Origin of the sequence: Thioclava sp. L04-15 (genome assembly GCF_002020275.1) — a bacterium.
GTDB classification, from domain to species: domain Bacteria; phylum Pseudomonadota; class Alphaproteobacteria; order Rhodobacterales; family Rhodobacteraceae; genus Thioclava; species Thioclava marina.
In genome coordinates this window covers 1-57,671 of the sequence record NZ_MPZW01000012.1, presented here as the reverse complement: position 1 = coordinate 57,671, position 57,671 = coordinate 1, and the positions used below count along the sequence as shown (strand labels likewise).

Below are 57,671 nucleotides of genomic sequence, written 5' to 3'. Positions count from 1 at the left end.
CATCGCACCGGCTCTGAAGACGCCAGTCATTATTTCTCGCGGATGTATAACACCGGGCGGATGTGGCGCGATCGGAAGGCGCCCGAAACGGCGGACGCCAATCTCGCGAAGGCTGTGCGCAATGCCTTCATCGCAGATCACTGCAAGGCTGTCTGGGTGACGCTGCCCGACAGCGCACCGATCGCGGCGCTGGAGAGGGAGGTTCTCGAGATTGCGCCGAAGGAAGCGATCGCATGGAACCAGCGCGGCATGACCACTTACGAGGAGCCCGCCGCTCTTGTTGACATGACAATTCGGCGCTTGGGCCTCGATGCAAGGTCCTGCGCCGCGCTGGAACGGCAGCGGGAATTGTTCGAGGCAGGCGCCAAGCGGCCTGCAGCGAAGACGTCGCGTCCGCAGAGCCGCAGCGTGCCGAAGTTCCCGGCCGGGCCGTTTCGTTTCTTCGCCCTCGACGTTGAGACGGCGAACCATGATCGCGCGAGCATCTGTCAGATTGGCGTGGCCTGCGTGCGTGCCGATGACACGATCGAGACTTGGGTAACCCATGTCGACCCGCAGACTACGACATGGCGTTTCACCGATTTGCACGGGATCAGCGCTCGGACCGTCTTGGGAGCCCCGCTTTTCCGGGAAATCCTTCCCATCTTGGCCGAAGCATTGGCGGGGGCGACGGTCTATCAGCACTCAGGGTTCGATCGTAGCGCCGTTGCCGCGGCCTGCTCGAATGCCTGCCTCGAATTGCCGAATTGGCATTGGCGGGACAGCGTTCAGGTAGCCCGCGCTGCCTGGCCCGAACTGCGTGGGAACGGCGGCCATGGCCTGGGAAATCTCAAGCAGCATCTCGGACTGAATTTCGAGCATCATGACGCAGGCGAAGACGCGCGTGCCGCGGCAGAGGTTGTTCTGCTTGCGGAGGGTCGCCAGGCGAAGCGGTCGGGGTCACCCGCACAGATCAAATCTGTGCAGGATTTCGAAGACGACTTCGATCTTTTCGAAGATAGCGATGACGATACTACAGCGATGGTGGCACCACCCCAGCTCCACGGTTCACATGACGCGATCATCGCGCCCGATCCCTCCAAGACTCTGGTAATCGGACACAGCGTGCTCACTCAGGGCAACCTCACTCACAACCACATCTATCTCAGGTCGTTCTTTGACGCGTTCCCACAGGACGCCATCGGCGGGTCGAGCAAGGCCCTTGCGGCTAAACGCGAGATCTTGGTCGACTGGGGGAGCCATGCGCCGATCTCAACCGATCTGGACGGGCAGAAGAAGTTCTTCCGCGCGCGCGGCTGGATTCGGGAGTTCTTCGCGAAGAACGATGCAAAGCCCGGCGACGTGGTGCTCGTCGAAGAGGTCGCCCCCTATCGGTATCGCGTTTCAGTCAGGCGCTGATCCGGAGCATTCGCCGATATCCGGAAACTTGAACGGGACCGGCATACTGCCGATCCCGGCCGCCCCCAAGCGAGACACACAACTTCAATTCAAACCGAATTTTGTCACCGCTCGATTGACACCACGTCCATATGTTATTAACATATTGAGATGAAAGCACAAAATCCTACCGCCCCAGCCATCTCTCCTTTTGCAGAGCATAGCTTCCGTGCAACGCGCTGAGTTTAAAGCGTTTTGGGCGCGCAGTCTGATTTTGCGACGTTTGCTCGAAGCCAACGGTTGAAAGCCTTGGCGCGTTGCCTGTCGAGGGGCACCCCTCTCAGGCCGATGCCGCAAGACAAGGCGTCCCCCGAAGCGCATCGGCTCGGGGCGGGATTGTCCGGGCAGTCAGCCGATCAGAACGTGTGGGACAGGCCGAGACTGACGACGGGCTGAAGATTCGTGTCGAACTTGTGGGGCGCGTTCGGGTTCGGGGTGGCGCTCCAGTCCCCATCCCGTTGCTTGGCGGATTCGAAGCGGCCTAGGCTCACCAGACCGACATTGCCCAGCACCTTGAGGTGCTCGCTCAGCTTGTAGCCGAGACCGGCGCTCACCTTATGGGCAGACTACCTCTGTGCGGTGGGCCGAACTTCTGCATAGGTCCCTTCCGTGGCGCGGGCGAACTTGGTGCGCGACACGCTGACCGCCGCGCCGAGTTGCCGGTTCCAGTTGGGTGCGAAATCCTGCAAGTAGTTCACGCCGACAAAGAGCATATCCGACGAGAATTTGCCCGAGAAAGGCGTTGCACTTGCAAAGCTGTAGGTGCCGGAAAAATCGGTTCCCCAGTCGGTGTCGCCATAATCATATTCGCATAGCTCACCTCGACCGGAAGGTTCGGGTCGAGCTGATAGCCGACGGCGATCTCGAAATTTCTCTTTGTGCCGGTATCGAGTCCTCCCAGCGCGCCATGGGGCGCCGCGGGAGGATTGGCACGCACTTAGTTTGATATGCTGGAGATCGTTGAAGTCCTCTTTGTTTCGACCTGCCGCCAAGGACGAAAAGGAAAAGGGCGACCGCATCGCTGCGATCGCCCCTTTTGCTGCATGTCGCTGCCAGCTCAGACGAGGCGGCTTTGCTCCAGCGCGGCCTTGATGAAGCCCGCGAACAGAGGGTGCGGCGCGAAGGGTTTGGATTTCAGTTCGGGGTGGAACTGCACACCGATGAACCACGGATGTCCATTGTGCTCGACGATCTCGGGCAGGCGGCCGTCGGGGGACATCCCCGAGAAGGTCAGGCCGCAGCTCTCCAGCGGTTCGCGATACTTGATATCGACCTCGTAGCGGTGGCGGTGGCGCTCCTCGATATCGGTCGAGCCGTAGACCTCGGCGACCTTCGAGCCCTCCTTGAGCGCGGCCGAATAGGCGCCCAGGCGCATCGTGCCGCCCTTGTCGTCGGTCACCTTGCGCTCGACGCGGTGATTGCCCTGCACCCATTCCTTGAGGTGGTAGACGACGGGGGTGAAGCGTTTCTTGCCCGCCTCGTGATCGAACTCTTCCGAACCTGCATCCTTGACGCCGGCGAGGTTGCGCGCGGCCTCGATCACCGCCATCTGCATCCCGAGACAGATCCCCAGATAGGGCACGCCCTTCTCGCGCGCAAACTGCGCCGCGCGGATCTTGCCTTCGGTGCCGCGCTCGCCGAAGCCGCCGGGCACGAGGATCGCGTGATAATTCTCCAGATAGGGCGCGGGGTCTTCATGCTCGAAGATCTCGGCGTCGATCCATTCCGCCTTCACCCGGACGCGGTTCGCCATACCACCATGGGTCAGCGCCTCGGCGATCGACTTGTAGGCATCTTCAAGCTGGACATATTTGCCCACGATCGCGACGCGCACTTCGCCCTCGGCATTGTCGAGGCGGTCCATCACGTCTTCCCAGCGGCTCATGTCGGGCTTCGGCGCGGGCGAGATACCGAAGGCGTCCAGCACCGCCTGATCGAGACCGACGCGGTGATAGGCCAGCGGGGCCTCGTAGATCGACTTCAGGTCATAGGCCGGGATCACGGCATCGGGGCGCACGTTACAGAACAGCGCGATCTTGGCGCGTTCCTTGTCCGGGATCGGCTGCTCGGAGCGGCAGACCAGCACGTCGGGCTGAAGGCCGATCGAGCGCAGCTCCTTGACCGAGTGCTGCGTGGGCTTGGTCTTCAACTCGCCCGAGGCCGCCAGATAGGGCAGCAGCGTAAGGTGCATGAAGATCACCTGGCCGCGCGGACGATCCTGCGCAAATTGGCGGATCGCTTCGAAGAAAGGCAGCCCCTCGATATCGCCGACGGTGCCGCCGATCTCACACAGCATGAAATCGACCTCGTCGTCGCCGACCGAGATCCAGTCCTTGATCTCGTTGGTGACGTGCGGGATCACCTGGATCGTCTTGCCAAGGTATTCACCGCGACGCTCCTTCTCGAGCACGTTGGTGTAGATCCGCCCCGAGGAGATCGAGTCGGTCTTGCGCGCGGACACGCCGGTGAAACGTTCGTAATGACCCAGGTCGAGATCGGTCTCGGCCCCGTCATCGGTGACGAACACTTCGCCATGCTCGAACGGCGACATCGTGCCGGGATCGACATTCAGGTAAGGGTCGAGCTTGCGCAGCCTGACCGAGAAGCCGCGCGCTTGCAGCAATGCCCCCAGGGCGGCCGATGCCAAGCCCTTTCCGAGCGACGAGACGACGCCGCCGGTAATGAAGACATAACGTGCCATGAAGACCCCCGTGATCTGCGAAATTCGAAAGGTTTCCCTGACCGAGGAGGGTCAGGATCACGGGATTTAATGCTTACACGATTCGCGGCCCGCCCGCAACCGGACCGCAAGCTATTGGGTTAAGAAAGCGGAGAGCCTCAATCGCTTGTGGCTCGCCCAGTGTGCTGGATCAGTTGGACGCGGGCGGCGTCACCGGGCCGGCAGGCGTCTCGGTGGTGGTTTCGCCCGAAGTGCCGCCGGTCGAGGCCTCCGACCCGCTCGGCGCAGGCGGCATCACCACATCAAGCGCCGGCGGGGTCGCCGGGGCGTCGTTTGCGGGCGTCGCGGGCGCAGTTGCTGCCGGCGCGCTCTGCTCGGTGGTGGCGCTGTCGACGACCGACTCGTTGCGCGCCTTCTGCGCGGCCAGAACGGTCAGCGTCACCGAGGTCGCGAAGAAACCGGCGGCGAGGATCCAGGTCACGCGGGTCAGCGCGTTGGCGGCCTGGCGACCGGTCATCAACCCGCCCACACCGCTCGAGCTGCTCGAAGATCCCATGCCGAGACCACCCCCTTCGGAGCGTTGCAGCAGCACCACGCCAATCAGCAGCAGTGCGAGGATCAGATGGATCGAGAGAACGACGTTTTCCATGAACGGGTCCGGGGCCTTCTTTCTTGCGACGCGCCTATCTAGGCGGATGAGGCAAAAGGCGCAAGGCCGGTCTGCCCGTTTTTCGGATTTCGCGGGGTCAAATCCGCGCAGTTCCCGTTTCCGGAGCCCCCGCCCCCTTCCTCTTGGTCCAAATATCCCCGCCGGAGGCTCCCGCAGGCGACACCCGCGCACCGACCGGGCAAGACGCGCCCGACGCCTCCACAGAAATGCGGGCTTTCGCCCCGCGCGCCGAGCCGCTATACCTCGCGCGGTTTCATACCTGCCAAGGAGAGAGCAATGGCCAATGTCGTCGTCGTCGGCGCCCAATGGGGTGACGAGGGGAAAGGCAAGATCGTGGACTGGCTGTCCGAACGCGCGGACGTGATCGCGCGTTTTCAGGGCGGACATAACGCGGGCCATACGCTGGTGATCGACGGCAAGGTCTACAAGCTCAACGCGCTGCCTTCGGGCGTGGTGCGCGGCGGCAAGCTCTCGGTGATCGGCAACGGTGTCGTGCTCGACCCGTTCCACCTTCTCAAGGAGATCGAGAAGATCCGCGAACAAGGCGTCGAGATCACGCCCGAGACGCTGATGATCGCGGAGAACACGCCGCTGATCCTGCCGATTCACGGTGAGCTCGACCGCGCCCGCGAGGAAGCGGCCTCGAAGGGCACCAAGATCGGCACGACCGGCCGCGGCATCGGTCCGGCCTATGAGGACAAGGTGGGCCGCCGTTCGGTGCGCGTGGCCGATCTGGCCGACGAGGCGACGCTGATCGCACGCGTCGACCGCGCGCTCCAGCACCACGATCCGCTGCGCAAGGGTCTCGGCATCGAGCCGATCGACCGCGACGCGCTGATCGCGCAGCTCAAGGAAATCGCCCCCGAGATCCTGAAATACGCGGCTCCCGTCTGGAAAGTGCTCAACGAGAAGCGCAAGCAGGGCAAACGGATCCTTTTCGAGGGCGCGCAGGGCTCGCTTCTCGATATCGATTTCGGCACCTATCCCTTCGTCACGTCCTCGAACGTGGTCGCGGGTCAGGCGGCGGCGGGCACCGGCATGGGGCCGGGCGCGATCGATTTCGTCCTCGGCATCGTCAAAGCCTACACGACGCGCGTCGGCGAAGGCCCCTTCCCGAGCGAACTCGACGACGCCGACGGCGAGCGCCTCGGCACGCGCGGTCATGAATTCGGCACCGTCACCGGCCGCAAGCGCCGTTGCGGCTGGTTCGACGCGGCTCTGGTGCGCCAGACCTGCGCGATCTCGGGCGTGAACGGCATTGCGCTGACCAAGCTCGACGTGCTCGACGGGTTCGAGACGATCAAGATCTGCGTGGGCTACGACCTCGACGGCAAGCGTCTCGATTACCTGCCTACAGCGGCAGAAGAGCAAAGCCGCTGCGTTCCGGTCTATGAAGAGATCGAAGGCTGGAGCGAATCCACGGAGGGCGCGCGCAGCTGGGCCGATCTTCCGGCCGCGGCGATCAAATATGTGCGCCGGGTCGAAGAACTGATCGACTGCCCCGTTGCGATGCTTTCGACCTCGCCGGAGCGTGACGACACGATCCTCGTGACCGATCCCTTCGCGGACTGATCCGATGGCGCTGAGCTACAAGGCCCGCCGCCGACTGTCGGTTCTGGCCCTCGTCGTGGGCCTGCCCGCCTATATCGTCATTGCCGTCACGGTGGTGAACTGGGCGGGCGCGCGCTGGGGCCGGCTGCCGATCTGGGCCGAGTTCTGCGTCTATGTCGGTCTCGGGATTTTGTGGATCCTCCCGCTCAAGCCGATCTTCACCGGGGTCGGCAAGGAAGATCCCGACGCGCCGAAAGAGTGAGGGCGGGGCTCCTGCCCTAACCTGCCTTCGGGTCGCGTCATCTCGTGACCCAGTTGGCCTGACCTCTGCCGCAACGGCTTGACCGGCCTCGGGCGCAAGCGAGCCACGCATCTCTTGAACGAAAACGGGCGGCCCCTCGGGACCGCCCGCTTTCAATCTCATTCTCCGCGTTTACTGGTTCGACGCGATCTTCGCCTCATCCCAGTAGCGCGATGCCGCGGTGATGGCGTATTGACCGCGCTTCACCTTGGTGATCTTGCCCTGGCGCAGCAGGCGACCGAAGACGCGCATCCGCTCTTCGCGCGGCACTTCCGCGGTTTCCTCGAAGGATGCGAGCTTGCGCATGATCTGCGGCGGCGAGAAATGTGGACGCCCCTCGACAGCAGCCGTATAGGCGGCGGCGGCCTCGAGCAGGTCCGACAGGCCCTGCGTGCCGAGGCTTTCGGCGAATTCGGTAAAGCTCGTGGCCTGCTGCGGATCCATCGGCGCGACTTCGGCCTCTTCGGCGGCGGCGATCTGCGCGGCCGAGATGCGGCGCGGGCGGATCACATGGGTCTTGCCGACGGGGGCTTCCTCTTCGCTCGGAGCTTCCGAAACGGGCTCGGAATCGATGCGCTGTTCGGAGACCAGAACGAGCGGCGCGGGGCGCATCGGCTCGGGGCGGCGCGAATGCGTCTCCCCCGAGTTCACCGGGCGGCGCGGGCGCACGGCCTGGGTGAGATCGGCGCGGTAAGGCTCGCTCGCATCGGATTCGGGCGCGCCGCCCGAGGCCGTATCCTGCCCCTTGGCCAGGCGATCTGCGACGGTCGCGGCCACGGCGGCCTTGAGATGGGCGATCGCGGAGAAACGACGACGGGTCTCGACGCCCTTGGCCTGCTTGTCAGCTTCGGCGAGAAGGCGCGACATCTCGGCCTCGCGGTCATCTTCCGAAACCGGCGCGAGCGGCAGAGGCGTGGTTTCGCGCGCGGCGATCGCGGGCTCTTGCTGTGCAGCGTCTTCCTCTGCGAGTTTTTCCGCTGCGGCCTCGATCTCTTCGGAAAGCTCTGCGGCATCTTCCTCGTGATCGAACGTAACTTCGTCTTCCTCCGGCTCGGATGCGAGCGCCTCTCCCAGGATCAGAACGTCCGGGCGCGAGGGGATTTCGTCGGGCTCCTCCGAGAGCATTTCGGGCTCTTGCTCGGCCTCGGCATGTTCTTCTTCCGCGACGACCGGCTCTTGCGCTTCGCTCGCTTCGTCCGCGACCAGCGCCTCTTCCGGTTCGACGATGTCTTCGGCCTCGATCACATCGCCGATCCCGGCGAGCGTTTCCTCGACTTCCTCGACTTCCTCGACTTCGGCGGCGACTTCTGCGACGGGCGCCTCTTCCTCGGCGGCCTCGTCCACGATCTCGACTTCGGCCTCGATTTCGGCCTCAGCGGGCACTTGAACAACAGGTTCCGCGATCGGCTCGAAGCTCAGGCCGGAAAGGTCGATCTCGGGCATGTCAGCCGCAATTTCGGCATCCTCGACGGCAGGCGCCTCGGCGGTGTCATCCTCTTCGAGCGCGGCCAGCTCGCGCATCAGATCTTCTTCGTCCTCGGGCGAGAGGCTGCCAGGCATGCCCATGACCGGCGCTTTGTCCTGCGCTTCCTCTTCGGCCCCCAGCTCGGCGGCAAGACGCGCGGCGAGATCGTCCTCTTCCTCGTCCTGCTCCGCCACGACCGCTTCGGCCGTTTCCGCAATGGCGGCCTCGGTCACGGCGACCGCCTCGCGGCGACGCACCTTGATCACGCGCGCACGCAGCGGCGGGGTCTCGGCCGCGGCTTCTTCCCCAGGAGCTTCGGCGATCTCTTCTGGTTCGATCGCGATCTCATCAATCGTTGTGGAAATCTCTTCTGGTTCGATCGCGTCTTCGGAAAGCTGTTCGGGCTCCTCGGCGGCGAGGTCCTCTTCCGAAGAGGCGTCATCCACGACAGCTTCTTCGTCAAAAGGCGCTTCGGAAAGCGCGCTGACGGCTTCAGCGGCCTCTTCGATCGCCGGAGCCTCTTGAATAACCTGCGCTTCTTCGACCTCGGGCGCCTCTTCGGCCATCTCGAGCGCCGGCACGGCCTCATCCTCGGAGACTTCTTCCTCGGACAGCTCTTCGACCATAGCCTTCAGTGCAGCAATGCGTTTCTGACGTTTGGCAGCGCGACGGGCACGGCGAAGCGCCTGGCGCTTCTCAGCCTCGGGATCGGCGGCCTCGGCGGCTTCAGCCGTTTCTTCATCCACTTCCTCGTGGTCTTCGGCCACAGCCTCAACCGTCGTCTCGCCGGTTTCAGCTTGAGCGATCTCTTCCGCGATCACGTCTTCTTCGGCTTCAACCGAGACGGCAGGCGCTTCGATCGCCGCTTCAGCCTCGGGGGTTTCCACCGAACCGGAAAGCTCTTCCGCTTCATCCGCGGCAATCTCATCGATGCTCAGCGGGCCCGAGATATCGAGCTCATAGCCGAAATCCTCGGATTCCGCAGGCGTCTGCGCGTCGAACTGACCCAGCAGGGCCTCGGGCTCCATCACGGGGGCGGGTTCGTCTTCTTCGGCGAAGCTCTCGCTCTGGGCGGCACGGGCACGGGCCACCGCCTCGCGGATGCGTTGCAGCTTGGCGGCCACGGAATCGGAGGCGGGCTCGCCCGCAGCCGGGGCGACCTCGGGCGCGGGTTCCGGCGTGACTTCGGCGGCAACCGATTGCGGCGCGGGCTCCTCCGCGACGGGTTCGGGCGCGGGCGCTTCGGTCACAAGAGGTTCCTCGACGGGCGCGGCAGGCGCTTCCGCAGCCTCGGCCTGAGCGCCGAGCAGCGTGTCCTGGGCGCGCAGGACAACACCGTTTTCCTGGATCTTCGCCTCGACACGGCGCTGGATCTCGCGCTCGGCGATGCGGTGGAGCATCTCTGCGTCGGGCTGCGGAGGTTCGGCCCCAAAATAACGGTCGTCGGCAGCCAGATCGCGGAAATATTCCGCAATCGCCTTCATCGTGTTGAACGGCTCGTCGAACCCTTCCAGGGTGCACGAAAAGGTGCCGTAGGATACGGTCAGGATCTTGTTCGCACCAACCATGGACCACTCGCTTTCATTTGGACCTCTTTGAACGCACTTTCCGGGCCAACTGGTTCTTTCGCGTGAACGAATAATGGCAATTGAAAGGTATTTTATCGGTCTCGATTGCGTTTCTTTGCCATATTCGTCATCAATCATGGCATGTTCACCGGGATTGTCCATTCATCCACCGGGGTCACGCTCTTGGGCGCCGGGGCAATCAAGCACAGCGATGTTGACGAAGCGTTGACAATCGCGCCGTGCCTCGTCGCGGCCGATGGCGGCGGCGATCGCGCCCTTGCGATGGGGCTGGAACCCGAGGCGGTGATCGGCGATCTCGATTCGCTCTCGCAGGGCGCACGTGAGCGACTCGGGGCGCGGGTCCATCACATCGCCGAGCAGGACAGCACCGATTTCGCCAAATCCCTTCAGCTGATCGAGGCTCCGTTCGTTCTGGCGCTAGGGTTCACCGGGTTGCGGCTCGACCACACATTGGCGGCGATGACCGACCTGATCCGCAGTGCGCATCGCGTGGTAATGCTGGCCGAGGAAGAGGTGATCTTCCGTTGCCCGCCGCGGCTCTCGCTCGATCTGGCAGAGGACACGCGCGTGTCATTGTTTCCATTTGGCGAGGTAAAGGCGCGCTCCAAGGGGCTCTATTGGCCGCTCGACGGGATCGACTTCACGCCGTCGGAGCGGGTTGGAACGTCGAACCGGGCGACCGGAGCGGTCGATATCGCCCTCGAAGGCCCGGCGCTGGTCATGCTTCCGCGCGAAACGTTGGGTGCGGCGCTCACCGGTCTGGGGATCGGCTGACCGACAGGTTCAACCCGTCTCGACCCGCAGCGCCCCTTCCAGCCAGGGAGCATCGGCCAGCGCGGGCTGCACCACCCGCGCCGCCAGCAGTTTGCGCAACCGACCCGCCACTTTCGCGGGCCAATCGCCCATCATCCCCTCGCGCGCGGCCAGCACGATGCGCCGGGTGAGCGGCGCGCCTTCGAGCGGCGAAAGCGCGAGACCTGCGCGCGGCGCGTGGCGCACCGCCGAAGGGGTCAGGATCGTCCAGCCCCGCCCCGCCGCGACCAGCGCGAGGATCGCGGGATAGCTGTCGAGTTCCAGCCGATGCCCGGGCACTCCGCCCGCGTGCAGAAGATGGGACGCGATCTGCCGCCCCATCAGCGTGCGTTGCGAATAATGGATCAAAGGCAGATCCATCGCCCCGCCCGCAGATGCGATCGCCGGGTGTACGGCAAGAAAAGGCTCGATCAGCAGGGGATGCACCTCGATCCCTTCGAGCGCCGCGCCTTGCGGCTCGGCCACCACCGCCACATCGAGCCCACGCGCCTCGAGCTTCGAGAGAAGCCGGTGGCTCGGTCCGGTTTCGAGCTCGAAGCGGCAGGCGCTGAGTTCATCGGCCATGTCCGCAAGCAAAAGCGGCGTCACCTCGGCCTCGAAATCCTCGATCATCCCCAGCCTGAGACTGCTCAGCCCCGCCGGATCGGCCTGCCCCACTTCCGCACGCCCGCGCGCAAGTTCATCGAGCATCCCCTCGGCATGGGGCAGGAAAGCCCGCCCCGCCGCGGTCAGTGCGAAAGGCCGGGCCGAGCGGTCCACCAGTTCCGCCCCCAACGCGGCCTCCAGCGTGGCAAGCTGCTGACTGACCGCCGGGGCCGACACGCCAAGACGGCGCGCGACGGCGGTAATCGCGCCTTCCTCGGCCATGGCCACGAAGACCTCGACCGCCCAGAGACTGATGCGGGGATGGGCGGCGGGCATGGGGAGGCTCCGTTGAGGGATCTGTTCCGAGGCGCAGACTGCCCTGCCCCGCCTTCTCGCGCAAGCCACCCCTGCGCGTTCGCTAACCATTGACGCCGCCGATACCGTGGATAGCCTCTTGGCCAGACAAGACGAGGAGTCGCAAGATGAAAGACCAAAGCTGGCAGGCCCGCGCCGACGCGCATAGCTTCTACGGCTTCACCGATCTGCCCACGATCCACGATCGCGGCACGGTCGTGGTGACGCATGGCGAAGGCCCCTACATCTTCGACACCGAGGGCCGAAAGTATCTCGACGCGAATTCGGGGCTCTGGAACATGGTCGCGGGGTTCGATCATCCCGGTCTGATCGAGGCGGCGCAGGCGCAATATGCGCGCTTTCCCGGCTATCACGCCTTCTTCGGGCGGATGTCGGACCAGACGGTGATGCTGTCGGAAAAGCTGATCGAGGTTTCGCCCTTTGACGACGGGAAGGTGTTCTACACCAACTCGGGCTCCGAGGCGAATGACACGATGGTCAAGATGCTGTGGTTCATGCATGCCTCGGAAGGCAAGCCGCAGAAGCGCAAGATCCTGACCCGCAAGAATGCCTATCACGGGGTGACGGCGGTCTCGGCTTCGATGACCGGCAAGCCCTATAACGCGGTCTTCGGCCTGCCGCTGCCGGGCTTTCTCCACCTCACCTGCCCGCATTTCTGGCGCGAAGGCCAGCCCGGCGAGACGGAAGAGCAATTCACCCAGCGCCTCGCGAACGAGCTCGAAGCCACGATCATCAAGGAAGGCGCTGACACGATCGCGGGCTTCTTCGCGGAACCGGTGATGGGCGCGGGCGGGGTGATCACGCCGCCGAAGGGCTATTTCCAGGCGGTGTCGAAGGTCCTGAAGAAATATGACATCCCGCTGATCTCGGACGAGGTGATCTGCGGCTTCGGGCGCACCGGCAACACCTGGGGCTGCGAGACCTACGAGTTCATGCCCGACGCGATCATCTCCTCGAAGAACCTCACCGCCGGGTTTTTCCCGATGGGCGCGGTGATCCTCGGGCCGGAACTGGCGGGGCGGATGCAGGCGGCCTCCGAAGTGATCGAGGAATTCCCGCATGGCTTCACCGCCTCGGGCCACCCGGTCGGCTGCGCGATCGCGCTCAAGGCCATCGACGTGGTGATGAACGAAGGGCTGGCGGATAACGTCAAACGCCTCAGCCCCCGCCTCGAGGCCGGCCTCGCCCAGATCGCGCAGAACCCCAATATCGGCGAGCTTCGCGGCGTGGGCTACATGTGGGCGCTGGAGGCGGTGAAGGACCGCGAGACCAAGACCCCGTTCGACGGCTCGCTCTCGGTTTCCGAACGCATCGCGAACGCCTGCACCGATCAGGGGCTGATCTGTCGCCCGCTCGGGCAATCGGTGGTGCTCTGCCCGCCCTTCATCCTGACCGAGCCGCAGATGGACGAGATGTTCGAGAAGCTGGAGACGGCGCTGAAGAAGGTGTTTGCGGAGGTGGGGTGAAGGCTACCTAAAGAGAACGAGTTGCATGACAATTTCCAGCGGCCTCAACTGGAATGACACGCGCTGCATCGTTTGCATGCAAGAAGCGGATCTCTCCATCGAACATATTATTCCCCGAAGTATTGGCGGGATACTGACGTGTAGTTTTCTGTGCAAAAGCTGCAACGAGCGGTTCGGCGCCGGGTTCGAAGCCGATACTCGGATTGCCCCCGAGATACGCAAAGCTGCGGGACAGCATGGCGAAAGCATCAGCGACTTGCGCGACAGGCTCGAAGTTGGAGCGAGATACAAGCAAAGTTTCGGCGATAACGACAGAACGGCAGAGCTGCGAAAAGATCGTGTGCTTGGAGCAGCGAAATTAAAGGACAGCTCTCTCATTGTTCCTGAGAAGGAAGCTGAACAAAAAATCCGGTCCATGCTGGGGAAAAGTGGCGCCTCAGATCGCGAGATAAATAGTGCTGTGAAAAGTTGGGAAGAAGCTCCGCCAAACACGGAGGTGGATCTCGGACACGGAGTCGTCATCAAAAAATGGCAAAATCACCCGGCTCACCCAACGTACGATGAGCCAGCCCTAAGTCCACTTGTGCCGTTGAAGATTGCGTTTGAATTTGTCTCCCTCATTCTTGGCGGAGCCGTTTATCAGCGCAACCATACACTTCAAGAAGTCAGACGTATCCTGACCGATCAAGATGAAGCCAGCGCAGATGCCCTGATTGAGGTGGGATTGGCTACCGCAACCGCCCCATTTCACGGAATTGCGTTTCAAGGAAACCGACCAAATGCTCAGGTCCAAGTCCGTTTGTTTGGGACCCTCAGATTCATCGTGGAGTTTCCCAGTTTAGGCATCAAGACGGCGCCGATAACTTACACCCATGACCTTCGCACCGGGGTTGACGAAATACGCAGCAGAGCCCGCGCCAGCTGACGGCGCCTTTGTTAACAAAAGGCCGCGTCCTTCGACGCGGCCTTTCCTCATTTACGCGCTCGTAGCGCCCGCATTGCGCCGGCGCGGGCGGCGGCGCTTGGGCATGGCGTTGCCGCCCGCTTCGACCTTGGGTTTCGCCTCGCTGCGCGGTTTGGCGCGGACCTGACCTTGCGGTTGACCCTGCCCCTGCGGTTTGCCCTGAGGCTTGCCGCCGCGGCCCTTGTTGCCACCGGCGCGCGGGCCGCCGCGACCACGGGCTGCGCGGGCGGAGGGGCGCACGGCTTCGGCCGGGCGCTCGCCGCTCGCGGTCGGGATCTCGATCTTCATCAGCTTTTCGATCTGCAGGAAGTTATCGGCCTCGTCGGGGCAGCAGAAGGCGATCGCCTCGCCCTCGCGACCGGCACGCGCGGTGCGGCCGATCCGGTGGACATAGGCGTCGGGCACGTCGGGCAGGTCGAAGTTCACCACATAGGCCACGCCCGGAATGTCGATGCCGCGCGCGGCGACATCGGTCGCGACCAGCACGTTGACCTTGCCATCGCGGAAGCCCTTGATCGCGCGGTCGCGCTGGCCCTGCGATTTGTTGCCGTGGATCGACTCGGCGTTGAACCCGTCGGCGCGCAGGCCCTTCATCAGCTTCTCGGCGCCATGCTTGGTGCGCGCGAAGACGAGCGTCAGCGCGCCCATATCGGCGGCAAGGATATCACGCAGCTTGCGGGCCTTCTCGGCCTTGCTGTCGAGGAAATGCACCGACTGGGTGATCTTGTCGGCAGCCTTGCCGGGGGGCGAGACCTGCACGCGCTTGGGATCGGTCAGGTAAGCCTGCGAGATTTCCTCCATCTGCTTGGGCATCGTGGCCGAGAAGAGCAGCGTCTGGCGCGGCGTGCCAAGGCGCGGAGCGATCTTGCGCAGCGCGTGGATGAAGCCGAGATCGAGCATCTGGTCGGCCTCGTCGAGCACCAGATGGCGGGTGTAGCGCAGGTCGACCGCACCACGGTCCATCAGGTCGATCAGGCGGCCCGGGGTCGCGACGAGGATGTCATTGCCGCGATGCATCAGGCTGATCTGACGGTTGATCGACTGGCCGCCGACGACGGTGGCCACGTTCATCTTCGTGCCCTTGACGAGGTTCGCGAGGTTCTCGGCGATCTGGTTCACCAGCTCGCGGGTCGGTGCAAGGATCAGCGCCTTGCAGGTCTTGGGCGAGGGCTTGCCCTGTTGCGCCATCAGCTTGTCGATGAGCGGCAGGCCGAAAGCCAGCGTCTTGCCGGTGCCGGTCTGGGCGAGGCCCAGCACGTCATGGCCCGCCAGAACGAGCGGGATCGCCTGCTCCTGGATCGGGGTCGGCTGGGTGAAATTGGCGCGCGAGAGCGACTTGAGGATGGCCGGGGAAAGCCCCAGCGAGGAGAAATCGGACAATGCCTATCCTTTATGACCGTGGTGCCCGACGCGGGCGACGCACGGAGATCAGCCCGGGCGGGATTGCCCGGAGCGCAGGTTGACGCAGACCTCAAAGACAGGCGGGCGGTTCCCGCGCGATCCGGTCTTGCGTGTCAGAACCCTGCGTGAATGGGAACTTAGGGAGGTATCGCCGATGCGCCTCTTCGGGGCGCGGCTAGCTCACGCGGCAGCGCGGCGATGAGCGCTAAATGCGCGTGATGAGGGGAAAAGTCAAGGGGGCGCGCGTTTTTACGAATGCGCGATACGCGACGAGGGCTGCGCCCGACCTCGGGTGGGCGCTGGCGCGAGTTGGGTGGTTTGCGCTTTATCAGGCCACATCCGACCAAGGACGGTGCGCGCATCAACGTCGCAAAAGCGCCCTCCCGGGGGGAGGTCGGGCGCTGCCCGGGGCTGGTCGCCCCGGGCGGGTTCAAGCAAGGGCGGGCGGCACCCTCAGCAATTCGGCACGTTCACCGCTAGCCCACCGAGGCTCGTCTCCTTGTAATGCTCGTGCATGTCGCGCCCCGTCTGGCGCATCGTCTCGATCGCGGCGTCGAGCGGCACGAAATGCGTCCCGTCCCCGCGCAGTGCCAACGAGGCCGCCGAGACCGCCTTGATCGCGCCCAAGCCATTGCGCTCGATGCAAGGGACCTGCACCAGCCCTTTCACCGGATCGCAGGTCATGCCGAGGTGATGCTCCAGCGCGATCTCGGCCGCGTTCTCGATCTGCTCAGGGCTTCCGCCCAGCACGGCCGCCAGCCCCGCCGCCGCCATCGCCGCCGCCGAGCCGACCTCGGCCTGACAGCCACATTCCGCCCCCGAAATCGAGGCGTTGGTCTTGATCAGCCCCCCCACCGCGGCCGCGGTCAGAAGGAAATCGGGGATCTTGGCCGAGGACGCGGTCGGCACATGATCGAGCCAATAGCGGATCACCGAAGGCAGCACGCCCGCCGCCCCGTTCGTGGGCGCGGTGACGACCTGCCCGCCCGCAGCGTTCTCCTCATTCACCGCCATCGCATAGGCCGAGATCCAGTCATTGATCTGATGCGGCGGCGCGAGGTTCTGCCCCCAATCGGCCTTCAGACTTTCATGGATCGCCTTGGCGCGGCGCTTCACCCGCAAGCCGCCCGGCAACTCGCCCTCGGTGCTCAGACCACGCTCCATGCAGTCGCGCATCGTGGCCCAGATCTTCGCGAGCCCTGCGTCGATCTCCTCCTGGCTGCGGAACCGCGCCTCGTTGCGCCGCTTCATCTGCGCGATCGAAAGCCCCGAGGCATGGGCCATCGCGAGCATTTCCTCGGCGGTCTTGAAGGGAAACGGCACCGGGCTCGGCGCGTCGCGGGCGGCATCATCCACGGCGGCCAGCTCGGCCTCGGTGCGCACGAAGCCGCCGCCGATCGAGTAATAAACCTCGTGCATCAGCACGTCGCCCTGCGCGTCGAGCGCCTCGATCACCATGCCGTTCGCATGGCCCGGAAGCGGCACGTCATAGTCGAAGATCAGATCGCGCGCGGGATCGAACGCCAGCGGCGGCAGCCCCTCGGGTTTCAGCACGTGATCGCGAGCATTCGCCGCCAGCACCTTCTCGGCGTAGTCATTGTCATAGCTCTCGGGCTCGATCCCGGCGAGCCCTAGGATCGAGGCGCGATCCGTCGCATGTCCCTTGCCGGTGAAGGCCAGCGAGCCGTGCAGTCGCACCCGCACCCCATGCGCGGAGAAGGGCGAGGCACGCAGAGCTTTCAGAAATCGCGCGCCCGCCACCATCGGCCCCATCGTATGCGACGAGGACGGCCCGACGCCGATCTTGAAGATATCGAAGACGCTCAGAAACATGCCGCACTCCCTGCCCTGTCCCGCCCAGACTGGCGCGGGCAAGGCGCGAGTGACAGCCCCAAAACGACCTTGGCGAGACAAAACCAACATCGTTGACGCGATCTTCACCCTTTGCGCGAAGATTGACGTCGGGCTGGCTGGAGGCTGCAATGGATGTCTGGGGCGATGAAAGTTGGACGGGCGATGCCCTGTGCGTCCCCGCGCAGGGGCATGGCATATCCGAAAGGCGCGATAACCGTGCGAAGACCTGGGACAGCGGCTTTGCGCGCGGCACGCGAATGGCGACGAAGGCAGGTGCCTGCGCGGTCGAGGATCTGAAACCCGGCATGCGCCTTCTCACCGCCGATCACGGGTATCGCGACCTGCTTGGGGTGATGCCACGGCCGGAATTGGCAGTCACGACAATCCGGATCGCCGCCGGAGCCCTCGGAAATGAGCGCGCGCTGACCCTCCCGCCCCGCCAACGCCTCGTCTTGCAGGCTGGTCGCGGGATGCGTCACGGGCGCGAGGTTCGCATCGCGGCACAGGATCTCGTGGGAAGACCCGGCATCACCCGCGCGGAAGAAGCAATCGACACCTGGTGGCAGTTGCGTTTCAAACGAACAGAGGTCGTCTTTGCCGAAGGGCTGCGCGTCGAAAGCCTCCGGTCGGGGGTGCGCGACCTTCGCGTCTTCGCGCGGCACGCTTCTCCCCTCGCAGCGAATGGAGAGACCGCCCTTCGCCCAGTCGGCGCCATTGCGCGCGATACATGCGCATTGCAGGTTCAGCCTGCCAGCCCCTCTCCTTCCCAAGCGCGTCCCACCCTGCCACGTACCGGAGGGATCGCCCGTTTTCTGGCGGGCTGACTTCGTGCGCGACACCTCGCGATGCCCCGCCCCTCGCGTCCGATTTGCGACAGAGCCGCACCGCGCACCAGAAAGCCCCTCGCGCCTCGGCGCGCGATTGCCTATAAGCGCCGCGAAATGCTGCTTCATGGAGTGACCGATGGCTGCCGACCTCTCCCCGATCGACAAGGCGAAATTCGCCGCTGCCCGCTGTGCCGTTGACCTTATCGAGGACGGGATGCGCGTGGGCCTCGGCACCGGCTCGACCGCCGCGTGGATGGTGCGCTGCCTGGGCGAGCGCGTCCGCGAGGAAGGGCTCAAGCTGATCGGCGTGCCCACCTCGACCCGCACCGCCGATCTCGCCCGCCAGGTAGGCATCGAGGTGGTGACGCTCGACGAGGCGAAATGGCTCGACATCACGATCGACGGCGCCGACGAGTTCGACCCGGACCTGAACCTGATCAAGGGCGGCGGCGGCGCGCATCTGCAAGAGAAGATCGTCGCGACCGCCTCGGACCAGATGGTCGTGATCACCGACGCCTCGAAGGAAGTGAGCCATCTGGGCGCCTTCCCCCTGCCCGTCGAAGTCGTGCCCTTCGGCTGGCAGGTGACCCGCGCGCTGATCGAAGAACTGCTTGATTCGATGGATGTTCTGGGCCGCCAGACCTCGTTGCGCCTCAATGGCGAGCAGCCCTTCATCAGCGATGAGGGCAATTACATCGTCGACCTGCATCTCAACCGCATCGGCAATCCGCGCCAGTTGGCGCTGGTGCTCAACCAGATCCCTGGCGTGGTCGAGAACGGGCTTTTCATCGACATCTGCGACAAGGTCATCATCGGTGGCACCGATGGCCAGGTCGAGATCCGCGACATCAACGAGGGCACGATCGCCAATGAGCAGATCGAGTTCGTCGAGGATGAAAACATCTTCCGCGACCTGGACTGATCCGACCTGAACGGTCGATGCGAGACGCATGCGTCTCGCGATCGGCGGCGCAGATAACATATAGAGCGAATGCGCAGCACAGCCATGCGCGTTCGCCCGCCCGTAGCGCAGCACTGGGAGGCACATCCTCGGGCCGCGCCGCGTCGGGATTGCGTTTCGAACGATCCACCGCCCGCGCCTCCTGTTGAGCACCGAGCGGCCGGGCATTGCGCGCCCCTGCGGGCTGACCGGCCGCCACGCTGTCAGGGAGCAGATCTTGCCCCCCAGCGCCACGATCCCGCAGCACAATGTGAAATCGATGCGTCGGGTCTGCAAACCGGCCCTCAGCAGAGCTATCGGCTGGACGCGGGCGACATGACAGCACACGTCTTCGCGCACCTGCGTCTCACCCACCGGCCTCCGCCGTTTCGAACCCGGCGCGGCATGAGGCCGCGCCATGGCCCACGCTCATCCCCCTTCTTCCGGTTCAGTCGACGACCCGGCCAATATCACCTTCGGCACCCGAACCCCCATCTCTGCCTAGGGACTACGAGCAGCCCGAGCGACGCACGAAAATTTCACCTGACCCCGACCCGTCTCAGGGAGGCCGAAAACCTCGCGCTTCGCATAGCGGAACCGATCCGCCGTGCCCCGTGGCTTGCCGATGGCGGCGCGGAGCGCTAACCAAGGGACGCAGGATTTTCAGGAAGGGCGCGCCATGAGCTTCGACTACGACCTTTTCGTCATCGGCGGCGGCTCGGGCGGGGTGCGTGCTGCGCGCATCGCCTCGACCCACGGCGCGAAGGTCGCGCTGGCCGAGGAATACCGCATGGGCGGCACATGCGTGATCCGTGGCTGCGTGCCCAAGAAGCTGATGGTGTTTGCCTCCACCGCCCCCGGCGCGGTGGAAGAGGCCCGCGCCTATGGCTGGGAAGCGGCGGTCGGCGCCTTCGATTGGACGGGTTTCCGCGCCAGGCTCGACGCCGAACTCGACCGGCTCGAGGCGATCTACCGCAAGGGCCAGCAGGGCGCGGGCGTCACCGTCTATGACCAGCGCGCCACCGTCGCGGGCCCGCATGAGGTGCGCCTCGCCGACGGCACCACCGTCTCGACCAAGCATATCCTCGTGGCGACCGGCGGGCGGCCCTTCGTGCCCGAGTTCGAGGGCTGCAAGCATGTGATGACCTCGAACGAGATCTTCAAGATGGAGCATCTTCCCGAGCGCATCCTGATCGTCGGCGGCGGCTATATCGCCTGCGAATTCGCCTGCATCCTCAACGGTCTGGGTGTGAAGGTCACGCAATATAACCGCTCGCCCCTGCTGCGCGGCTTCGACAGCGAAGCGCGCGACCTGATCGTGGATCAGATGGCGGCGGGTGGCATCGACATCCATACCCATGTGGTGATCTCGAAGATCGAGAAGGACGGCGCGGATCTCGTCGTGACCTGCGGCGATGGGCGGGTCGATCGGTTCGACGCGGTGCTCTACGCCACGGGCCGGGTTCCAAACACCGATGGGCTCGGGCTCGAAGAGACCGGTGTGACCCTGGGCGAGCGGGGCGAAGTGATCGTCGATCAATGGTCGCAGACCAATATCCCCTCGATCTACGCGGTGGGCGATGTGACCGACCGTATCAACCTTACCCCGGTCGCGATCCGCGAGGGCCATGCATTTGCCGATACCGTCTTCGGCGCGCATGCCCGCCCCTCCGATCACGAGCTGGTGGCTTCGGCCGTGTTCACGCAGCCCGAATTCGGCAGCTGCGGGATCACCGAGGAAGAGGCCGAGGAGCGCGGCAATACCGAAGTGTATGTCTCGAGCTTCAAGCCGATGCGCTCGGGCTTTGCCGGATCGGACGCGCGGGTGCTGATGAAATTGATCGTCTGTCGCGAGAGCCGGAAGGTTCTGGGCTGTCATATCGTGGCCCCCGAAGCGGGCGAAATGATCCAGATGGTGGCAATCGCGATGAAGATGGGCGCGACGAAGGAACAGTTCGACGCGACCTGCGCCGTGCATCCCACGATGGGCGAAGAGCTCGTAACCATGCGGAACCCGGTGCGACATTATTGAAATCGTGAAACGAATACCCAAGTCACCGACAAGATAACGGAAAGGTGAGGACCATATGAGCAATGGAGGCCCCTGGGGTGGCGGCGGTGGCGGCGACGACCGCAATGACGACCGCGAAGACAAGCGCCCCGGTCAGCGCCGCCCCGGTGAGGGCGGACAAATCCCCGAGATCGAGGAATTCATGCGCAAGGGCTCCGAGCAGCTCAAGGTGCTGATGGGCGGCAAGGGCGGCGGCAGCCGTCCTGGCAGACCCGCGGGCGGCGGCTCTGGTGGCCCCTTCCCGACCAAGATCGCCGTGGTGGTCGGCCTCGTCGCGGTCGTCGCGATCTGGCTGGGCTCCTCGCTCTACAAGGTGAACCCCGAAGAACGCTCGGTCGAACTGATGTTCGGGCGTTACTACGCGACCAAGGGCCCGGGTCTGAACCTCGCGCCCTGGCCCTTCATCACCTACACCAAGGTTCCGGTGACGCGCGAACAGACCGTCGATATCGGCTCGGGCCGTGCGGGTACGAACGATACTGGACTGATGCTCACGGGCGACCAGAACATCGTGGACCTCGAATTCCAGGTGGTCTGGAACATCAACGATCCGGCGAAATACCTGTTCAACCTGACCGACCCGCAGGACACGATCCGCGCGGTGTCGGAATCGGCGATGCGCGACATCATCGCGCGCTCGAACCTCGCGCCGATCCTGTCGACCGCGCGTGGTGAGATCGCGGCCGATCTGCGCGAAGCGGTGCAAAATACGCTCGACAGCTATGACGCGGGCATCAACATCGTGCGCGTGAACTTCAACCGTGCCGACCCGCCGCGCGAAGTGATCGACAGCTTCCGCGAAGTGCAGGCCGCCCAGCAAGAGCGTGACCGCCTTGAAAAGGAAGCCGACGCCTATGCCAACAAGGTGACGGCAGGCGCACGCGGTGAGGCCGCCCAGCTCAAGGAAGAGGCCGAGGGTTACCGCGCCAAGATCGTGAACGCCGCTGAAGGTGACGCCGCGCGTTTCACCTCGATCCTTGCGGAATACGAGAAGGCACCGGACGTGACCAAGCGCCGTATGTTCTACGAGACGATGGGCCAGGTGCTCTCGGGCGTGGACAAGGTCGTCGTGGACACCAAGCCGGGTGACGGGGGCGTCGTGCCTTATCTGCCGCTCGATCAGCTGCGCAAGAGCACCCCCACGACCAACAGCAACACCGGAGGGAACAACTGATGCGCGGACCTATCGCACTTGCCGTTCTCGTCATTCTCGTCGCGCTGGGGCTGAATTCGGTCTTCGTGGTGGACGAGCGTGAGAAAGCTCTCGTGCTGCGCTTCGGTGAGGTGCAGCAGGTCAAGACCGAACCCGGTCTCGGCTTCAAGATCCCCGTGGTCGATACGGTCGTGAAATATGACGACCGGATCCTGAGCCTGACCACCCAACCGCTCGAAGTCACCCCCGAGGACGATCGTCGTCTCGTGGTGGATGCTTTCGCACGCTGGCGCATCGTCGACGTGGTGAAATTCCGTGAGGCCGTGGGCGCGGGTGGCGAGCAGATCGCCAAGAACCGCATCGACGGCATCCTGAACAACGCGATCCGCGAAGTTCTGGGCTCGGTTCCCTCGACGGCCGTGCTGTCGGATGACCGTACCCCGCTGATGAACCGGATCCGCGATCTGGCGCGGCGCGAGGCCTCATCGCTCGGCGTCGACGTGATCGACGTGCGCCTGACCCGCACCGACTTGCCCGAGCAGAACCTGGCAGCGACTTACGGCCGGATGCGCGCCGAGCGTGAACGCGAGGCCGCAGACGAGCGCGCCCGCGGCGCCGAGGCCGCGCAGCGCGTGCGCGCCACCGCCGACCGGACCGCGGTCGAGGTGACCTCGCAGGCCAAGAAGGAAGCCGAGATCGTGCGCGGTGAAGCCGATGCGCAGGCGAACAAGATCTATGCCGACGCTTACGGCAAGGATCCCGAGTTCTTCGCCTTCAACCGGGCGCTTCAGTTCTACGCGCAGTCGATGAAGACGCAGACATCCTCGCTGGTGACCCAGCCGGACAGCCTCTATTTCGACTATGAACGCTTCCTGCGCTCGATCGGCGAGAAGCCGGGCGCCGGGGTCGCGAACGCGGCTGGCCAGTGATGGCGATGCTCTTGACCGGTCTTGGACTGGTCTTTGTGATCGAGGGGCTGGCGCTTGCGCTGGCCCCTTCTCGTATCGAGGAGGCGCTGGATCTGTTGCGCGCCATGACGCCCGGCCAGCGCCGGATGCTGGGCCTTGCGGGACTGGCGGCGGGCGTGGCGCTCCTCTGGGCGATCCGTCTCTGGGGCTGAGATCGCCCCCCTGCGACGGAATTTCCCGCTTGCGGAGAACGTAAAAACTTCCCATCCGGCATCCCCGCTCCTACATTTCAATCAAACGAGAGGAATACGCTGGCCCTGCCGCCGGCGGAGCCAAGGGAGTGCCACATGAATTTCTTCACCAGACCCGGATCCTCGCTGCGTGCCGGGATGGGCGCGGCCATGCTTGCCGTCGCGCTCGCCTGCGCCCCGCTTGCAGGCCCCGCCTATGCCCGCGGCGCGCCGGAGAGCTTTGCCGAGCTGGTCAATCAGGTCTCGAACTCGGTCGTGAACATCACCACGTCGACGACGGTGGCGGCGCCCACGGGCAACATTCCCAATTTCCCGCCCGGCTCGCCCTTCGAGGATCTGTTTCGTGATTTCGGTCTGCCCGGCCCCAACGGCCCGAACGGACGCGGCGCACCACGGCGGTCGAACGCGCTCGGCTCCGGCTTCGTCATTTCGGAAGACGGCTATATCGTGACGAACAACCACGTCATCGAGGATGCCGACGAGATCGAGATCGAGTTCTTCTCGGGCAAGCGGCTCGATGCGACGCTCGTGGGCACCGACCCCAAAACCGATATCGCGCTGCTGAAGGTCGAAAGCGACGAGCCCCTGCCCTTCGTGACCTTCGGCGATTCCGACAAGGTCCGCGTGGGCGACTGGGTGATGGCGATGGGCAACCCGCTCGGCCAGGGCTTCTCGGCCTCGGCGGGCATCATCTCGGCGCGCAACCGCGAGCTCTCGGGCAGCTATGACGACTATCTGCAAACCGACGCGGCAATCAATCGGGGCAACTCGGGTGGTCCCCTGTTCGACATGGAGGGCGAAGTCGTCGGCGTGAACACCGCGATCCTGTCGCCCAATGGCGGCTCGATCGGGATCGGCTTCTCGATGGCCTCGAACGTGGTCTCGAAAGTGGTCGACCAGCTCAAGCAATTCGGCGAGACCCGCCGCGGCTGGCTTGGGGTGAAGATCCAGGACGTGACGCCCGACATGGCCGAGGCGATGGGTCTTGAGACGCCCGAGGGCGCTCTGGTCTCCGAGGTGCCCGAAGGGCCTGCAAAAGAGGCCGGGATCGAGGCGGGCGACGTGATCACCTCCTTCGATGGCGGCGAGGTGAAGAGCACCCGCGATCTGGTGCGCCGCGTGGCCGATGCGCCGGTGGGCGAAAAGGTCCGCGTGACGGTGCTGCGCGATGGCGAGAGCAAGACGCTTCTGGTGACGCTGGGCCGGCGCGAGCTGGCCGAGGGCGAAGAACCGCCCAAGGCGGTGCAGGCCCCGCAGGAGGTCGAGAGGGACATGCTCGGGCTGACGGTGACGCCGCTCACGGACGAGCTGCGTACCGAGATGGGCCTGACCAAGGATGCACAGGGGCTCGTGATCAAGTCGATCGACGAGACCTCCGCCGCCTATGAAAAAGGTCTGCGCGCGGGCGATCTGATCACCGAGGTCGGCCAGAAGCCCGTCTCCTCGGTCGATGATTTCGAAGAGCGCGTGCAGGCGGCGAAGGATGCGGGGCGCAAATCGGTGCTCTTGCTGATCCGCCGTGGTGGCGAGCCGCGTTTCGTGGCGCTGCCAGTCGAGTGATCAGCGAAACCGAATGACACGGAAAGGCGCCCCCCGGGGCGCCTTTTTCATGGGCGGACCTCACGCGCGCGCACCCGCCACGATGCCAGCGTCAACACCGCAGCGGCAATCACGCACCACGTCGCCATGCCGAACATCTGCGTGGGGAGATCCACCCCCATATCGATGAGCACACCGGTGATCCCCGGCCCAACCGCGGTCGAAAGCACCATCGCCGCGACCACGAGCGCCCGGATACCGCCGAGGTTCTTCACCCCGTAGACCTCGGGCCAGAGCGCCCCCATCAGCGTCCCGGTGAACCCGTTCGAGACCCCGAGCAGCGCCATGAACGCATAGACACCCCAGACCGGCGTGACGGCGGCCACGCTCAGCGAAGCCAGTGCCAGCGGGATCAGCACGAAAGGCAACAGCCGAAGCGCCCCGAACCGGTCGATCAGCCCGCCGCAGACGAAACCGAAGCCCACCGTGGCCACCGACATCACCGGGAAAGCCGCCGCAAAAGCCAGATCGGAATAGCCGCGCAGCTCTGTCAGGTAGCCCTGATGAAAGAAGATCACCGTGGCGATGAAAGGCGGCGCGAGCAGACCGGCCAGCAACATGTAGAAGACCGGATCACGGATCACCTCGGCACGGGTCCAGTCGCGCGCGGTGCTGGCGGTGCTCGATTGCGCTTCTGCGGCAAGCGGCACGCGCTCGACCTTCATCAGCGTCACCACCAGCGGCAACGCGATCACCACCAGCAGTCCCGCCGACAGCCACCAGGCCAGATGCCACGTCCCGCTCGACTGATCGACCAGCACGACGATCACCGGAAGCACCGCCGATCCGAAGGGCTGGCCCGGGACGATCAGCGACATCGCCTTGCCGCGACTGGCAATGAACCAGCGCCCGATCTCGGTGAAGGCGATCTCGGTCATCATGCCCTGGCCAAAGAGCCGCAGCATGTAGATCGCGAGCGTAAGCACGACCAAATTGGGCGCCAGAGTGATCCCGATGCAGGCCAGCGCCAGAAGCGGAATCGTGAAGCGCACCACCTTCCAGCCGGGCATCAGGTCAAGCGTGCGCCCCAGAAAGGGCAGCGTCGAGGCCGAGGCGAGCGTGGCCAGCATGTAGAGCGCACCGAAAGCCCCGCCCGACAGACCGAAGCTCGCCCGGATCTCGTTTCCGGACAGGCCGATGAAAAAGGTCTGCCCGAAAGAGGAAAATAACGTCAGCAGGAAGCCCGCCGCCAGCCAGCGGGCATTGTCGCGCAGAAAACGCAGGTTGCTGTCGAAAAAGCCGGACATCAGGGTTCAAAGAATAGATGAATTCATCCCGTTTAGAGACGAGCCCGCCCGCCGACACAAGCCCCGCCCCCGCCAGCATTGGCGAAATCGCGATCCACCGGGTCGCTCAATTGCCCCAGATATACAGTCCCAGCTCCTGCGCCGCGCGCACCGAAAGCGTCGGGCTGTCGAGCCCGCGCGGACCCTGATAGGCAGAGATCGCGCGCCCCGTCGCCGGGTCGAGCTTGCCGTCGGCCGGCCCGGAATAGAGCCCGCGCACCTTCAGCGCACGTTGCAGCATCGCGACGAATCCGGGCGTCAGATCCCCCGAACAGACCGATTGGAAATAGCGTGCGCGCGAGGCCTCGACGATGCGCTGCGCGCTGACCTCCCGATAGACGGCAGGCTGCGTGATCTCGCCTGTCCCGGGATCGCGCTGCTCGGGCACGACCTGCACCTGTTCGGTCACCGTCTCCACCGTCGCGGGCGCTTTCAGCTCGGCATAACAGCCCTGCGCGTCATCGGCGGGTTTGCGTTCCATCAGCACCTTGGAAAGCGTCTGTGCGGGCGGACGGGAGGGCTTGCCTTGCGACGCGGTCTCTTCCTGACATCCCGCAAGCGCAAGGAGACCCGTGAACACCAGTGCCACGCGCCCGGCCCTGCGGGTCGATGAGGTATCCTGGCTCACGCGCTGCTCCTTTGCCTGCCTGCCCGCGAGATTAGCGCAATCGCGCCGCGCGGCAATCCCCGGCCGCCCCCCCTCTGGTCAAACCGGGCAAAGAGGCTTAGATCGGTTTCGTCCGGCGGCGACCGGCACGGAATTCAGCGATGAAGAGGCCCCGAGAAATGGCGAAAATCACCTATGTCGAATTCAACGGCACCCGTCACGAGATCGACGTGAAGCCCGGGATGACCGTCATGGAAGGCGCGCGCGACAATGGCGTGCCCGGCATCGACGCGGATTGCGGCGGCGCCTGCGCCTGCTCGACCTGCCATGTCTATGTCGACAAGGACTGGGTGGAAAAGCTGCCGCCGAAGGACACGATGGAAGAGGACATGCTCGATTTCGCCTATGAGCCCGACCCCGTCACCTCGCGCTTGACCTGCCAGATCAAGGTCACCGACGACCTCGACGGGCTCGTCGTCAACATCCCCGAAAAGCAGATCTGATGCTGCGCGCGGCGTTCACGACCCTGTTGCTGATCGCCGCCGCCCCGCCCGTTTGGGCCGAGGTCTCGGTCACGGCGCGCTATGCCGATCCGACCGATCGCTACGGGCATGACGCGCTCGGCCGCGGGCAGGAATTCGCCACGCTCTTCATCGAGATTGCCCGCAAGGCGGGATCGGAAGGTGGGCTGTTCAGGGGTCGGAGCACCCTCACCTATCGCCTGCCCGCCGATGCGGACATGGTCTTTGAGGACACCGCGCCGCGCATCGCCGATCTCGATGGCGACGGTCTTCCCGATGTGGTCGTGGTGCAGTCCAACCTGAAACGAGGTTCGCGCGTGTTGGTCCTGAGCGCGAAGGACGGCGCGCCTGCCTATCTCGCCTCAACCCCCTTCGTCGGCGAGCCGAACCATTGGGTCGCCCCCATCGGGATCGCGGATTTCAACGGCGACGGCCATCAGGAGATCGCGCTGATCGACGCCCCGCACAGGCTGGGCATCCTGCGCCTCTACCAGTTCGAGAATGGCACGCTGCGCGAGGTTTTCTCGGGCGGCAAGCTGACCAATCACCGTTTCGGCGCGGACCGGATCATGGGCGGGGTGCGAGATTGCGGCGAAGGCCCTGAGATGATCGTGGCGAGCTTCGACTGGTCGCAGCTGCGCGCGATCCATCTGGATGCCGAGGCCAATGTGAAATGGAAAAGCCTCGGGTCCGACACCTCGCCCGCCGCCTTCGACAAGGCGATGGCCTGCACGCTCTGATCACTTCAGCTGGCTGTCCTTCGAGCCGCGCCGGTTGATGCCCGCACGCGGGGCGCGGCGCGCATCGCGCTCGGAGGCGCACTCCACGCACAGCTTCACCCCGGGGATCGCCTCGCGCCTCGCCTGCGGTATCTCTTCGCCGCAATCGGCGCATTCCGTGAGGCTCTCGCCCACCGGGCCGCGCCGCGCCTTGAGCCGGTCAAGCTCGTCGCGGATCGAGGCTTCGATCTGCTCGCTCACCGCTCCGTCTTTCGCCCAGCCGCCTGCCATGATCGCCTCCTGCACCGATCACGCGAATCTAGCGCGCCTGCGCCCTTGGGTCAAAATCTCGCATCACTCTCGCACCACGCCGCTTTTTCCCCCCGCGCCGTCGCTTTCCCGTCAGCTTGCGGGCGTGCAAACCCCGATTGTGCCTCCAGCCCGCGCGGGGTAAGCCAACGCGCGAAGATGCGAAAGGACGCCAGCCATGACCGAGACCGCCAAAGCCTACGTTCTCACCGTTGCCTGCCCCTCGACGCGGGGGATCGTCGCGGGCATTGCCAATGTGCTGGCCGATCAGGGCTGCAACATCACCGACTCGCATCAATATGACGACCCGAAGACCGGGCAGTTCTTCATGCGTGTGAGCTTCGTGTCGGAAAAGGGTGCCGATGCGGACGCGATCCGCGCCGCCTTCGAGCCCGTCGCAACGGATTTCCAGATGGACTGGGCGGTGCGCGATGCCACCGAGAAGATGAAGGTCCTGCTGATGGTGTCGAATTTCGGCCATTGCCTGAACGACCTGCTCTATCGCTGGCGCATCGGCGCGCTGCCGATCGAGATCGTGGGCGTGGTCTCGAACCACATGACCTATCAGAAGGTCGTCGTGAACCACGACCTGCCCTTCCACCACATCAAAGTGACGAAGGAGAACAAGCCCGAGGCCGAAAAGCGCCTGCTCGACGTGGTCGACGAGAGCGGCGCCGAGCTGGTCGTTCTGGCGCGCTACATGCAGATCCTCTCGGATGCGCTGTGCCAGAAGATGTCGGGCCGGATCATCAACATCCACCACTCCTTCCTGCCGAGCTTCAAGGGCGCGAACCCCTACAAGCAGGCCTATGAGCGCGGCGTGAAGCTGATCGGGGCGACCTCGCACTACGTGACCGCCGATCTCGACGAGGGTCCGATCATCGAGCAGGACACCGTGCGCGTCACCCATGCGCAGAGCCCCGAGGATTACGTCTCGCTGGGTCGCGATGTCGAGGCGCAGGTGCTGGCGCGCGCGATCCACGCCCATGTGCAAAGCCGCGTCTTCCTCAATGGCAACAAGACGGTGGTCTTCCCGGCTTCGCCCGGCGCCTACGCCTCCGAGCGGATGGGCTGATCAGAAGCGGCGCACGCCCGCCTCGGTCACGATCATGTCGAGCGGCTGGTCGGTCGGCTCGGTCGGCACCTGCGGCACTTCCTGCGCCGCGAAGGCAAAGCCGATCGCGGTGACCGGGCCGCGGGCGCGCAGGCCCTCCAGCGTGCGGTCGTAAAAGCCGCCGCCATAGCCCAAGCGATAACCGAGCGCATCGAAGGCCAGGAGCGGCACGATCAGCACCTCGGGGATGATCTCCTCGCCATTGGCCGGGACATGCGCGCCATAAGCGCCTTCGATCATCTCGGTTTCGGGGCTCCAGCGGTGAAAGACCAGCGGCTGCCCCTGCCCCATCACGACCGGCAGGCAGAGCGGCCCGCCATGGGCCACCATCGCCGGGCGCGGATCGGGCTCGGTTCGGATCGGCCAGTATCCTGCCAGAACCTTGCCCGCAAAGGGCTCCAGCGCCGCCGTCAGCGCTCGCGTAGCCGCGCCATCATCCGCCGCATGCGCCACCTTTCGCGCGGCGAAGGCATCCTTGCGGGCGAGGTCCTTGCTCACAGCAGCAGGACCGAGGCGAGCCCGAGGAAGGCGAAGAAGCCCACCACATCGGTCATCGTGGTCACGAACGTCCCCGAGGCCAGCGCCGGGTCAGCCCCCAGTTTCTCCAGCGCCAACGGGATCAGAATACCCGAGAGCGCCGCGACGACGAGATTGATCACCATCGCCAGCCCGATCACGATCCCGAGCTGCGCGCCCGAGAACCAGAAGGCGGCCACGATCCCCATCACCAGCGCAAATGCCAGCCCGTTCAACAGTCCCACGACCGCCTCGCGTCGCACAACGCGCCATACGTTGCTCTCGGTGAGGTCACGCGTCGCGAGCGCGCGCACCGCAACGGTCAGGGTCTGCGTGCCCGCATTGCCCCCCATCGAGGCCACGATCGGCATCAGCACCGCCAGCGCCACGAGCTGCTGAATCGTGCCCTCGAAAAGCGAAATGACCCCCGAGGCCAGAATCGCCGTCAGCAGGTTCACGAAGAGCCAGGGCAGTCGCTGGCGAACGGTCTCCATCACCGTATCCGAGATTGCCGATTCCTCGCCCACACCGGCCAGACGCAGGATGTCTTCCTCGTGCTCTTCGTCGAGCACGGACATCGCGTCGTCGATGGTGATGACGCCGACGAGCCGGTCATCCTCGTCCACGACCGGGGCCGAGATCAGGTGATACTGGTTGAACGCATAGGCGACGTCGCCCTCTTCCCGATAGGCCGAGATCGTGCGGAATTCCTCTTCGCAGATATCGATCAGCTTCGAGGCGCGCGGAGCCGAGAGGATCCGTCCAAGGGTGATATTGCCCAGCGGGTGATAGGCCGGATCGACAAGGATCACATGGTAGAACTGGTCGGGCAGCCATTCGGCCGAGCGCAGATAGTCGATCGTCTCGCCCACCGTCCAATGTTCGGGCGCGGTGACGACTTCGCGCTGCATGAGGCGGCCGGCGGAATATTCGGGATAGGCGAGCGATTTCTCGACCGCGGCACGGTCCGGCTCGTCGAGCGCTTCGAGGATGGCCTCCTGCTGCGGCTCTTCGAGGTCTTCGATGAGATCGACCACGTCATCGGAGTCGAGCTCGCGCACCGCCTCGGCCAGAACTTCCGGCGGCAGGCTTTCAAGCACCTCTTCGCGAATGCCCTCGTCGATCTCGGTAAGGATCTCACCGTCGATCTCGCGCCCCCAAAGGCGCAGGATCGCGCGACGCTCGCTGCCGGAGACCTGTTCGAGAAGGTCGGCGATATCGGCCGCGTGGAGCGGTTCGAGCAGTGCGCTCAGCCTCTCCGCGTCACCCTGCTCGGCGGCATCGAGGATCGCCTCGACGACCTCCCCGTCAAGCCGGTAGTCCTCTTCCTCGCGGTCATGTTCTTCGGCAAGTGCTTCGGCCATGTCGCCCCCATTCCGATCGCGCGGAAAACATAGACGAATTCGCGCGGATGGACAGGGGGCGCGCGGAAAAAACCGGTCCGCTCCGCCAGAGATTTACCTTGTCGCGGCGTCGCCCTAGCATGGTGCGTCGGACAGGAGAGAGTAATGGCTGAGCTGCATCTGGGTCAGGTTCTGGAATATCGCGGAGATGCGCTGGTCGAGGGGCCCGAGGCGGTCACCCATCGCCGCCATGGCGCGCTGCTCGTCGAGGGCGGCAAGATCGCGGTCGTCGGCGAGGCCGATGAACTGCGCGCGGCCCACCCCCAAGCGCGCGTTACCGATCACGGCGGGAATCTCCTTTCGCCGGGATTCATCGACGCGCATGTGCATTATCCGCAGACGGCGATCATCGCGAGCTGGGGCAAGCGACTGATCGACTGGCTCAATCACTACACCTTCCCCGAGGAAATCTCCTTCGCCGATCCCGCCCATGCGACGCAGATCGCCAATCTCTATCTCGACCTCGCGCTCGAGAACGGCACCACGACGATGTGCAGCTATTGCACGATCCATCCGGGCAGCGTCGACGCCTTCTTCACCGCCGCACAGGCGCGCGGAATGCGGGTGGCGGCGGGCAAGACCTGCATGGATCGCAACGCCCCCGACGGCCTGCGCGACACGCCGCAATCGGCCTATGACGACAGCAAGGCGCTGCTGGCGCGCTGGCACGGGGTGGACCGGCTGTCCTATGTGATCACGCCGCGCTTTTCGCCCACCTCCTCGGCCGATCAACTGGCCGCGCTCGGGGCGCTTTGGGCCGAACACCCCGACTGCCTGATGCAGACCCATCTGTCCGAGCAGGTGGACGAGATCGCCTGGGTACACGAGCTTTACCCGACCGCGCGCGACTATCTCGACACCTATGAGACCTATGGGCTTCTCGGCCCGAACGCGCTTTACGGCCACGCGATCCATCTCGAGCCGCGCGAGGCCGACAGGATCCAGGAGGTGGGCGCGGCGCTGATCCATTGTCCGACCTCGAACACCTTCATCGGCTCGGGGCTCTTCGATTGGCCCAAGAGGCTGGCGGAGGGGCAGCGGATCGGACTTGCGACCGATACCGGCGGCGGGTCGAGCTTTTCGATGCTGCGCACGATGGCTGCGGCCTATGAGATCGGCCAGCTCACGCACAAGCCGCTCCATCCCGCCCAGCTCTGGTGGCTCGCCACCCAAGGCTCGGCGCAGGCGATGCGGATGGGCGACAGGATCGGCGCGCTGGCGCCCGGCATGGAAGCCGATTTCATCGCCGTCGATCTCGCCTCGACCCCCGCCATCGCCCAACGCGCGGCGCGTGCCGAGGATATCTGGGAAGCGATCTTCCCGACGATCATGATGGGCGATGACCGTGCCATCGCCGGCGTCTGGACGCTGGGCGAGAAGCGGCGCTGAGCGCGCGCCTCACTGGTAGTGCAGCGCCTCGATCGGATCGAGCCGGGCCGCCGCACGGGCCGGGAAATAGCCGAAGACCATACCCACCACCGCCGAGAAACCGAAGGCCAGCGCAATCACGTCGAGGCTGGGAGAGAACGGGATCGCCATGATCTGCGCCGCGACATAGGCGAGCCCGAGCCCCGCAAGGATGCCGATCACGCCCCCGAGAAGCGAGAGCACCACCGCCTCGACGAGGAACTGCATCAGCACCTGGCTTGCCTGCGCGCCCACCGAAAGGCGAATGCCGATCTCGCGGGTACGCTCGGTCACCGAGACCAGCATGATGTTCATGATCCCGATGCCCCCCACAAGCAGGCTCACCGCCGCGACCGAGGACAGCAGCCCCGTCAACACCGAGTTGACCGAGTTCAGCATCGAGGCGAGTTCCTTCATGTCATTGACCGAGAAATCATCCTCCTCGCCGATGGCGATGCGGCGACGGTCGCGCATCAGGGTCTTGATGTCCGAGATCGCGCGCTCGGAAGACACACCGGAGGCGACCGTCATCGAAATGGAGGACACGTCCTGGCTGCCCAGAAGTCGACGCTGCACGGTGCGCACCGGCATGATCACCAGATCATCCTGATCCTGCCCGAAAGAGCCCGCCCCCTTGGCGACCAGAAGGCCGATCACCTCACAGGAGATGGATTTGATGCGGATCTTCTCGCCCGTGGGATCTGTCGAGCCGAACAGCGCGGTGCGCACCGTCTCGCCGATGATGCAGACATTCGCTCCGCTACGATCCTCGGCGGTCGAAAAGCTGCGTCCGCGTGCGATCTCCCAGCCGCCGATCTCGAGATAGGCCGAGGTCGTGCCGGTGATCGTGGTGGAGCGGTTTGAATTGCCGTAAACAGCGGTTTCCGAACTCGAAACAGTCGGAGCGACCGCGGAGAGAGAGGTCAGATCCTGAAGCGCCTCGACATCCGCGAGCTTGAAGGACGGGGCGTTGTCGCGCGCCCCCGGCCCCATCATCTGCGCACCGGGACGCAGCACCAGAACGCTTGTGCCGAGCGATTCCACATTGGCCGAAACCTGCTCGGACGAGCCCTGCCCCACCGTCACCATCGCGATCACCGCCGCGACGCCGATCACCACGCCGAGCACCGTCAGGAAGGAGCGCAGCGCATTGCGGGTGATCGCGGTGAGTGCAAGGCGAACCGTTTCCCAAAGCATCACGACGCCCTTTCCTGCATCAACTCGTCACGCACGACCTTGCCATCGGTGAAGACGACCAGCCGCGAGGCATAGGCGGCCATGTCTTCCTCGTGGGTCACCATGACGATGGTCAGCCCCGCCTCGCGATTGAGCTTCTGCATAAGTTCCATGATCTCGACGCTGCGTTTCGTGTCGAGGTTGCCCGTGGGCTCGTCGGCGAGCATCACCATCGGCTCTCCCGCGAGCGCCCGCGCGATCGCCACCCGCTGTTGCTGACCGCCCGAGAGCTGCGAGGGCGTATGATGCTCGCGCCCTTCGAGCCCGACGCGCTGCAGCGCCTCACGCGCCCGCACCAGCCGCTCGGCCTTGCGCTGGCCCTTGTAGATCAGCGGCAGTTCGACATTCTCGATCGCGGTTGTGCGCGGCAGCAGGTTGTAGCCCTGAAAGACGAAACCGAGGTAGTTGCGGCGCAAAAGCGCGCGCTGGTCCTGATCGAGCGTCGCCACCTCGACCCCGTTGAAGCGGTAATGCCCGCCACTCGGACGGTCGAGACAGCCGATGATGTTCATCGCCGTCGACTTGCCCGACCCCGAGGGCCCCATGATCGCGACGAACTCTCCTTTCTCCACGGTCAGATCCACCCCGTCGAGCGCGCGCACCAGCGCCTCACCCGAGCCATAGGTTCGCGTGATGCCTTCCAGCTCGATCAGAGGCGGGCTCATTGCGCGCCGTCCCGCTGGTCGGTGATCACCTGATCGCCCTCGGCCAGATCCCCCTCGGTGATGATCGTGAGTTTGCCGTTGGACGCTCCGGGCGTGACCGCCACTTCGACCGGGGTCCCGTCGCGCAGCACCCAGACGGATTTGCCCGTCGCGGTCGCGCTGTCCGATCCGGGCCGGGACGGCATGATCAGCCCGATCAGTCCGCCCGCGCCATTGCCCGTATCCTCGACCACCTGCGGCGGCGCGTAGCGCAAGGCCGCATTGGGCACCAGAAGCGCGCCGGTTTCTTCATCGACGGTGATCGTCGCGGTGGCGGTCATGCCGGGACGCAGCATCATCTCGCCGTTATCCACGGCAAGAACGCCTTTGTAGGTGACCACGTCATCGGTGGTTTCTGGCGCATAGCGCACCTGAGTGATCGTCGCGGGAAAGATCTCTCCGGGATAGGCGTCGACGGTGAAGCTGGCCCGGTTGCCGACCTCGACCTGCCCGATATCGGCCTCGTCGATATCGACCAGAAGCTGCATCTTGCTCAGATCCTCGGCCAACGTGAAAAGCGTCGGGGCAGAGAGCGACGCCGCCACGATCTGCCCGGCCGAAACGTCGCGATCCAGCACCACGCCCTTGATCGGGGAACGGATCACCGTCTTTTCCAGATCGTCCTTTTCCATCGCGAGATTGGCTTCGGCCAGGGTGAGCGAGGCCTGCGCCGCCTGAACCGCGGCCACCGCCCGGTCACGCGTGGCAACGTAGCCCACGAAATCGCTGTGGTTCACCACCCCACGCCGCTCAAGCTCGGCCTGCGCGTCGTAAAGCTCGGTTGCCTCGCGCTGCGTGGCTTCGGCCTGCAAAAGCTCTGCCTTCGCCGCGGCCAGAGCGGCCTCGGCATTCGCGACCTGCGCATTGAATTTCGTGTCGTCGAGACGGGCGAGAACCTGCCCCACCTCGACCGCATCGTTGTAATCGACCTCGATGCTCGCGAGCGTGCCGGAAAGCTCGGAAGAAACCTCGACCTCGGTCGTCGGCTCGACCGTGCCGGTTGCGGTCACAGTCACCGTCAGGTCACCGCGCGTGACGGCCTCGGTCACGTAGGTCACGCCCCCCGATTGCTGGGAACGCGCGAGCCAGAACCAGGCCCCCGCCGCGCCGAGCACCGCGACCACTGCGACCGCCCAGAGCCAGCCCCTCTTGCGGTGCTTGGCCCCTGCGAGCATCCGTTCGATCTCTTCGCTGCTTCGATCCGCCATCTGGGTCGTCCTTCACTCGTCGCGCCATCGCCGCATCTTGAACGATGCTCTGGATTGATACGTGTGACAATCAGAGCTCCGTCGCAGCACGAACGCATTGAGGCGGAACAACTTAGTCTTGAATAGAAGGTATGTTCCCAGCGAATGGCTGAAAACCCGGATTACCTGGCCGGCGCCTTGGCTGCGGCCTTTCCGTCGAGGCGATGGCGCAGCGGCAGCAAACTCAGAAGCGCCATCCCCGCGAACCCCGCTCCGGCAAGGAAGGTCCATTGCGGGCCCCACACCTCCCAGAGCGCGCCCGCGACCACGCTTGCCACCAGAAGCGCGATCCCGGTAACGAGGTTGAACATCCCGAAAGCGGTGCCGCGCAGCTCGGCCGGGACCGCCTCGGCCACCAGCGTCGAGAGCAGCCCCTGCGTGAACCCCATATGCACACCCCAGAGCAGCACGCCAACCGCAAGGTTCGTGATCCCGCTCGAGAGTGCCAGCACGACATCGGCCGCGATCAACAGACAAAGACCCACGATCAGAAGCCAGACCCGGCCGATGCTGTCTGAGAGCACCCCGACCGGATAAGCGGTGAGCGAATAGACGAAATTCATCCCCACGAAGATCAGCGGCACCAGCATGATCGGCACGCCTTCGCCCTCAGCACGCAGGATCAGGAAGGCCTCGCTGAAACGTGCCAGCGTGAAAAGCGTCGCCACCACCACGACCCACCAGTAGACCCCGCCCAGGAGTTTCAGCTCGGAAGGCGCGAGCGGGTTGCGCACCCGGCGGAGCCCCTCGGGGCGCGCGGGCTCTTTCACCGCAAACAGGATCAGCCCCAGCGAGAGGAAGGCCGGGATCACCGCAACCCAGAACACCGCGCGGAAATTGTCGGAGAACAGCCACATCAGCAAAATCGCGGCGAGCGGGCCCACGAAGGCGCCAACCGTGTCGAGCGACTGGCGCAGCCCGAAGGCCGCGCCGCGCAGCCCCTCGGGCGCGAGATCGGCCACCAGCGCGTCGCGCGGCGCGCCGCGAATACCCTTGCCGACGCGGTCGATGAAGCGCGCCGCGACCAGCCAGCCGAAGCTGGGCGCGAGCGGAAAGATCGGTTTCGTCACGGCGGCAAGCCCGTAGCCCAGCGCCGCGAGCAGCTTGCGCTGCCCGATCCTGTCGGACAGCGCGCCGGAGAAGACCTTGGTGATCGCGGCAGTCGCCTCGGCGATCCCCTCGATCACGCCGACCGCCAATGTCGAGGCGCCAAGCCCCACCGTCAGATAGACCGGCAAAAGCGCGTGGATCATCTCGGAGGAGACATCCATGAAAAGCGAGACGAAGCCGAGCGCCCAGATCCCTGCGGGCAATGACCTTTTGTCCGATGCGTGTGGATTTTTCACGCGCTCTCCTTTCCATGAGCCCGACGGTCGCGGGCACGGCCCGCTATCGCGATGCGCTATCGTGGCGCGTAAACGGGCAATGGCAAGCCTTTGGAGGCAGTCTCTCTACCGAAGAGGTCGAAAAGCGCACACACAGTCGCGTGATCCGCGCTAGGGTTCGCGGGGTGACAGCGAAAGGCGCGACGGCATGACCGAGAAATCCCTGATCTTTCCCGCGCAGGAATATCGCGACCGCGTCACGCGGCTGCAAGCGGGGATGGCTGCGGGCGGACTCGACGCGCTATTGCTGAGCGCGCCCGCCGATATTTTCTACACGGCCGGGTTTCTCACCCGTTTCTGGGAGAGCCCCGCCCGTCCGTGGTTCGTCGTTGTGCCGCAATCGGGCGAGCCCGTGGCGGTGATCCCAGCGATCGGGGCCGAGCTGATGGGGCGCTGCTGGATCCCGCAGATCCGCACATGGGACGCCCCCGATCCGCGTGATGACGGGGTGAGCCTGCTGGCCGGGACGCTGGCGGATCTGGTGCCCGAAAGCGGACGGATTGGTCTGCCGATGGGATTGGAGACGCATCTGCGCATGCCCTTGGCCGATTTCGAGGCCCTGCGCACCCGCCTCGCCCCGCGCGCCCTCGTGGACGCCACCGCCTGCGTGCAGCGGGTGCGCGAGATCAAGTCCGAAGCCGAGATCGCGAAGATCCGCACGAGCTGCGAAATCGCTGCGCGCGCGTTCGATCGGGTGCCGGAATTTGCCCGAGCGGGGCGGAAGCTCGACGCCGTGTTCCGCGATTTCCAGATCGCACTGCTCGACGAGGGCGCGGATTGGGTGAGCTATGTCGCGGGCGGAGCCGGGTGCGATGGTTATGGCGATGTGATCTCGCCCGCCGGCCCAGAGCCCTTGCGCCCCGGCGATGTGCTGATGCTCGACACCGGCGCGGTGCGCGAGGGCTATTTCTGCGATTTCGACCGCAACTGGGCGATCGGTCCCGCCTCGGATTGCGCCCGGCGCGCCAATGACGCGCTCTGGCAGGCGACCGAAGAGGTGATCGCCACCCTGCGCCCGGGCCACCGGGCCTGCGACGTCCATGCGATGCTCTGCGCCGCGCTGCGCCGCCATGGAGCGACGCCTTCGGGCGGCAGGCTCGGCCACGGGCTCGGGATCACTCTGACCGAATGGCCCTCCTTCACGCCTCTCGACACGACGCCGCTGCGCGCGGGCATGGTGCTTACGCTGGAGCCGGGCTGCGAGACGCGCGACGGGCATATCCTCGTGCATGAGGAAAACATCGTGCTGCGCGAGGACGGGGTCGAGCTTCTGTCGCCCCGCGCGCCCGCAGAATTGCCGGAGATCGTCGGATGAGCGCCTTTCCCTATGAGTTGTTCGAAGAGGCCCTGCCCCGGCTCGGTCTTGTGGTGCTTCAGGTCGATGAGACGATCGAACAGGATTTCCGCCGTCTCTTTCCGCCCGAAGCGGCGCGGATCAATGTCAGCCGCGTGCCTTCAGGGGCCGAGCTGACCCCCGACACCCTCGCTCAGATGAAGGCCACGCTACCTGCGGCGGCCGCGCTACTGCCCCCGGCCGCCCGGTTCGATGCGGTGGGCTATGCCTGCACCTCCGGCACGACGCTGATCGGAGCCGCGCGTGTGGCGGAGCTTGTCTCGGGTGCAGTGCAAAGCCGCGCCGTGACCGATCCGCTCAGCGCCGCGCTGGCGGCCTGCCGCGCGTTGGGGCTGGAGCGTGTGGGGATCGTCTCACCCTATATCGCCCCGGTCGCGGGGCCGATCCGGCAGGCGTTCGAGGCCGCGGGGCTGAGCGTCCCCGACACGCTCTCCTTCGGAGAAGAGGTGGAGGCCCGCGTGGCCCGGATCGCGCCCGCCTCGATTGCCGAGGCCGCGCGCACCCTCGCCCGTCGCAACAGGATCGACGGGGTCTTCCTGTCCTGCACCAACCTGCGCACGCTCGACATCATCGCCCCGCTCGAGGCCGAGCTGGGAATGCCGGTGCTCAGTTCGAACCAGGTGCTCGGCTGGCACATGGCGAACCTGTCGGGCGCACGGATCGCGGTGGCGGGTCATGGAAGGCTGCTTGCGACTTGACCCGACGCGTGATCAGCCTTGACGCAAGAGCGCAAGGCGCGCATTGGACGCCATCTGGTCCTTGCCCGAAAGCGCCGCACGATGTCCCACAACCCTTACGAAGCGGCCGGTTTCTACGATGCGGCCATTGCCGCGGGGCGTCATCGCGCCGTGGTGGGCGGACGTTGGGACGAGACCGGGCGCATCCAGATGGAGGTGCTGCGCGCCGCCGGATTGCAGCCACATCATTACCTTCTCGATATCGGGGCCGGATCGCTGCGGCTGGGCTGCAAGGCGGTGCCCTATCTCGAGCCCGGTCACTATTGGGCCACCGACGCCTCGCGTGCGATCATGCTCGCGGGCCATCGCGAAGAACTGGCCGCGCCGGAAAGGCTCGATCCCGCCCAGCTGATCGAGGATCCCCGTTTCGAGTTTCCGGGCATCCCGCAGACCATCACCCATGCGATCGCCTTCGCGGTCTTCCCGCATCTGCCGATGGCTTACCTGCGCCGCGCGCTCACCAACCTGCGCCAGTTCGAGCGGCTGGAGCAGTTTCTCTTCACCGTGTTCCTTGCCCCCGACGCCGTGCAGGCCGCGCGCCCCTATCGCCAGCCCGACGGGGTGGTCACCCATGACATCCGACCGCCCTATCATCTGCTGGCCGACGACGTGGAACATCTCGCCCGCTGCACCGGATGGCAGGTGGCGCGCCACGCGGTGATACTGCCGCGCGGTCAGGTGCTCTACAGTGCCACGCGGCAGGCCGCCGAGGACTGAGCGTCGGGCCACCTTCAGGTGGAAAGCTCGGGGCGCAGCGTGGGGCCGGAACGCCCTTTCCGTTCGCCGCGATCAGACCGCCGCTTCAATGGGCGATGCTGCCAGGAGCCGTCGCCTCGACATTGGGATCCGCCACGAGATGACCGTTCCCGATGTTGCGCAAGGCCAGACGTTGCGGTTGCTCTCCGAGCTTGTAGACCGGGCTTGGCACCTCGCCGGACAGGCGTGGCGTAGGGGCGCGAACCCTGTCGGGATCGGGGATCGGTACGGCTGCCATCAGGCGCTTGGTATAGGGATGCTGCGGCGCGCCGAAAATCTGCGCCCGCGTCCCCATCTCGACGATCTGGCCCATATACATCACCGCGATCCGGTCCGAGATATTCTCGACCACGGCCATGTCGTGGCTGATGAACAGGTAAGCGATGCCAAACTCGCGTTTCAGGGCGTCGAGCAGTTCCAGCACCCGCGCCTGAACCGATACGTCAAGCGCCGAGACACTTTCATCCGCGACGATCAGCTTGGGTTGCAGCGCCAGCGCACGCGCGATGCAGATCCGCTGACGCTGACCGCCCGAGAACTCGTGCGGATAGCGGTCGAGCTGATCGCGGGTGAGACCCACCCGCTCGAAGAGGCCCGCGACCTTCTCGCGCTGCTCCTCGGGCGTGCCGATGCCGTGAATGACCAAAGGCTCGGCCACGAGATCACCCACCCGCATCCGCGGGTCGAGCGCGGCCATCGGGTCCTGGAACACGATCTGCACGTCGCGCCGCATCTCTTTCATCTTCGCGCCGCTCAAGCCGCCCATCGTATGGCCCGCGACCTCGATCCGGCCCTGATGGGGCACGAGCCCCGTGAGCGCCTTCGCGATCGTGGACTTCCCGCAGCCGCTTTCGCCGACGAGCGAGAAGGTCTCGCCCTCCATGATGTCGAAACTGACGCCCTCGACCGCGTGGACCCGGTGCGTCACCTGCGAGAGGATCCCGCCACGAATGTCGAACCGCACCTGCACGTCACGCAGCTTCGCGACCGGTTTTGCCTGTGGATCGGCCACGGGCGCGCCGCTGCCGTCGCCCATGCGCGGTACCGCTGCCAGCAAATCCTGCGTGTAAGCCTCGCGCGGGGCAGTGAAAATTTGCGCAACCTTGCCCGTCTCGACGGCCTGCCCCTGTTTCATCACGATCACCCGCTCGGCCATCTCGGCCACGACGCCCATGTCATGGGTGATCAGGATGATCGCGGTGCCCATCTCCGCTTGCAGATCGCGCAGCAGGTCGAGCACCTCGCGCTGCACCGTCACGTCAAGCGCGGTCGTGGGCTCATCCGCGATGAGCACGTCGGGGCGCAGCGCGAGCGCCATCGCGATCATCACGCGCTGACGCATCCCGCCCGAAAGCTCGTGAGGATACTGGCCCATCCGTCGTTCGGGTTCGGAGATCCGCACGCGGCGCAGCGCCTCGAGCGCGCGGGCGCGGGCCTCGCGTTTTGAGACCGGCTCATGGGCGCGGATCGCCTCGGCCAGTTGCAGGCCGATGGTCAGAACCGGGTTGAGCGAGGTCATGGGCTCCTGAAAGATCATTGCGATGCGATTGCCGCGAATGGCGCGCATCCGGCTCTCGGGCAGGCGCGTGAGATCTTCGTCGTGGAACCGGATCGCCCCGGCGCTGACGCGCAGCGCGGGCGGCGGCAACAGCCCCATGATCGCCAGAGAGGTCAGCGACTTGCCCGACCCGCTCTCGCCCGCGATCGCGATGGTTTCCCCGCGCGCGAGCGTGAAGCTGAGGTCGCGCACCAGCGGTCGTTCGCGCCCTTCCGAGCGCACCGAGATCGTGAGCCCGTCGACCGACAGCACCGGCTGGGACGCCTCCGGGGCCATATCGGCCCCGGCGTTTATTTCTTTCACTTCGATCATTCGAACACGTTTCTCGGGAAATAGAAGCTGACGACCCAGTTCGGCATGTCCACGATCTCGGAGATCCGCAGATCGCCGCAGGTCGAGACCAGCATATAGGCATCGACCGCCGACATGCCGCGCGTCTTGCACAGCAGGTCGATCATGCCGGAAACCGCATCGCGCGCGCCCGACATCAGATCCGGGCCGATGCCCGTGGTGACCTCGTAGCCCGCCGTATCGAGATGGCGCGTGACCGGCCCCGGCGTGGTGAAGCGCGGGAATTTCAGCGTCTCGTTCTTGATCAGATCGAAGCTGAGCACGCAGTTCATCGGGCTCTCGATCGCGGTGCCGCAAACCTCGCCATCGCCCTGCGCGGCATGGGTGTCGCCTACGGAGAACAACGCGCCCTCGACCTCGACCGGAAGGTAGAGCGTGGTGCCCGCCGCCAGATCGCGGATATCGAGATTGCCGCCGACGCGGCGCGGCGGGACGATGGAATGCAGACCCGCCTCGGCAGGGGCTACGCCGATCGTGCCGCAGAAGGGCTTGAGCGCGACCTTGCCCTCGGAGCCCCAGAGCGCCTTGTCGGGCGCGGCGGCATCGTATTTCCAGATGTTCAGCGCCGGATCTTCAAACTGATCCGCCAGCAGACCGAAGCCGGGGATATTCGCGGTCCAGCCCCAGGCCGAGCCCTCCTGCTCGCGCGGGGCGAAGCTGTCGATGGTGACTTTCAGCACATCGCCGGGCTTGGCGCCTTCGACATAGATCGGCCCGGAAACCGGGTTAATCTTGCCGAAATCGAGCGTCTTCACATCTTCCACCGTCGAGGACGGCCCGAGCTGTCCGGCCGAGCTGTCGTGGCAATGGAACTCGATGGTCGATCCGGGAGCGACCGTCTCGGCCGGGACAAGCGAGTTGTCCCAGCCGAAATGGTGCTGTGCGCCGTGGATCGTGTAATCACAGGCTTTGCACATGCGCGTTTACTCCGTCACGTAGACGTAATCGTAGTTCACCGGGATCGAAACCGGATCGACATAGAGCGCATCGGCGCCGCCCATGCGGGTCGACTTCATCGTGTAGCGGTTCTCGTTGAACACCGGGACCCAGGGCGCGTCTTCCATGACCTTCATGTAGACGTCCGACCATTTCTGCAGGCGCTCGTCCTGCTTGGCCGGATCGGTGATCGAGTCCGCCTCGGTGGCCATCGCGTCGAGATCCTTGTTGCAATACCACGACCAGTTCCAGCCGCCCTCGACCGCACCGGCGCAGCCCAGGATCGGGCCGTAGAAGTTCGACGGATCGGGGAAATCCGCGATCCAGGCCATGCCGCCCGACCAGATCATCGGCGCGGTCTTCGGCGTGCCGCCCGCCTCGATCACGTTGGCCTGCGCCAGCGCCTTGATATCGGCCTTCACGCCGATCGCCGCCAGATCCTGCTGGATCGCCTGCGCGATGCGCGGGTTGGGATCGGTGTTCATCACGTAAAGCTCGGTCTCGAACCCGTCAGGCAGACCGGCCTCGGCAAGCATCTCCTTGGCCTTCGCGGGGTCGAAGGGGTAGCCCGCGTAATCCTTGGTGTAGCCCGGCATCGAGGGCGGCAGCGGCTGGGTCGCGGGGGTCGCGCGGCCGTTGATCATTTGCACGATGCGATCCTTGTTGATCGCCATGTTGATCGCCTGACGCACCTCGACCTTGTCGAAAGGCGCCATCTCGACGTTGAGCGTGATGTAACCGGTATGCAGCTGGCCACCCACGACGACCTGCTTGGCCTCGTCGGGATTGCCCATCACCTCGTTGAACTTCGCGGGCGGAATGCCGTCGCCGGGCACGTCCACCTCACCCTTCTGCAGACGCAGGAGCGCCACGATCGGTTCCTGGCCGACCTCAAAGGTGATGCTGTCGAGGTACGGAACGCCCGGACGCCAGTAATCGGCGTTCTTTTCAAAGACGAGCTTCTGCCCGATTGTCCAGTCGGCAAGCTTGAACGCGCCGGTGCCCACGGGATGCTTGCCGAAATCGGCGCCGAATTCGTCCACCGCTTCCTTCGGCACGACCGAGGCAAAGTTCAGCGCCATCACGTGCAGGAAGGTCGCGTCGGGGCGCGAGAGTTCGATCTTGACGGTATAGGGATCGACGACGGTAACGCCTTCGAGGCTCGTGGCCGAGCCATCCGCCATCGCGTCATAGCCCTTGATCGAGCCGAAGAAGCCCGCGCCGGGCGACTGGGTGGCCGGGGTGGTCACGCGGTCGAGCGAGTATTTCACGTCCTCGGCGGTCATCGCGCGGCCGTTGTGGAACTTCACGCCCTCGCGCAGCTTGAAGGTGAAGGTCGTGCCATCCTCGGAAATCTCGTAGCTCTCGGCGAGGCCGGGGCGCAGTTCGGTGGTGCCGGGGACGTAATCCATCAGCCCGTCGAAGACCGATTTGATCATCGACCAGTTCTGCCAGTCATAGCCGATTGCCGGGTCGAGGGTGGCCACATCGTCCTTGTAGGTGACGATGATATTGCCACCGGACTTGGCGTTCGGGTCGGGCTGGTAGTCCTGGGCCGAGGCGAGGCTCGCAAGGCCAAGCGAGAGCGACAGCGCGCTGGTGGCAAGGATGTTTTTCATCAGGCTCATTTTGAGTTTTCTCTCCGTCTGTTGAATTTTTCTTTTCGTTTGCTCCCCGGTTGGCCCAGGGTATCTGGTTGCGATCAGCGCAGCTTGATGCGCGGGTCGATGAAGGGGGTGATCAGATCGGCGAGCAGGTTGCCCAGAACGATCGCGCAGGCCGAGACCAGCGTGACGCCCATGATGATCGGGATGTCGACGCGCTGGATCGCCTGCCACGCCAGTTGCCCGATGCCCGGCCAGCCGAAGACGCTTTCCACCACGACGATGCCCGACATGAAGATGCCGATATCGATCCCGATCATCGCGATGATCGGCAGGATGGCGTTGGGCATCGCGTGCAGCGCCAGCACGCGGGCGCGGCGCAGCCCCTTGGCGCGCGCGGTGCGGATATAGTCCGAGCGCAGCACGTCGATCATCGAGGAGCGCATCATCCGGCTATACCAGCCCGAGCCCATGATCCCGAGCGTGAGCGCGGGCAGGACAAGGTTCGAGAAGCTGCCGTAGCCGCCGATCGGGAACCAGCTCAGCTTGACCGCGAAGACATAGAGCAGCAGCAGGCCGACCACGAATTGCGGCGCCGAGACCGCGACGAAAGAGGTGATCATCAGCGACTGATCGAGCGCGCCCCCGCGCCGGATCGCAGCCACGATCCCGAGCGTCAGCCCCATGACCAGCTCGGCCGCGATCGCGCCCAGCATCAGCAAAAGCGTCGCGGGCAGACGCGCGGTGATCAGCGTGGCCACTTCCGTCTTCTGCAGGTAGCTGCGGCCCATGTCGCCCTGGAAGAGCCCCGTCAGGTAGCGCCAGTATTGCGCCACGAAGGGCTGATCGAGGCCAAGCTGGTGCCGGATATTGGCCACCGTCTCGGGCGTCGCGGATCGGCCCGCGATCTGGCGCACCGGGTCGGCGGGCAGCACGAACAGCAGGAAGAAGGTGATGAAGGACACGCCCAGCAGGATCAGGGCGGCCTGGATCAGGCGTCGAATCAGATAGGCCAGCATCACTCACGCCCTCTCTGCGTCGGGTCGAGCACGTCGCGCAGCGCGTCGCCCACGAGGTTGAAGGACAGCGCCAGAGCCAGGATCGCGGCGCCCGGGATGAAGACGAGCCACGGGGCCGCCTGGAAATAGGTCTGGTTCTCGAAGATGATGTTGCCCCAGCTGGGCGTCGGGGGCTGCACGCCCACGCCAAGATAGGACAGCGTGGCCTCCAGCAGCACCGTCGTCGAGATCCCCAGCGTGCCCCAGACGATGATCATCGGCACCAGATGCGGCAGGATATGGCGGAACAGGATGCGCGCGGTCCCTGCCCCCAGCGTCTTCTCGGCGGCGACGAATTCCCGCTCGGCCAGCGCCGAGGTCTCGGTATAGACCACCCGCGCCGTCTGCACCCAGTTCACCAGCGCGATCACCATCGCGACGATCCACAGCGAAGGCGTGAAGATCGCGGCAAGGCAGATCGCCAGCAAGAGCGCCGGAAACGCCATCATCAGATCGGTGAAGCGCATCAGCACCGCGCCGATCCAGCCGCGGAAATAACCCGCCGTGACTCCGATCAGCGTGCCGATGATCAGCGCCAGCCCGTTCGCCACGACCCCGATGATCAGCGAGGTCCGCGCGCCATAAAGGATGCGCGAGAACAGGTCGCGCCCGAGCAGGTCGGTGCCCAGCCAGAACTTCTCTCCCGGCGGCATCGGCGCGCCTTCCAGCGTCAGCCCGTCGAACATCTGTTCCTGCGGAGCGAAGGGCGCGATCCAGGGTGCGAAAATCGCGCCGAGCGTCACGATCGCGATGATCGCCATTCCGAGGATTGCGAGCTTGCGCCGCAGCAGACGGCGCAACGCGCTTTGCGGGCGGGTCGGCCCCTCAGCCAAGGTCGCGTCGGTCATCGGAGCCCCCCTGCTCTTCGTGGTTGGCGACGATACGGCGCGCGGCATCCTCGAAACTGACGCGCCAGGCCATCGCCATCTGACGCAGCTGGTCATAGGCTTCGGCTTCGGTCTTGCCGCGCGCGGCAAGAAGCGTGACGGCGCGCACGACCGTCTGGCGTTCATCGAGCCTGCGGCGGAGATCCGCGATCTCGGCCGAGAGCGACTGGCGCGCCTCGAACGCGAGCCGTGCGATCAGCAGCGCCGAGTAGACCCCGCCATCGCCCACCGGCTTGAGAAGCTGCGCATGCGCCCCCGCCTCGAGTGACCATTCGATCCGCCCCGGCGCTTCCGAGCCGATCAGCGCGATCATCGGCATCGGGCTCTGACCCGGTTTCCAGGGAAATTGCTCGTCATAGCCCTGATCGGCATCGAAGAAGATGAAATCGCCCGAGAGCGCCTCGGCAGGCAGTTCGGGCCAGCAATGAACGACCGTCAGGCCGATCGCGCGCAATTGCCGGTCAAGCGCCTGCAAGGTCGGGTGCGGGCGATGCAGAATATAGGCGTGTGCGCCGCCGAGGTTCGGGATGCGGATCTTGCGCTTCATGACACCACCTTCAGACGCGGTGCCCCGGGTGCGACCGCTTCGCGGCCATGCGCGAGATAAGGATCGCCCGCCACCGGCGCGAAGCTCTCGCGAACCTTGAAGGCGCCGTTCTCGACCTGCGCGATCAGCACGGGCAGAGCGGTGTGGTGGGTCGCAAGATCGATGCCCTCGCTGCCTGCGGGCGCCTCGGCCAGAAGCTGCGCGAGGCTTTGCTCGGGTGCGCCTTCATGGCCAGAAAGCAATCGGGCCAGACGATAGACCGAGGACCAGGCGGCCGCCTCGTGCGAGGAGCCGAAATTCCGGTTCGCGGCGTCGGGCCAGCCCGTAGCCCCCCGGAAATAGGGCCCCGCCGCGACCAGCCCCTCGGCCGCCGCCGGATGGATCGCCGGCACTTCGCATTCGGTGAGATTGCACGACAGGATCGGGCAGGTCTCGGGGCGGAAATGCGGGTCTTCCTGACCGAGGCGGTGATAGGCTTCGAGGAAGGCGTATTGCGACGGACCGATCAGGTTGTTGAGCACGAAATCGGGGCGCGTGGCGCGGATCTCGTCGATCATCCGGTCGATCTCGAGCGAGCCGAGCGGCAGATAGCGTTCGCCCAGAACCTCCCCTCCCGCCGTCGAGATCACATCGCGTGCAAGCCGGTTCATCTCCCAGCCCCAGATATAGTTCGACCCGGTCAGGAAGCCCCGGCGCCCGAGCCGCGCGAAGGCCCAGCCCAGCAGCGGCAGCAGGTGCTGGTTCGGGCAGGCATGGGTGTAGACGATGTGATCGGAAGCCTCGAACCCCTCATAGGGCACGGCATACCAGAGCGTCCCACCCGCCTTCTCGAGCGTCGGAATGACCTCCTTGCGGCTCCACGAGGTCACACAGCCGATCACGTGACGGGCACTGCTGTCGCGCAGGATTTCCTCGCAAAGCGGGCCATAGGCGTCGATATTGCCCTGCGGATCGCGCTCGACGGGGATCAGGCTCAAGGGAAAGTCCGCGATGGCGTTGATCTCGGCAATCGCACTCAGCGCCCCTGTCCGGCACGCCTCGGAGATCAACGAATAACTCCCCGAGCGAGAGTAGAGCAGGCCAAGTTCGATCCGTTTTTTCATTTTCACTCCGGCAGACATTTCGGGCCCAAAACGCAAAACGCCTCGCTGACGGGCCGCAGATGCGCGGTGTCAAAGCGAGGCGTGATTGCCATTCGGGTCGTTCCGATGTGCTGGAAGAATTGCAGCGCGGGGTGGCGGTCGACAAGAATAAAACTTGCCATCCTTCCGGCTCATGCGCTCAACGACAGTCCATCACGGAATTTTGCACAAATTTTGAGCACAAATCCCGGATCAAAAGCAAAATTCAGTCATGTTGCGACAAGAATCACCGTCACTGAAGGGCGCCGAAGCCACGACACTACCGGCGGGAACAGCGATCCTTTCGAGACTAGCCGTGAAAACCATCTCGTGCGGGCAGAGACGTGACCGCTGGATTTCGCTTTTGCCATTTGCTTTTCGGCGGCCACTCGCGCGAGATCGTGAGGTCCGGTCTTCCCTCACGGCGGATGGCGCGGATCCGGGGTGAGCTATAGCGATGCACCACGGCGCTGAAAAACGCCGTAGTGCCATTCGGTTTCGTGCGTTGGCTCAGAACTTCGCGTTGAACGAGAACTGCACCGCGTGGTTTTCGTAGTCGCTCGAGAACGAACCCGAGATCCCGGCATGAAGACTGGAAACGAATTTCCCGGTCTGCCCGAGCGGCACGTCGATCCCGAGATCGGCGCTCACCCAGTTCATGTCGAAACCATCGGCCGGACTTGCGCTGGACGGCAGGCCGACGAAAGCCACCTGCACCAGTTCGTCGTCTCCGCTGACCTTGTTGTATTTGATCGTTCCGGACAGGGTCGGTGCCTGCGGGCCGGAGGAAAGCGCGTATTCGCCGCGCATCCCGGCGGAGGCGACAACCACATTCCCGGATTGATCCCCGACAGACAGATTCCAGGCGCCGGCTCCGGTTTCGTCGAAACCGTCAACCGACAGGTGGTACATTTCGAGCGACCCCGTCGGCCCGAAGCGGAACCGGTTCTTCCCGAACATGTATTCCGCATCGAGCGCGGCGAAGACCTGATGGCCGCTCGTGCTCGCCTTGGCGGTCTCGCCCATGATGTTGCGCTTCATGTCGTAGGAGAGGTCCTGATAGCCCAGCACGAACTGTGCGGCCCCACCCGTCCCGAAGGCCGCGCGCGCGAAGCCGCCGATGAAGCCGCCGGAGCCGTCGATGCTTCCGCGATCCTGGTTCGCGTCAGAGGTCCCGCTCGCATAGCCACCGAAGAGGCCGACCGAGAAGAGAGAGCCGACATGCTTTTCTGCACCGAGCATGAGGTAGTAGGAGTTGACGTCATACCCGATCGCATTGACCGTGCGATCATAGCTGGCTTGCTGCGCGCCGGTGGAGACGAAGGCATAGGTATTGTCCCCAATCTTCCAGGTCGTGGGCCCGCCCATCGTGGAGATCGTGACCGATCCATTCTGCGATTGTGCCACCGGCTTGCCGATCCCGTTCGTGATGCTTTGCCCGAACTCGAAGCCGACAGCCTTGAACGCGGGCAGGAAACTGAAGCCCGTGGTTTCAAGCAACTCGTTTTGCGCCACCGGATCCTCGACCGCCAGGATATCGGCGATCGCGGTCTGGTAGGTGCCCGCATTCCCGATATCGAGATAGGGAATGTTGGCCGCGGAATCGAGGCGACCGGCCGTCGTGAACTGATAGGGCGTCAGGGTTTCCGCAACGATCGGGGCGAAGATGGGCGTGAGGCGCATGGTCACGCTGTTGCCCGCCACATCTCCCAGATCGATCATGTAGTTCAGGTTCAGGTTCCGCAGGTCCTCGATCACGTCTTCCGCGAAGAGACCGTTGGCCTGCATCGCCGCGACGATATCGGCAGGCACCGTGTCACCGCCCGAGGTATAGCCGAGATCGGCCACCGAAACGCCAAGCGTGTCGGCCAGCGCCTGAAGCTTGTCGGTCAGATACTGGTCGCCGCTGACGCCCAGGTTCCCATACTGCCATTGATCCGTGCTCACGTTGTACCAGGCCACGAGCAGGTCTTCATCCGAGGCGACCGGCGTGCCCGTCGCGTCCCAGAAGAAAGCCTGGGGCAGCATGCTGTCGTCGATCAGCGAATTGCCGAAATAGGTTCCAAGAACGGAATTCGACAGGTTGGTCGCATCTAGCGTGATGAGCGAATTCGTGATCGTCATCTCGGCCGAGCTGCTGTCGAAGAAACCGACACCCGCGCCTTCCTGCCCCCCATCGCCGAAGAGGCCATCGGGGAGGTTGAACTTCGGATTGTAATCGGCGTCAAAGAGCGCCGCGGTCGACGGATCGTTCGGGTCAAACGCCGTGAAACTGTCCCCCGTCCCCGTCCCGAGTGCCACCTCGAATCCCAGGATACGGGCTCCCGTGAGGTTCGAGGTCTTGCCGTAGGTGTAGTATTCCGTGATGCCGTTGCTTGCCTGCGTCGAGAGCAGGATCTCCAACGGGGTCGGTCCGGTGAGCCGCGTCTTGACCCGCTTGCCCGAGCCCGAAGGGGCGGTGCAAATGAAATCCGGCGTGTTGGCCATCAGGCAGTTGGTAATGCCACTGGGATTTGAGGTGTTCGGAAAATCGGCATTCACCTCGCCCGTGACCGCCTTGAGACCGGGGGGCTCAACCCCTTCCGCGGGATCGGCAAAGATATAGCCGTCACCGGTGACGCTGATGACAGGAGCATCGTCGAATGTTCCGGCCCAGGCCGCCTGCCCCATGCACAGCACCAATGTGGCAGGCGCGACGGTTCGTTTCAGGTTTGCAAGAAGTGTCGTAGGCATTGTGTCCCCCTATGCCCCAAAATTGATCGACAAAACGAACTCAACGTTCAAAAAAAGATCTTCACTCAATCTTTAGCGGCGACACGCCCAAGCGTTTGCCACGGTGCTTTTCTTCAGAAGTTTCGTTCGCGCGGTTTGTAGAGGCGATCTGACGCGCCCCGCGCCGAGCTTCATTGATTTCTGTCAATTACTTGCACGTCGTCCCCTGCGCTGTTGCAGGAACGCTGCGCGACCGAGCGGCTTTCAAACCGCCACGACAACCTTTCCCAAGCATTCGCCGCGAAGACGTTTCATCCCCGGGTGCGGCCCGCCGGCTCCGGGCCGTGCCGTGCCGCGAATCCGAGCGTCATGCCAAAGCAGACAGTTGCGATCGCGCGCGAGGGCAGCGTTCGGTCGGCGCCGCTCATCGCAGTCCTTCGAATGGAGGACGAGACGCGCAGGTCAAAGACCATCGCAATCCATTTCAACTGTTACTCAACCAAGATCTCGCAAAAAACTTCCATGCCTCATTTTCGACACAATTGCGCGCAAGGCTACCACTCAGGGTTGAGTCCCTGTTCGCTCGGAAGAGGCTCGCATGGTCATCGCATATATTACTATCGGTATGGTGGTCGGTTTTTCTGTGACATTGGCAGCAATACTCGCGGGCGCCCCGATATGGCTTGCGATACTCATCTACAGCGTTTCGGGATCGCTCGGGACTTTGTGCGCCGCGATGGTGCTCTACGCGGTGGCGTCCCTGCGCCCTCGCCTGTCCCATCGCGTCTCTCAGCTTGTCCCGAATTTTCGATAGGCTATCGCGCGCGATCTTGACCAAAATGCGGTCCGCGCTGTCGCGCCATCGCGGCTATCGGTGACCCGCTTTCACCCCTCAAGCGGTTCTATCGAGCACCTCCGATAAGGCAAGGCCTTCGTGAAGCGGCAAGGCAGCCGGACCGCATCGGCAGGTTGCACCCCGATCTACAGTCCCGGAACCGAGCGAACCAATTGCGTCACGCTCTGGTGTGACCTCGCAAGAGGCGCGCAATGCGCTCATCGCTCGCCCACGCCATTCAGGCTCGTAATCGACCGCAAGGCCGACCAGCCCACGCACATCGCAATCACGGTGCAAATACGCAGATCAGCTCGGCGATTGAGAGACGCGCAGCCGATGATCGGCCCGGTCGGCATTCGGCCCGACCGATTTCTCGAACGCCTCCCCTTGGCGAAGCGGCAATATGTCTGCCTGGCGCGGGAGTGTGCGCGCCCCGCCGTTCTCGCGCTCGCTCCCCATTTTCAAACGTCGCACCAAGGGCGCCAATCTACAAAAGACGGGGATTGCGCGAGCCATTTCGGCTCGCCTCAGGCGCGAGGCGCTCTAAAACGCTGTTTCCCATCCAAATGTCGAGTTTGTGAAAGCGCGCGTGATCCCGGAAAGTTCGGCATCTGAACAATCAGGTCTGCCCTCACGCCGACCCGACGCGGCAATTCATCGGCGCTCCTCAAGGCCTCAATGACCGTGCATCGCGTCGCCCGTCGCAATCGCCAGATGGTGCGACTGATGATGCGCGCCGACCGTCAGCACACCGATGAACCCGAGCGCGCGGATCTTCTGCGCATCCGCCCCGGTCACGGTCAGGGCGCTGCCGCCGGGGATTTCCTCGGCGCTCATGGTCCAGCCTTCGACCCCGTTCATCGTCGCGACATGGGCGCGCACCATTGCACGGATCGAGGCAGTGACCGCTGGATCGTCGGAGGTTGCCTCGAAGCGCGCGCCGCCGGGACTGTCGCGCTCGGCGACCCGTGCGTGCAGGGTGACGTTGTCCATGTCGATCAGATGCTGGCGCAGGGCCTCGATATCGACGCGTCCCCAGGCCGTCTCGGGATCGGCGAGCAGATGCGCCACGATCTCCTGTATCGCCGCGAAGGCGGACTGGCCCGGTTCGGTGATGGCATCCCCGGCGCCTCCGGGTTGGGTGTCGCTCATCATCGCCTCGTGGCCCGCCATATCCGTGCCATGCATCGTCGCATGATCGCCCGACATCATGTCGTGACCGTCCATGGTCTGCGCATGGGAGATGGCGGGGGCGAGAACCGGGGCCGCAATCAGCGCGGCGATAGCAAGATGGCGTTTCATGTGATCTCCAGGCTTTTGGTTCAGCCTAACATCTCGACGAGCGCGCGTCACAGCTTCAGCCTCCGCAACCGCAAGGCGTTTCCGATCACCGAGACCGAGGAAAAACTCATCGCAAGCGCCGCGATCACCGGCGAGAGCAGCACGCCGAAGACGGGGTAAAGCACGCCCGCCGCGATCGGCACGCCTGCCGTGTTGTAGGCGAAGGCGAAGAACAGGTTCTGACGGATGTTGCGCATCACCCCTTCGGCCAGGCGACGGGCGCGCACGATCCCGGTCAGGTCGCCCTTGACCAGCGTTAGCCCCGCGCTTTCCACCGCCACATCGGCGCCGGTGCCCATGGCGATCCCGACATCGGCGGCGGCCAGCGCGGGGGCGTCGTTCACCCCGTCGCCTGCCATCGCGACCGAGGCGCCGCCCTTGCGCAGCGTTTCGACCAGTGCGGCCTTGTCCTCGGGCGAGACCCCGGCATGGACCTCGTCGATGCCCAGCTCGCGCGCCACGGCCCGCGCGGTGCCCTCGCTGTCGCCGGTGGCCATGACGATGCGCAACCCCTCGGCATGAAGCGCGCGGATCGCCTCTTGCGTCGTTTCCTTGATCCGGTCGGCCACCGCGATCACGCCGATCACCGCACCGTCGCGGGCGAGATACATCGCCGTTTTGCCGTCCGATTGCAGGCGCTCGACCGTCTCGGACTGACGCGCGACATCCGCACCGATCTGCGCCATGAGCGCGGCATTCCCAAGCGCCACCTGCACGCCGTCCACGCGCCCCGTGACGCCTTTGCCGGTCACCGCCTCGAAGCCATCCACGTCGCGCTTCGGCGCATCCTCCGCGCCTTGCACGATGGCCTCGGCCAGCGGGTGCTCCGAGCCGCGCTCCAGCGCGGCGGCGAGCGATTTGACCTCTTCCTCCGAGGCCCCGTCCGCGATCACATCGGTCAGCGCGGGCTTGCCCTCGGTCAGCGTGCCGGTCTTGTCGACGATCAGCGTGTCGACCTTTGCGAACCGCTCCAGCGCCTCGGCGTCGCGGATCAGCACCCCCGCGCTCGCGCCCCGTCCGGTACCGACCATCACCGACATCGGCGTGGCGAGGCCCAAGGCGCAGGGACAGGCGATGATCAGGACGGAGACCGCGGCGACCGTCGCATAGCCCAGCGCCGGCGGCGGCCCGAAGGCCAGCCATGCGAGGAAGGCGAGCAGCGCGCAGATCACCACGGCAGGCACGAAGTAAAGCGACACCCGGTCTGCCAGCCCCTGGATCGGCGCGCGCGAGCGCTGTGCCTTGCCGACCATCTCGACGATGCGCGACAGGGTGGTTTCCGCGCCCACCGCCTGCGCCTCCATCACGAAACTGCCCTGCTTGTTCAGCGTGCCACCGGTGACCGTGTCGCCTTGGACCTTCTCGACCGGGACAGGCTCGCCGGTGATCATGCTCTCGTCGATGGCCGAAGAACCCTCAGACACCACGCCATCCACCGGCACGGTCTCGCCCGGGCGCACGCGCAGCTTGTCGCCGGTCTGCACCTGATCGAGCGGCACATCCTCGTCGCCGGTCTCGCCCACCCGGCGCGCGGTCTTCGGCGCGAGATCCATCAGCGCGCGGATCGCATCGCCGGTTCTCTCGCGCGCCGTCAACTCCATGATCTGGCCGACCAGCACCAGCACGAGGATCACGGCCGAAGCCTCGAAATAGACCGGCGGCAGGCCGTGCGCGTTCAGCATCTCGGCCGGGAAGACGCCCGGCACCAGCAGACCCGCGAGCGAGAACAGGTAAGCCGCAAGCGTGCCGAGCGCGATCAGCGTCCACATGTTGGGCGAGACGTTGACCACCGATTTCCACCCCCGCACGAAGAAGGGCCGCGCGAACCACAGCACCGGCGTCGCCAGCGCGAATTGCAGCCAGAGGAAGGTTTTCGGCCCGACCCACTCGGCGAAGGGCAGCCCGATATGCGCGCCCATCTCGAGCACGAAGACCGCCGCCGCGAGCGGCCCCATGATCTTCAGCCTGCGCCGGAAATCGACCAGCTCGGGGTTCGGACCCGCATCGGCCGTGGGGCTCATCGGCTCCAGCGCCATGCCGCATTTGGGGCAATCACCGGGCTTGTCTTCGATGATCTCGGGGTGCATCGGGCAGGTATATTGCGTGCCCTCGGGCATCGGCTTCGCCACAGGACGGACGCCCAGATAATCCTCGGGCCGCGCTTCGAACTTGTGCTGGCACCCGGCGGAGCAGAAATAGAACCGCTCGCCATCGAGCTTGGCCATATGCTTCGCCGTGGCGCGCTCGACCGACATGCCGCAAACCGGATCGGTCGCCTTGATGGAGGCGTCAGGCTTGGCCACGAACTTGTCGTGACAACCTTGCGAGCAGAAGTGGTAACGATGCCCGTCATGGTCATGGCTGGGCTTGTCGGCATTCGGGTCCACGGTCATCCCGCAGACCGGGTCGCGCGTGATCGTGTCGGGGGCGTCATGGGCCGCGTTACGGGCCGTGCCATGGGCGTGGTGCGATGTCATCCGGTCATCCTTTCGGTAACGTCGCCCGATCAGATAGGGCCTCCAGCCGCTGGAGGGTCAAGCGTTGGGCCGATATTTTCTTTAACCTGACTCCACGCCGGGCTGTTCCCGCGACGCTCACGCAAGCGTGACTTTTGCCTCCCGTGGCTGGAGGGTTTATCTTGCGCACGGGAGGCAAGCGCAGATGAATATCGGAACCGCCGCGACGCAGACCGGGCTGCCAGTCAAGACCATTCGCTATTACGAGGAGATCGGCCTCGTCACGCCGGATCGGCGCGCGAACGGCTATCGCGATTTCTCCGATACCTGCGTGGAGCAATTGCGGCTTCTGGCGCAGGCGCGGCACCTCGGCTTCTCGCTCGAGGAATGCCGCCGCCTGCTTGCCCTCAGCGCCGATGAGGGGCGGGCGAGCCGCGACGTGCGGGCGCTGGCGCAGCAAAACCTCGAAGCCGTGCGCGAGAAGATCGCGTCGCTGACCGCGCTCGAGACCCAGCTCGAAGGGCTGATCGCGCAATGTCATGGCGATGATGATCCCGATTGCGCGATCCTCGACGACCTGATGGGGCTGCGCGGGAATTGACAGCCGCGCGCGCACCCACCAGATAGAAGAGAGCGAAAAACGGGAGAGCCATGCGCAAGGCGCTGCATATCTTCATGACCGGGCTGGTCCTGCTGATCGGACTTTCGCAGCTGAGCGCGCCCGCTGCCGCGATGGCCCATGCCCGCGCGATGGATGCGGATGTGATGAGCGATTGCGCGGCCTGCCCCGACAGCCATCACGATGCAGGCCCGATGCATGACCAGTCCTGTCCCCATGCGCAGATGATGGTCTCGGCCACGCTCGATCACGCGCCGGAATTCTCCCTGAGCCGTGCCGACCTCTCGCTATCGCTTCGGCCCGCGAATACGCCCGCGCCATTGGCGCACGAGCCGCAGCTCGATCTGCCACCACCCCGTATCTGATTGATCGCACCGTCGCAGGCCCCGCCCAAGTGGCGTCGGGGCCCGTCTGTCGCACCCGCGAGCCGGGCGCATGATCAAACTGGATACGATAATGAAACGCTATATTCTTTCCGCCGCCGTCGTCGCGGCGCTCGCTGCGGGCGGATGGCTCGCGATGCGTCCTGACACCCTGGACACCGCCGAGGCCGCAACGCCTGCCCAGGGCGATCCACTCGTCTCGATCTCCCTGCCGGGTGCGCTTTCGGCACAGGCACAGATGGGCAAGCGCGCCTTCGACGCGACCTGTGCAACCTGTCACGGCGCGAATGCCACCGGCAAGATGGGGTTCGGCCCGCCCCTCGTTCACAAGATCTACGAGCCGTCGCATCATGGCGACATGGCCTTCCTCGCCGCCGTTCAGGCGGGCGTGCGCGCCCATCACTGGACATTCGGGAACATGCCGCCGCAGGAAGGTCTCACGCGCTCTGACGTTGCCAATATCGTGGCTTACGTGCGCGAATTGCAGCGCGCCAACGGGATCAACTGAGATGCAGAGCTTCCAACCGACCCGCCGCGCCGTTCTTGCCGGGATGGGCGCGAGCGCGCTTACGGCCCGCGCGGGCTTTGCCGAGACCGTGCCGATCCCGCTCACCGCGCAGCGCGCGATGGCGCAGATCGCCCCCGAAGGTTACCCGCAAACCGAGGTCTGGTCCTATGACGGCACTCTGCCGGGGCCGGAGCTGCGCCTTGCGCAAGACACGCGCCTGCAGCGGCGTTTCGTCAATCAGCTCGACGTGCCCAGTACGGTGCATTGGCACGGCATCCGCATCGACAACGCGATGGATGGCGTGGCGGGGCTGACGCAGGACGCCGTGCCGCCCGGCGCGAGCTTCGATTACGACTTCCTCGTGCCGGATGCGGGCACCTATTGGTATCACGCGCATACGAACTCGATGGAGCAGGTCGCGCGCGGGTTGTCGGGCGCGTTGGTCGTCGAGGAACGGGACGCGCCGGATGTCGATCGTGATCTGATCCCCGGAAACTGGACCGTTTGAAGCTGGAGTTTTCCGCTACGCTTCCTTGGCTGGAAGAGGAGTGGAA

Annotated in this window: 49 protein-coding genes and 1 pseudogene (1 of these 50 running past the window's edge); 23 read left to right on the top strand and 27 right to left on the bottom strand. The window is 65.0% G+C overall.

From position 1 onward, the window contains the following. Window positions 1-1,398: the 3' portion of an exonuclease domain-containing protein gene (locus BMI90_RS17500; RefSeq protein ID WP_078530766.1), read on the top strand. Its footprint begins 180 nt before the window's first position; 1,398 of the gene's 1,578 nt are visible here — the last part of the coding sequence; its start codon lies off the left edge, out of view; it ends in the stop codon at window positions 1,396-1,398. 395 nt (window positions 1,399-1,793) lie between these two features. Here BMI90_RS17500 and BMI90_RS17495 read toward each other — a convergent pair whose 3' ends face one another. The 3 genes from BMI90_RS17495 to secG all read right to left on the bottom strand — a co-directional run bounded on the left by BMI90_RS17495 (window position 1,794) and on the right by secG (window position 4,766). Beyond that, window positions 1,794-1,991: a hypothetical protein gene (locus BMI90_RS17495; RefSeq protein WP_078530765.1), complete on the bottom strand. Its 198-nt coding sequence runs from the start codon at window positions 1,989-1,991 to the stop codon at window positions 1,794-1,796. Window positions 1,992-2,494: 503 nt separating this feature from the next. Then, window positions 2,495-4,138 carry a CTP synthase gene (locus BMI90_RS17490; protein ID WP_078530764.1) on the bottom strand — a complete coding sequence of 548 codons (1,644 nt, stop codon included), beginning with the start codon at window positions 4,136-4,138 and terminating at the stop codon, window positions 2,495-2,497. A 169-nt stretch (window positions 4,139-4,307) separates the two neighbouring features. Then, window positions 4,308-4,766 carry a preprotein translocase subunit SecG gene (secG, locus tag BMI90_RS17485; RefSeq protein WP_078530763.1) on the bottom strand — a complete coding sequence of 153 codons (459 nt, stop codon included), beginning with the start codon at window positions 4,764-4,766 and terminating at the stop codon, window positions 4,308-4,310. Between the two features lie 297 nt (window positions 4,767-5,063). Between secG and BMI90_RS17480 the strand changes: the two genes are divergently transcribed. Beyond that, entirely contained in the window at window positions 5,064-6,359 is a 1,296-nt protein-coding gene (locus BMI90_RS17480) for an adenylosuccinate synthase (RefSeq protein WP_078530762.1), read from the top strand. A 4-nt stretch (window positions 6,360-6,363) separates the two neighbouring features. Beyond that, a complete protein-coding gene (locus BMI90_RS17475; RefSeq protein WP_078530761.1) occupies window positions 6,364-6,600 on the top strand; it encodes a DUF2842 domain-containing protein in 237 nt (78 codons plus the stop codon). A 171-nt stretch (window positions 6,601-6,771) separates the two neighbouring features. Here BMI90_RS17475 and BMI90_RS17470 read toward each other — a convergent pair whose 3' ends face one another. Next, window positions 6,772-9,672 (bottom strand): hypothetical protein, encoded by a 2,901-nt coding sequence (locus tag BMI90_RS17470; RefSeq protein WP_078530760.1) that lies wholly within the window; start codon window positions 9,670-9,672, stop codon window positions 6,772-6,774. A gap of 141 nt (window positions 9,673-9,813) precedes the next feature. Here BMI90_RS17470 and BMI90_RS17465 point away from each other — a divergent pair, with 141 nt between their 5' ends. Next, on the top strand, window positions 9,814-10,467 hold the full coding sequence (locus BMI90_RS17465; protein WP_078530776.1) for a thiamine diphosphokinase: 654 nt from the start codon (window positions 9,814-9,816) through the stop codon (window positions 10,465-10,467). A 9-nt stretch (window positions 10,468-10,476) separates the two neighbouring features. Here BMI90_RS17465 and BMI90_RS17460 read toward each other — a convergent pair whose 3' ends face one another. Next, window positions 10,477-11,427, bottom strand: coding sequence for a LysR family transcriptional regulator (locus BMI90_RS17460; RefSeq protein ID WP_078530759.1), 951 nt, complete (start codon window positions 11,425-11,427; stop codon window positions 10,477-10,479). A gap of 146 nt (window positions 11,428-11,573) precedes the next feature. Between BMI90_RS17460 and BMI90_RS17455 the strand changes: the two genes are divergently transcribed. Both BMI90_RS17455 and BMI90_RS17450 read left to right on the top strand, forming a co-directional pair. Continuing rightward, the gene (locus BMI90_RS17455) at window positions 11,574-12,932 is read left to right on the top strand and encodes an aminotransferase (RefSeq protein WP_078530758.1); all 1,359 of its coding nucleotides are present in this window, start codon (window positions 11,574-11,576) and stop codon (window positions 12,930-12,932) included. Window positions 12,933-12,957: 25 nt separating this feature from the next. Continuing rightward, window positions 12,958-13,857: an HNH endonuclease gene (locus BMI90_RS17450; RefSeq protein WP_078530757.1), complete on the top strand. Its 900-nt coding sequence runs from the start codon at window positions 12,958-12,960 to the stop codon at window positions 13,855-13,857. 51 nt (window positions 13,858-13,908) lie between these two features. On the opposite strand, the gene BMI90_RS17445 is transcribed toward BMI90_RS17450, so the two are convergent. The 3 genes from BMI90_RS17445 to BMI90_RS19020 form a co-directional block, all read right to left on the bottom strand. Then, complete coding sequence (locus BMI90_RS17445) at window positions 13,909-15,276, bottom strand: DEAD/DEAH box helicase (RefSeq protein WP_078530756.1); 1,368 nt, start codon at window positions 15,274-15,276, stop codon at window positions 13,909-13,911. Between the two features lie 474 nt (window positions 15,277-15,750). After that, window positions 15,751-17,130, bottom strand: coding sequence for an L-serine ammonia-lyase (locus BMI90_RS17440; protein ID WP_078530755.1), 1,380 nt, complete (start codon window positions 17,128-17,130; stop codon window positions 15,751-15,753). A gap of 104 nt (window positions 17,131-17,234) precedes the next feature. Then, a complete protein-coding gene (locus tag BMI90_RS19020; protein ID WP_246831580.1) occupies window positions 17,235-17,813 on the bottom strand; it encodes a hypothetical protein in 579 nt (192 codons plus the stop codon). A gap of 301 nt (window positions 17,814-18,114) precedes the next feature. Between BMI90_RS19020 and rpiA the strand changes: the two genes are divergently transcribed. The 6 genes from rpiA (at window position 18,115) to BMI90_RS17405 (ending at window position 24,861) form a co-directional block, all read left to right on the top strand. After that, window positions 18,115-18,900, top strand: coding sequence for a ribose-5-phosphate isomerase RpiA (gene rpiA / locus BMI90_RS17430; RefSeq protein WP_078530753.1), 786 nt, complete (start codon window positions 18,115-18,117; stop codon window positions 18,898-18,900). Between the two features lie 697 nt (window positions 18,901-19,597). Further along, window positions 19,598-20,950, top strand: a complete 1,353-nt coding sequence (gene gorA / locus BMI90_RS17425) for a glutathione-disulfide reductase (RefSeq protein ID WP_078530752.1) — start codon at window positions 19,598-19,600, stop codon at window positions 20,948-20,950. A 55-nt stretch (window positions 20,951-21,005) separates the two neighbouring features. Next, complete coding sequence (hflK, locus tag BMI90_RS17420) at window positions 21,006-22,163, top strand: FtsH protease activity modulator HflK (protein ID WP_078530751.1); 1,158 nt, start codon at window positions 21,006-21,008, stop codon at window positions 22,161-22,163. Continuing rightward, window positions 22,160-23,071 (top strand): protease modulator HflC, encoded by a 912-nt coding sequence (locus BMI90_RS17415; protein ID WP_078530750.1) that lies wholly within the window; start codon window positions 22,160-22,162, stop codon window positions 23,069-23,071. Before hflK ends, BMI90_RS17415 begins: the two co-directional genes overlap by 4 nt. Then, window positions 23,071-23,262 (top strand): DUF2065 domain-containing protein, encoded by a 192-nt coding sequence (locus tag BMI90_RS17410; RefSeq protein ID WP_078530749.1) that lies wholly within the window; start codon window positions 23,071-23,073, stop codon window positions 23,260-23,262. Before BMI90_RS17415 ends, BMI90_RS17410 begins: the two co-directional genes overlap by 1 nt. Before the next feature lie 189 nt (window positions 23,263-23,451). Further along, window positions 23,452-24,861, top strand: a complete 1,410-nt coding sequence (locus BMI90_RS17405; RefSeq protein ID WP_246831581.1) for a DegQ family serine endoprotease — start codon at window positions 23,452-23,454, stop codon at window positions 24,859-24,861. A 47-nt stretch (window positions 24,862-24,908) separates the two neighbouring features. On the opposite strand, the gene BMI90_RS17400 is transcribed toward BMI90_RS17405, so the two are convergent. Continuing rightward, complete coding sequence (locus BMI90_RS17400) at window positions 24,909-26,147, bottom strand: MFS transporter (RefSeq protein WP_078530747.1); 1,239 nt, start codon at window positions 26,145-26,147, stop codon at window positions 24,909-24,911. Between the two features lie 106 nt (window positions 26,148-26,253). Continuing rightward, window positions 26,254-26,814, bottom strand: a complete 561-nt coding sequence (locus BMI90_RS17395; protein ID WP_078530746.1) for a peptidoglycan-binding domain-containing protein — start codon at window positions 26,812-26,814, stop codon at window positions 26,254-26,256. 158 nt (window positions 26,815-26,972) lie between these two features. Here BMI90_RS17395 and BMI90_RS17390 point away from each other — a divergent pair, with 158 nt between their 5' ends. Continuing rightward, on the top strand, window positions 26,973-27,296 hold the full coding sequence (locus BMI90_RS17390; protein WP_078530745.1) for a 2Fe-2S iron-sulfur cluster-binding protein: 324 nt from the start codon (window positions 26,973-26,975) through the stop codon (window positions 27,294-27,296). Continuing rightward, a complete protein-coding gene (locus tag BMI90_RS17385) occupies window positions 27,296-28,054 on the top strand; it encodes a VCBS repeat-containing protein (protein WP_078530744.1) in 759 nt (252 codons plus the stop codon). Before BMI90_RS17390 ends, BMI90_RS17385 begins: the two co-directional genes overlap by 1 nt. Here the strand turns inward: BMI90_RS17385 and BMI90_RS17380 are convergent, their stop codons facing one another. Continuing rightward, window positions 28,055-28,324, bottom strand: coding sequence for a DksA/TraR family C4-type zinc finger protein (locus BMI90_RS17380; protein ID WP_078530743.1), 270 nt, complete (start codon window positions 28,322-28,324; stop codon window positions 28,055-28,057). 196 nt (window positions 28,325-28,520) lie between these two features. Here BMI90_RS17380 and purU point away from each other — a divergent pair, with 196 nt between their 5' ends. After that, window positions 28,521-29,417: a formyltetrahydrofolate deformylase gene (gene purU, locus BMI90_RS17375; RefSeq protein WP_078530742.1), complete on the top strand. Its 897-nt coding sequence runs from the start codon at window positions 28,521-28,523 to the stop codon at window positions 29,415-29,417. Here purU and BMI90_RS17370 read toward each other — a convergent pair whose 3' ends face one another. Both BMI90_RS17370 and mgtE read right to left on the bottom strand, forming a co-directional pair. Beyond that, the gene (locus tag BMI90_RS17370) at window positions 29,418-29,954 is read right to left on the bottom strand and encodes a 5-formyltetrahydrofolate cyclo-ligase (RefSeq protein ID WP_078530741.1); all 537 of its coding nucleotides are present in this window, start codon (window positions 29,952-29,954) and stop codon (window positions 29,418-29,420) included. It abuts the gene before it with no gap. After that, window positions 29,951-31,336, bottom strand: a complete 1,386-nt coding sequence (mgtE, locus tag BMI90_RS17365; protein WP_078530740.1) for a magnesium transporter — start codon at window positions 31,334-31,336, stop codon at window positions 29,951-29,953. Before mgtE ends, BMI90_RS17370 begins: the two co-directional genes overlap by 4 nt. A 144-nt stretch (window positions 31,337-31,480) precedes the next feature. Here mgtE and guaD point away from each other — a divergent pair, with 144 nt between their 5' ends. Beyond that, window positions 31,481-32,764 (top strand): guanine deaminase, encoded by a 1,284-nt coding sequence (guaD, locus tag BMI90_RS17360; RefSeq protein WP_078530739.1) that lies wholly within the window; start codon window positions 31,481-31,483, stop codon window positions 32,762-32,764. A 9-nt stretch (window positions 32,765-32,773) separates the two neighbouring features. Here guaD and BMI90_RS17355 read toward each other — a convergent pair whose 3' ends face one another. From BMI90_RS17355 to BMI90_RS17340, 4 genes are all read right to left on the bottom strand, one after another. Next, window positions 32,774-33,979, bottom strand: coding sequence for an ABC transporter permease (locus BMI90_RS17355; protein ID WP_078530738.1), 1,206 nt, complete (start codon window positions 33,977-33,979; stop codon window positions 32,774-32,776). Then, the gene (locus BMI90_RS17350; RefSeq protein WP_078530737.1) at window positions 33,979-34,683 is read right to left on the bottom strand and encodes an ABC transporter ATP-binding protein; all 705 of its coding nucleotides are present in this window, start codon (window positions 34,681-34,683) and stop codon (window positions 33,979-33,981) included. The genes BMI90_RS17355 and BMI90_RS17350 overlap by 1 nt, the downstream gene beginning before the upstream one ends. After that, window positions 34,680-35,930, bottom strand: coding sequence for an efflux RND transporter periplasmic adaptor subunit (locus tag BMI90_RS17345; protein ID WP_078530736.1), 1,251 nt, complete (start codon window positions 35,928-35,930; stop codon window positions 34,680-34,682). The genes BMI90_RS17350 and BMI90_RS17345 overlap by 4 nt, the downstream gene beginning before the upstream one ends. Before the next feature lie 161 nt (window positions 35,931-36,091). Beyond that, window positions 36,092-37,315: an MFS transporter gene (locus tag BMI90_RS17340; RefSeq protein WP_246831579.1), complete on the bottom strand. Its 1,224-nt coding sequence runs from the start codon at window positions 37,313-37,315 to the stop codon at window positions 36,092-36,094. A 187-nt stretch (window positions 37,316-37,502) separates the two neighbouring features. On the opposite strand from BMI90_RS17340, the gene BMI90_RS17335 reads away from it, so the two are divergent. From BMI90_RS17335 to BMI90_RS17325, 3 genes are all read left to right on the top strand, one after another. Then, a complete protein-coding gene (locus tag BMI90_RS17335) occupies window positions 37,503-38,669 on the top strand; it encodes a Xaa-Pro peptidase family protein (RefSeq protein ID WP_078530735.1) in 1,167 nt (388 codons plus the stop codon). Next, on the top strand, window positions 38,666-39,406 hold the full coding sequence (locus BMI90_RS17330) for an aspartate/glutamate racemase family protein (RefSeq protein WP_078530734.1): 741 nt from the start codon (window positions 38,666-38,668) through the stop codon (window positions 39,404-39,406). Before BMI90_RS17335 ends, BMI90_RS17330 begins: the two co-directional genes overlap by 4 nt. Window positions 39,407-39,487: 81 nt before the next feature. After that, window positions 39,488-40,162 carry a class I SAM-dependent methyltransferase gene (locus BMI90_RS17325; RefSeq protein ID WP_078530733.1) on the top strand — a complete coding sequence of 225 codons (675 nt, stop codon included), beginning with the start codon at window positions 39,488-39,490 and terminating at the stop codon, window positions 40,160-40,162. A gap of 85 nt (window positions 40,163-40,247) precedes the next feature. On the opposite strand, the gene BMI90_RS17320 is transcribed toward BMI90_RS17325, so the two are convergent. From BMI90_RS17320 to BMI90_RS17270, 10 genes are all read right to left on the bottom strand, one after another. After that, window positions 40,248-42,071: an ABC transporter ATP-binding protein gene (locus BMI90_RS17320; RefSeq protein WP_078530732.1), complete on the bottom strand. Its 1,824-nt coding sequence runs from the start codon at window positions 42,069-42,071 to the stop codon at window positions 40,248-40,250. Beyond that, the gene (locus tag BMI90_RS17315; protein ID WP_078530731.1) at window positions 42,068-43,027 is read right to left on the bottom strand and encodes an acetamidase/formamidase family protein; all 960 of its coding nucleotides are present in this window, start codon (window positions 43,025-43,027) and stop codon (window positions 42,068-42,070) included. The genes BMI90_RS17320 and BMI90_RS17315 overlap by 4 nt, the downstream gene beginning before the upstream one ends. Window positions 43,028-43,033: 6 nt before the next feature. Beyond that, window positions 43,034-44,665: an ABC transporter substrate-binding protein gene (locus BMI90_RS17310; RefSeq protein ID WP_078530774.1), complete on the bottom strand. Its 1,632-nt coding sequence runs from the start codon at window positions 44,663-44,665 to the stop codon at window positions 43,034-43,036. Between the two features lie 83 nt (window positions 44,666-44,748). Then, a complete protein-coding gene (locus tag BMI90_RS17305; protein WP_078530730.1) occupies window positions 44,749-45,669 on the bottom strand; it encodes an ABC transporter permease in 921 nt (306 codons plus the stop codon). Next, window positions 45,669-46,556, bottom strand: coding sequence for an ABC transporter permease (locus BMI90_RS17300; RefSeq protein WP_078530729.1), 888 nt, complete (start codon window positions 46,554-46,556; stop codon window positions 45,669-45,671). Before BMI90_RS17300 ends, BMI90_RS17305 begins: the two co-directional genes overlap by 1 nt. Continuing rightward, window positions 46,534-47,142, bottom strand: coding sequence for an ANTAR domain-containing protein (locus BMI90_RS17295; protein ID WP_078530728.1), 609 nt, complete (start codon window positions 47,140-47,142; stop codon window positions 46,534-46,536). Before BMI90_RS17295 ends, BMI90_RS17300 begins: the two co-directional genes overlap by 23 nt. Continuing rightward, window positions 47,139-48,245, bottom strand: a complete 1,107-nt coding sequence (locus tag BMI90_RS17290; protein WP_078530727.1) for a transporter substrate-binding protein — start codon at window positions 48,243-48,245, stop codon at window positions 47,139-47,141. The genes BMI90_RS17295 and BMI90_RS17290 overlap by 4 nt, the downstream gene beginning before the upstream one ends. A gap of 528 nt (window positions 48,246-48,773) precedes the next feature. Beyond that, entirely contained in the window at window positions 48,774-50,996 is a 2,223-nt protein-coding gene (locus BMI90_RS17285; protein ID WP_078530726.1) for a choice-of-anchor F family protein, read from the bottom strand. A 1,489-nt stretch (window positions 50,997-52,485) separates the two neighbouring features. Next, window positions 52,486-53,112, bottom strand: a complete 627-nt coding sequence (locus BMI90_RS17275; RefSeq protein ID WP_146671332.1) for a hypothetical protein — start codon at window positions 53,110-53,112, stop codon at window positions 52,486-52,488. Window positions 53,113-53,159: 47 nt separating this feature from the next. Continuing rightward, window positions 53,160-55,628 (bottom strand): heavy metal translocating P-type ATPase, encoded by a 2,469-nt coding sequence (locus tag BMI90_RS17270; protein WP_078530724.1) that lies wholly within the window; start codon window positions 55,626-55,628, stop codon window positions 53,160-53,162. Window positions 55,629-55,812: 184 nt separating this feature from the next. Between BMI90_RS17270 and BMI90_RS17265 the strand changes: the two genes are divergently transcribed. The 4 genes and pseudogenes from BMI90_RS17265 to BMI90_RS17250 form a co-directional block, all read left to right on the top strand. Further along, window positions 55,813-56,208, top strand: a complete 396-nt coding sequence (locus BMI90_RS17265; protein WP_078530723.1) for a MerR family transcriptional regulator — start codon at window positions 55,813-55,815, stop codon at window positions 56,206-56,208. A gap of 50 nt (window positions 56,209-56,258) precedes the next feature. Further along, window positions 56,259-56,591, top strand: coding sequence for a hypothetical protein (locus BMI90_RS17260; RefSeq protein WP_078530722.1), 333 nt, complete (start codon window positions 56,259-56,261; stop codon window positions 56,589-56,591). 91 nt (window positions 56,592-56,682) lie between these two features. Then, window positions 56,683-57,117, top strand: coding sequence for a c-type cytochrome (locus BMI90_RS17255; protein ID WP_078530773.1), 435 nt, complete (start codon window positions 56,683-56,685; stop codon window positions 57,115-57,117). A 43-nt stretch (window positions 57,118-57,160) separates the two neighbouring features. Next, window positions 57,161-57,622 (top strand): annotated as a pseudogene (locus BMI90_RS17250) (multicopper oxidase domain-containing protein); the annotation flags it as partial. Window positions 57,623-57,671: the final 49 nt, after the last annotated feature.

Coding starts and splice junctions, on each gene's coding strand:
- mgtE (WP_078530740.1), bottom strand. CDS start 31,336: ATGGCCGAAGCACTTGCCGAAGAACATGACCGCGAGGAAGAGGACTAC.
- hflK (WP_078530751.1), top strand. CDS start 21,006: ATGAGCAATGGAGGCCCCTGGGGTGGCGGCGGTGGCGGCGACGACCGC.
- BMI90_RS17475 (WP_078530761.1), top strand. CDS start 6,364: ATGGCGCTGAGCTACAAGGCCCGCCGCCGACTGTCGGTTCTGGCCCTC.
- BMI90_RS17260 (WP_078530722.1), top strand. CDS start 56,259: ATGCGCAAGGCGCTGCATATCTTCATGACCGGGCTGGTCCTGCTGATC.
- BMI90_RS17400 (WP_078530747.1), bottom strand. CDS start 26,147: ATGTCCGGCTTTTTCGACAGCAACCTGCGTTTTCTGCGCGACAATGCC.
- BMI90_RS17410 (WP_078530749.1), top strand. CDS start 23,071: ATGGCGATGCTCTTGACCGGTCTTGGACTGGTCTTTGTGATCGAGGGG.
- BMI90_RS17455 (WP_078530758.1), top strand. CDS start 11,574: ATGAAAGACCAAAGCTGGCAGGCCCGCGCCGACGCGCATAGCTTCTAC.
- BMI90_RS17275 (WP_146671332.1), bottom strand. CDS start 53,112: ATGAAACGCCATCTTGCTATCGCCGCGCTGATTGCGGCCCCGGTTCTC.
- BMI90_RS17300 (WP_078530729.1), bottom strand. CDS start 46,556: ATGACCGACGCGACCTTGGCTGAGGGGCCGACCCGCCCGCAAAGCGCG.
- BMI90_RS17465 (WP_078530776.1), top strand. CDS start 9,814: ATGTTCACCGGGATTGTCCATTCATCCACCGGGGTCACGCTCTTGGGC.
- BMI90_RS17320 (WP_078530732.1), bottom strand. CDS start 42,071: ATGATCGAAGTGAAAGAAATAAACGCCGGGGCCGATATGGCCCCGGAG.
- purU (WP_078530742.1), top strand. CDS start 28,521: ATGACCGAGACCGCCAAAGCCTACGTTCTCACCGTTGCCTGCCCCTCG.
- BMI90_RS17460 (WP_078530759.1), bottom strand. CDS start 11,427: ATGCCCGCCGCCCATCCCCGCATCAGTCTCTGGGCGGTCGAGGTCTTC.
- BMI90_RS17350 (WP_078530737.1), bottom strand. CDS start 34,683: ATGAGCCCGCCTCTGATCGAGCTGGAAGGCATCACGCGAACCTATGGC.
- BMI90_RS17380 (WP_078530743.1), bottom strand. CDS start 28,324: ATGGCAGGCGGCTGGGCGAAAGACGGAGCGGTGAGCGAGCAGATCGAA.
- BMI90_RS17440 (WP_078530755.1), bottom strand. CDS start 17,130: ATGTTTCTGAGCGTCTTCGATATCTTCAAGATCGGCGTCGGGCCGTCC.
- BMI90_RS17345 (WP_078530736.1), bottom strand. CDS start 35,930: ATGGCGGATCGAAGCAGCGAAGAGATCGAACGGATGCTCGCAGGGGCC.
- BMI90_RS17315 (WP_078530731.1), bottom strand. CDS start 43,027: ATGTGCAAAGCCTGTGATTACACGATCCACGGCGCACAGCACCATTTC.
- BMI90_RS17335 (WP_078530735.1), top strand. CDS start 37,503: ATGACCGAGAAATCCCTGATCTTTCCCGCGCAGGAATATCGCGACCGC.
- BMI90_RS17390 (WP_078530745.1), top strand. CDS start 26,973: ATGGCGAAAATCACCTATGTCGAATTCAACGGCACCCGTCACGAGATC.
- BMI90_RS17290 (WP_078530727.1), bottom strand. CDS start 48,245: ATGAAAAAACGGATCGAACTTGGCCTGCTCTACTCTCGCTCGGGGAGT.
- BMI90_RS17490 (WP_078530764.1), bottom strand. CDS start 4,138: ATGGCACGTTATGTCTTCATTACCGGCGGCGTCGTCTCGTCGCTCGGA.
- BMI90_RS17470 (WP_078530760.1), bottom strand. CDS start 9,672: ATGGTTGGTGCGAACAAGATCCTGACCGTATCCTACGGCACCTTTTCG.
- guaD (WP_078530739.1), top strand. CDS start 31,481: ATGGCTGAGCTGCATCTGGGTCAGGTTCTGGAATATCGCGGAGATGCG.
- BMI90_RS17405 (WP_246831581.1), top strand. CDS start 23,452: ATGCTTGCCGTCGCGCTCGCCTGCGCCCCGCTTGCAGGCCCCGCCTAT.
- BMI90_RS17450 (WP_078530757.1), top strand. CDS start 12,958: ATGACAATTTCCAGCGGCCTCAACTGGAATGACACGCGCTGCATCGTT.
- BMI90_RS17330 (WP_078530734.1), top strand. CDS start 38,666: ATGAGCGCCTTTCCCTATGAGTTGTTCGAAGAGGCCCTGCCCCGGCTC.
- BMI90_RS17480 (WP_078530762.1), top strand. CDS start 5,064: ATGGCCAATGTCGTCGTCGTCGGCGCCCAATGGGGTGACGAGGGGAAA.
- rpiA (WP_078530753.1), top strand. CDS start 18,115: ATGGCTGCCGACCTCTCCCCGATCGACAAGGCGAAATTCGCCGCTGCC.
- BMI90_RS17310 (WP_078530774.1), bottom strand. CDS start 44,665: ATGAAAAACATCCTTGCCACCAGCGCGCTGTCGCTCTCGCTTGGCCTT.
- BMI90_RS17265 (WP_078530723.1), top strand. CDS start 55,813: ATGAATATCGGAACCGCCGCGACGCAGACCGGGCTGCCAGTCAAGACC.
- gorA (WP_078530752.1), top strand. CDS start 19,598: ATGAGCTTCGACTACGACCTTTTCGTCATCGGCGGCGGCTCGGGCGGG.
- BMI90_RS17325 (WP_078530733.1), top strand. CDS start 39,488: ATGTCCCACAACCCTTACGAAGCGGCCGGTTTCTACGATGCGGCCATT.
- BMI90_RS17285 (WP_078530726.1), bottom strand. CDS start 50,996: ATGCCTACGACACTTCTTGCAAACCTGAAACGAACCGTCGCGCCTGCC.
- BMI90_RS17255 (WP_078530773.1), top strand. CDS start 56,683: ATGAAACGCTATATTCTTTCCGCCGCCGTCGTCGCGGCGCTCGCTGCG.
- BMI90_RS17295 (WP_078530728.1), bottom strand. CDS start 47,142: ATGAAGCGCAAGATCCGCATCCCGAACCTCGGCGGCGCACACGCCTAT.
- BMI90_RS17305 (WP_078530730.1), bottom strand. CDS start 45,669: ATGCTGGCCTATCTGATTCGACGCCTGATCCAGGCCGCCCTGATCCTG.
- secG (WP_078530763.1), bottom strand. CDS start 4,766: ATGGAAAACGTCGTTCTCTCGATCCATCTGATCCTCGCACTGCTGCTG.
- BMI90_RS17355 (WP_078530738.1), bottom strand. CDS start 33,979: ATGCTTTGGGAAACGGTTCGCCTTGCACTCACCGCGATCACCCGCAAT.
- BMI90_RS17270 (WP_078530724.1), bottom strand. CDS start 55,628: ATGACATCGCACCACGCCCATGGCACGGCCCGTAACGCGGCCCATGAC.
- BMI90_RS17385 (WP_078530744.1), top strand. CDS start 27,296: ATGCTGCGCGCGGCGTTCACGACCCTGTTGCTGATCGCCGCCGCCCCG.